Below are 57671 nucleotides of genomic sequence, written 5' to 3'. Positions count from 1 at the left end.
AGGAGAAGATTTCTGATAGCAAAGACAGGATGCTAGGTTACGCAGAAAAGCTAGGGAAGCTCTTGTCTGGGTTCACGGGAGAGCACGTAGGAGATCCAAGAGTCCTGATCTGCTTGTATGATGCTCCCCTGCTTCATGTTGACATCAAATTCCTGACGCTTGATGAATTTCATACACGAGTTGAGACACCCACCATCCTACTTGACACAGAAGGCCAGCTTCAGACTGCTTTGAATAGCTCCGCCGCCAATTTCCCCTACCCAGACTATCAATGGATAGAAGACCGCTTCTGGATTTGGGTACATTACGCCCTGTTAAAGATTGGACGTGGCGAGTACCTGGAGGCGTTTGACTTTTTTGGGTTCTTACGAATGGTAGTACTGGGTCCCATGCTGCACATCAAGAATGGGAACCTGCCCCGCGGCGTAAGAAAAGTAGAACGTGCTTTAAATGAGGAAGACTTAGCTTACCTTAAGCAAACGATTCCGGAATACGACCGACAAGCGTTGTTAGATAGCTTGAAACATGCCGTTACCCTCTATAGGTCTTTGAGAACCTCGCTTTTCAAAGATATTAACCTTCAGAAAGACACAGAGGAAAAGGTGATGCGTTACTTTGAAGAGATTCAGGAACGTAAGAAATAAACGTCAGTTTTCGGATACATTTAATTGTACCCTAAAATATTTCAAAGCCATAGCACCAGATTATGATAAACATTGACATAAACCACTCTAAACAGTTGGATCTACGGCATATTTCTACAAGTAGCCCTTCTGCAAGGATAAAGGCATTTTAGCCATATTTCTGTAGAAAAAGCCCCTAAACCGAAGCCATAAATAGGTATACTATTCAATACTGAGCCTTCGCAAGTAGTTTTCCTCAACTTGCGTATAGAATACCTTGGATAGCCTTAAACCAACAACTATGAAGAAAATAGCCGTTACCGGAGCCACAGGGCAACTAGGCCGCCTGGTGGTAGATAAACTAAAAGAAAGAACATCTGCTGATAGCCTGGTGGCGTTGGTTCGTTCGCCTGAAAAAGCGGCTGACCTGGGCGTGGAAGCCCGCGAAGCAGATTATGACCAGCCCGCAACGCTTCAAACAGCCTTGCAAGGCGTAGATACTTTGTTGCTGATTTCAGGAAGTGACGTAGGAAAACGGTCTAAGCAGCACCAGAATGTGATAGATGCCGCCAAAAACGCCGGGGTGAAATACATTGTCTATACCAGCCTTTTACACGCAGATACCTCATCCTTAAGTCTGGCCGAAGAACACCTGGCCACTGAGACCGCCTTGGAAAATTCGGGCATCCCGTATACGCTCCTGCGCAATGGGTGGTACACCGAGAATTACGCGGGCTCCATTCCGGGCGCACTCGCCGGGGGTGCTTTCATTGGTAGCGCGGGCGAAGGTAAAATCTCTTCCGCTTCCCGGGCCGATTTCGCGGAGGCTGCGGTTGTGGTTCTCACCAGTGAAGGACACGAAGGCAAAGTCTATGAACTGGCCGGCGATGAAGCCTATACCCTCCGTGACCTAGCCGCAGAAATCTCCCGCCAAACCGGAAAGGACATTCCTTACAAGAATTTACCCGAAAACGATTACGCCGCTGCCCTCGCCAGTTTCGGCTTGCCAGAAGGGTTGACCCAGGCCATTGCCAGTTGGGACACATCTGCCTCCCAAGACGATTTGTTTGATGAAAGCCACCAGCTCTCTACGCTCATTGGCCGACCCACAACTCCAATGTCTGTCACCGTGGGCGAGGTCCTCAAAAGTGCTGGAGCTTAGCCCTTGTAAATAGGGAAAGAATCTTAAGTGGTGGGTATTACGCCCTGGGCTTAAAGTAAGAAAGGTGGACTATATGCCCACCTTTCTTACTTTAAGCCCAAAAGCGAATTTTTAAACGCCTGCTTTCTCTTGTAGTACCCCTAAAAGACGTATCAGTTCCTCTTCGTTTTGATCCAAATCCCTTAATCCTGTACGAGCTTCTTCAATCTTTCCAATCTTATAAAGGTTAACCAATCCATTTGCCTTGCTGGTGATGGCTATATTCTGTTTCTCTATTTCTCTTACTTCTGGGACAGTGCTGTATTTTCTTAGTGCATCACTATAAAGCCATTGGCCTAATGCATTCTCGCGCGGAGAAAGAATAGATTCATCTATTCCGCCTCCGTACAAAATTGCCCGCAGCTTTGATTTAAATAAAATAAATTTGATTCTAGCTTGCTGAATATCAAACCGTTCAAGGTTCAGCTGGGTATGTAGCATAAAGGAACTTAGTGTTGTGGGTGGTCACCCGTAATGGCGAACAAAATTATTCTACTGATTTGTTTCCATTTGCCTGTAAAGTTCGCTTTGCTTCTACCAGGTCTGTCACTTCAAATCCAAAGGTGATGATACCCACAATCTTACCTTCTTCTCTGAAAGCCTGGTACACCACATTGTAATACGTATCTAAGAACTCCCCATTATCATACCGGTCAATCTTGGCTAGTACCTCATTGCCAACAAAAGACTCCCCGGTGTTGTAGACATTGTCCAGCAAATCAAAAAAGCCTTGTTCTTTCAATTCTGGCCATGCGTCTTCCACCTTCAGACCTATGAAGTTTCGGCCGGGGGCTAATTTCTGGTAATGCGGATTGACCATTTCATACACATGCTCTGGGCCGCGCTGGATGGCGATAAGGGCAGGAGCTTGCATGAAAATATCATGCAGCATCTGGCGTTGGGTTTCAACTTTCTGGGAAGCAGCTACCTCACGGTCAAAAGAAGCCGCCAGTTCTTCATTGGCCGTGACTAATTCTTCTACCAAACCTTTCTGCTCATGGTAGTCAGTAGTGCTTCCTACCCACATGACCACTTCATTCTTTTCATTGAACCGGGGAAGCCCTTTGGTCAAATGCCATCTGTATTTGCCATCTGCCCGCCTAACCCGGTACTCTACCTGGTAGTCTACTTTGTTTTCTACCGCTTTTAGCCAGGCAATTCTAGCGTTTTCTTTATCATCTGGGTGCACGGTGTCTAACCAACCAAAGCCATACAATTGCTCCATAGACAAGCCGGTGTATTCTACCCATTTCTGGTTGTAATAGTCACAATACCCGTCTGGCCGGGTGGTCCAGAACATCTGAGGCAAGGATTCAGCCATAAACCGGAACTTGTCTTCGCTGTCGCGCAAAGCCTTCTCAGCTGCTTTTTCCTCCGTTAAATCCTTTACCTCAATCACCGTGGAAACGGGCACCCCATTCTCAAAGATTGGGCTAGCCGCACAACTCACCGGGAAATAGGTCCCGTCTTTCCTGATAAAGACATCTTGGTGAGCCCGTACGTCACTGTTGGTGGGAAGCGCCCTGTCAATAGGGCATTCTTCTATTGGATAAGGCGTGCCGTCTGGATGGTGGTGGTGAATGACGTAATGCAGTGGTTTCTCCTGCACTTCAGCAAACGTATACCCGGTCATCTTCTCAGCGGCAGGGTTCATAAAAGTGCAGTATCCCTTGTCATTCATCATGAAAAGGGCCACAGTAGCGTTATCAGTGATGGTATTGGTTATTTTAAGCTGATTTTCAAGGGCCTTTTCAATCTCTTTATGCGAGGAGTTTTCCTGCGATAACGTCATGTCCATAGTGTTCCTGTTTTGATAGCGCTTACTGTCTCTGATGGGGCAAAGTTATCTTATTTTTTGTCTCACACTCAGGGAGAATTTTAGTGTACGCCATTCCCTGCTTATTGGTACTTAGTAACCCGCAGAGTAAGGCAGCAACGCACCTTTTTATTTCTTCACCCATACGCACCATTTTCGCTGCCAAAAAGAAAATTAGGATTGAAACTGATGTATATTTCGCCCCTTGTTTCTGAATTCTCTGGTTTATTTCTATCTTCATAAAAACAGGCAGTAAGCAGCTTACCTCCATTTACTCCCTATTCCCGCGTTTCTGCGCGGAACTACTTACACATTTAGTTGATAGCACAACTGCCCAGCTTCGCATCTTTACGGTTCGGGCAATCGTTTGAAAGTACATTGGCACTCCGGCGGGGAGAAAAGTCAGATAATACTCTGAGTACTGTCTGCGAGACTCCTGAATTACTGGCACTTACTATTACTTCAACCATTTCTTGCAAACCCTTCACTCTATGGAAGCACTCAGCACAGACATTACCGATGAAGTCAAAAGCCTTAATTCAAAATTCGTTTCTTCCTTTAACCAGGGCAATGCCGCGGGCGTAGCCAGCCTGTACACCAAAACCGCCCTGCTGTTGCCTGCGGGCAGCGACACCATCATAGGCCGAGACGCCATTGGGCAGTACTGGCAAAGTGCCATGGACACGGGCGTGAAAGGAATCACCCTAGACACCGTAGAGGTGGAACAGATGGAACTGACCGCCATAGAACTGGGCACCTATACCCTCTCCGGCGAGGGTGGCCACCCCCTTGACTCCGGTAAGTACATGGTAGTCTGGAAGCGGGAAAACGACCATTGGAAAATACAGAAAGACATCTGGAACAGCAACCAGCAACAACCTCAATAACAGTCATTTATTTTGAGAACGAAACAGCGTCTTCCCCACCAATAGTAGACTTTTTTAGGTTTGCGGTTGGCAGGGAAGGCGCTGTTTCGTAAAAATGGTTTGAGCTTATTTTGCTGAAACAAGCCCTGAAGAGTTTTATGCTTCCAGCGCATAGATAGGATTTTCTGGCTGCACAATAGAACACCGGCTTTTCAACTATTTGCCCAAAAGGGGCTTTATATACCTTCTCGCTCCCTTTAAACATCGCGCAGCAAAGAGGCATGACCAACTCCCACGGGCGCTGTTATGGAGATTTTGTTTCATATTCACGGGCTATCTGCTGTACCAGTTCCAGCACATTCCTGAGCACCGGGCTGGTGTCATCTTTTCGCCAGGTCACGTAGAGGTTCACTTTCTGCGGAAGGTGGATGAACCGTACATTGGGCGGTGCCCCGAAGGCGTAGGAACTGGGCATCACGGAAATCCCTAAACCCCTGGCGACCAGACCCAGAATCATGGCCCCGAAATCAGACTCAATGTACACGTTAGGAGTAAAATCGTATTCCTTGAACATCTGCCGAAGGCTGTTCACATATAACGTTCTGTGGTGCAGTCCAGACAAGATGAACTTCTCGTCCCGCACATCTTGGAGCCCGGTAAAATTCTCTTCGGTTAAGGGATGGTCTTGGGGCACAATCAGGGCGAACGGTTCTGAGTACAGGCACAAGGATTGCAGCGCGGGGTTTTCGGCGGGGTCACGCCTGATGGCCAGGTCCATCTGGAAGTTCAGCAACAGTTCTTCAAAACTGATATCAATGGGCTCTACCAACTCAACCTTAAGTTCAGGCAAGGTGTGGGCAATGCGGGAGACCACTTCGGGCAGAAACCCGTACGCCACAGACCCAGGATAACCAATGCTGATGGACCCGTACGCGCCTTCGTGGATTTTGCGGGCCTGCCGGTGCGTGCGCGTGATCTCCTCCAGGAGCAGAAGCCAGCGGTCACGCAGGAAAGCCCCGGCCTGGGTAAGTTTCACACTGCGCTTGCTCCGCTCAAACAACTGCACCCCCAGTTCCTCTTCCAGCGCTTTGATCTGCCGGCTCAACGCCGACTGCGTGATGAACATTTTCTCAGCTGTATGCCAGAAATGCAGTTCCTCTGCCAAGGCTAAAAAGTATCTTATTTGCTGTATATCCACCGCCTGTGATTTGATTTATGCATTAGTTAACTCAATAGTAGCATTTTTCCGGCCTCTTCTTTGCCCGTACTTTGTACAAAATTAGAAGTACATGTTATTCTTTCAGAAATACCTACGAGAAGCCATTGGCTGGGCTGGTGCCCTCTTTTCACTTTTAGCGTTCAGTTTAAACAGCCTTAACTTGATTAGCAGCCAATCTATGGAATATTTACTCATGAACGTGTTAGGCTGCTTTTTCCTGATTTTATACGCAGTGCATAAAAAAGCCCACGCCAGTTGGGTATTGAACTCCATCTGGCTATTGATCACCGCTGTAGCTCTGGCCAAAGTATTCTTTGCCTGACCGCTTTATTATTTCCAAGATGTTTCTGGTTCAAGTCTCTTTTCCAAAGCAAACGCCTGAAACACAAAATTTGGAGTTTTAGAAAAGTGTTCTTTCCTTTGCGGCAAGTCAATAAAAAACAAATGACCCTTCACCAGCAATCCTTTTATCCTTACTCAGCCTATTCTACCTATTGCAAAATAGCCGTAGCCTGGGATTGCTATCTTTGATTTGGAATAAAAACACCGCATCATACAGAAGCCCAGGTTCACGGACCTGGGCTTCTTTGTTTTCTGCCCGGTCCTGCCTGATGCTTTTTCTAAGCAAATCCATTTTCCCAACTAATCACTTTATCACGCATGAACGCCGCAGAACCAGTAACTGTATTGAAAGAAAATGTGGAGATTTTCCTCCCAGATAATGCGCTGGAAGAAAAGCTACAGCTCGCCGAAAAAGAAAACCGGAAACTCATCATCAAACTGGGCTTTGACCCCACCGCACCAGACCTGCACCTGGGCCACGCCGTGGTGTTGAAGAAGCTTCGGCAGTTTCAGGAGTTTGGGCACACCATTGTCATCATCATCGGGGACTTTACCGCCCGTATTGGCGACCCCACCGGTAAAAACAAATCACGCCCGCCCCTGAACGCCGAGCAAGTGAAAACCAATGCCCAGACCTACGTGAACCAGCTGTCCAAAATTCTGGACGTGAGCAAATGTCAGATCCGCTACAATTCTGAGTGGCTGGGCAGCATGGACATGACCGAAACCATCAAATTGCTTTCCCAAGCAACCCTGGCCCAGATTATGCAGCGCACCGATTTCAACAACCGGTTTGAGAAAGGCATGCCCATTTCCCTGCATGAGTTAATGTACCCGTTGCTGCAAGGGCATGATTCGGTCATCATCAACGCTGATATTGAGATGGGCGGCACCGACCAACTCTTCAACTGCTCCATGGGTCGTCAGTTACAGGAAGGTCAGGGAAAACCCGGCCAGGCAGTTCTCTGTATGCCGCTGCTCAAAGGCATTGACGGCTCGGCCAAGATGAGCAAATCAGAGCACAACATTGTAGGCCTCACCGACGAACCTCAGGAGATGTTCGGCAAGATTATGTCTATCCCAGACGCCCTGCTTCCAGAGTACCTGCATTTGGTCACTGATTTCAAACCAATAGAAAAGCAACAACTACTCCTTCAACTGGAACAAGGCGAAAACCCGATGGTGGTTAAAAAGAAGATTGGGCTAAACGTGGTGCAACAATACCACTCTGAAGTAGACGCTCAACAAGCCCAGGAGTTTTTCCAGACCCAGTTCCAGAACAAGAAGTTTGAGGAAAAGGAATTTACCAGCCTTTCGATCAGCACGTTGGGCCTTGAACAAGCTGAAAACCTTCGGCTGCTTGACCTTTGCAAAAAATTGAAAACCGAAGAAAGCCGGTCTAACCTGAAAAGGCTTATTGAGGCCGGAAGCGTCACCGTGAACGGAGCCAAGATTATGGATGCCCAAAGCCTGGTAGCACTCACCAAATTACCGGTGAAAGTGAGAATTGGCAAACGTGGTTACTTTGAAGTACTAGATTAGTAATGGGTGTTTGTGGCTTATTTTCAGAAAACAAGCCACAAACACCCTACCTCCAAAACAGCTTAGTAAGTAGAAAGTAAGCAAGGAATAGGAGACCCTGAGAAACCAATTTCTTTTTTGTTAGTGTATTAATACAAAGAAAGCAACATAGATTTCAATCCTAGTTGCTTTCTTTGCAGGCTAGTTGCATTGAAACCAGAGTACAATGACGCACGAAGATATAATTGCACCTGCTTGTAAGTGGCTAGTAAAGGAGGGCGGTTGCGTCACAGCTTTTAAAGTGGCCTCTGAAGTAGAGTTAGAAGAACAGGTTCCTTTTCTTATTGGCATAGGTTCCTTTGGAAGAACCATCACCCTTAAAATTTACCTTTCCCGCCCAGGTTTTCTGGAAGACAGACAAGCTCAGTTCCATGACGTACCCGGAGCAGATTTGGGCCAATACCGCTTTCTTTTTGCTCCTGCCGGAGTAATTCTACCAGAGGAACTACCCACCAATTGGGGACTTCTGGAAGTAACTGAGTTGAAACAAATCACCTGCGTGGTCAATCCTTATCTACCAACCGGCGGTAGCTTCTGGCGCCCCGGTTTTGATGATGTAAAAATCTATGACCTTTTGGGGGAGAATGAAACACTGTACGCGGCCTGCAGACGCCTCCGGTATGCTTCCGTGCTTCGTGTTCAAATGGCTTTTTAACGTTTTCTGTTTGGTTTAACGGGGGAATATAACTCATTCCTCTGCTATACACTTACCATTAGAAGTCTTCAGTGTAGAACATAGGCCTTTTTAAGCTACTTTCCAGAACCAGTGGATCAAGGAACTTACCTGATGGGATTCATTCTTTTCTTCTATCATACATATCTTTAAGAATAAGAGGTTTAGGCTATATTTGCCTGCATCCCCAAGTAGTACGGTAAGCATATTTTCACTACCTCAACTAAGCTGTTTTTCAGATTTGAGGATTGACGTCTGGCCTGAAATAAGCACCTGATTATCTAAGGTTGGCCTTTCCAGTTGAATTATAGTAAAGCAAAACGCATCCTATTTCATAGCCCAACAATTGAATCTGTAGAACTTATACGTCCATAAGTATGCGCTTTCCCCTGTTTCTTCTCTTATTATTTGTCTACAGTTCCTCCCTCTGCCAATCTATTTCCAAAACCAGGTTAGATAGCCTGAAGGCGCAAGCCCGAAGAACCCACAGCGATGGCCTGGTGCTTATCCAACACGACAAAGTTTTAGTAGAAGACTACTTTGGCAATCCGGTTTCACCTACCTATGTGGCTTCTGTGGGCAAGGCCCTGATTAGTGTGGCAATCACAAAGCTGCTGAATGATAAAAAGATTAAGAGTATTGACCAGCCGGTAGCTGATTTTTACCCCGAATGGCGACAAGGCCAGAAGCGGGTTATTACGTTACGAATGCTTTTAAGTCATACTTCGGGTCTACAGAACGAGCGCAATTCCAGATTGGAGATAGAAACAGGGCCCAAAGGTGCCGGAGAAGATTTGGTAAAATTGGCGCTGGCGGCTGAAGTGACCGATAAACCAGGCACTGTGTACAGCTACAACAACAAAGCCATCTGCCTGTTGCCAGGCATCATACAACAAGCCAGCGGAAAACGGATGGATAAGTACTTTGAAGAAGAGTTCTTTGCTCCCATGGGTATCACTCAGTTTGAATGGAAACGCGATGGAGTTGGCACACCCCAGGGACATGCAGGATTTTATCTTCTTCCCAAAGATTTAGCTAAGTTCGGACAATTAATGCTGCACAAAGGAATCTACAACGGCAAAAGGTTCTTTGAAGAAAGATGGGCCGACTCAGCCATTGTGCAGAGTCAGCAGATAAACCCAGAGATAGGACTGGTGTGGAATCTGTATCGCAAGAAAACCGGCACCATCCTTTTAGACCAGGAACAGCTAACCAAACTGAAAGAGCAAGGAGAGCCAGACAGTGTATTAACTAAATTAAGACCTCTCCTGAACCATTCTTTCAGCAGTGATGCTGAATTAGCCAAAGGGCTTCAAAATGCGCTAGGACCTAACTGGCAAGCTACCATGCAGTCAATGACGAAGAAATTACCCAACGGCCCCCGTGCTTTATTTAAAATAAAAACCACTGCCCAAGAATTGAAAGGGTACTATCATACAGGATCTTGGGGAAATTACCTGATTATTGTTCCTGAGTTAAACCTGGTAGCGGTAAGGGTAGTCAAAAGAGATAAAGAATATACAGAAGAAACAGACCTTTTTGGCACCTTCGTTTCTTCTGTGTTTGACCTAACTACAAAGTAATTGACGAAACGCCCAAAACCTTAAACTATGGCACCGGGAAGCAAACTGCCGGGAGAACATGGTTTCTCCAGAAAATAAGATTTCAATCCCTAATCTAGTAAACCCATCTCTCTGAGTTTCTACGTAATCCTACTTGATTTACAAGAAATCACCCGGAAAACGCTTGTCCTAACTCTCTTCTGAGGCAAAATGCCTACCAAAAGGAGGAAGCCTTGTACTTCTTATGACATAAGGCTTCCTCCTTTCTCCAGCTCAGGTAATATCTAAATATTCCGCTTCTTCAGCTCGCCCACGGCATGGTCTACTGCGCGGGCCGTCAAGGCCATGTAGGTTAAGGACGGGTTTTGGGTGGAAGTAGAGGTCATACAGGCACCGTCGGTCACGTACACGTTGGGGCAGGCATGCAGTTGGTTGTACTTGCCTAGCAACGACGTCTTAGGATCATGCCCCATACGAACGCCGCCCATTTCATGGATGTCCAGCCCGGGAGCTTGTTTTGAATCCGTTTTCTGGATGTTGGTAAAGCCGGCTTTGGTGAACATCTCCTCCAGTTGGGCGTGGTAATCGGCGACCATTTTATCATCATTGGCATCATAGCCAATGTTGATGTTGAGCAGCGGAATTCCCCAGGCATCTTTTTCTTTGCTCAAACTAAGCTGACTTTCCTCTTTGGGAATGGTTTCGCCCATCATGTGCGAACCTACTTTCCAGGTTCCCCAGGTAGGGTTTAGCAGGCTTTTTTTCAAATCTGCCCCAAAACCAGACCTATCCTCCACCTTGCTCCTATCTGCCCTAAAGCCAGCTGCGTAACCGCGAAGGAAGTCGGTTTCCTGTTTATGCAGGTTTCGGAAACGCGGAATATAGCCGCCGCCCGCGGGGTTACGGCCATCGGTGGCGTACTCCTGCATGCCTTCAAACTCAGCGGTGATGCGGGCGCGGTAATTATGGAACGCCACGTACCTGCCCAGCAGGCCATTATCATTGCCTAAGCCATTAGGGAACCTTGACGAGGTGGAGTTTAGCAGAATCTGGTTGGTGCTGAAGGCCGAGGCATTCACGAAAATCACCGGCGCGTAATACTCGGTTTCTTCTTTGGTCTGCCCGTTGATGACGCGCACGCCAGTAGCTTTTCCCGCTTTCTCGTCATAGATCACTTCCCGCACCACCGCATGCGGCACCAAGGTTAAGTTGCCGGTGCGCTCGGCCCACGGAAGCGTAGAGGCATTACTGCTGAAGTACCCGCCAAACGGACAGCCGCGCTGGCACAGAATACGGTTCTGGCATTGCGCGCGTCCCTGGTCTAGGTGAATTTGGGTGGGCTTGGAAAGATGTGCGCAGCGGGCACTAATCACGTGCCGGTTGCCGTAGTGGGTTTTGAGTTGCTTCTTGAAATGATCCTCCACGCTGTTTAGCGGAAAAGCGGGCAAAAACTCGCCATCGGGCAGTTCTTCCAGACCATCGTTGTTGCCCGAGATTCCGGCGAATTTCTCTACATAGCTGTACCAGGGCTCCAGGTCTTTGTACCGAATGGGCCAGTCCACGGCAAAACCGTCACGGGCGGGGCCTTCAAAGTCCAGGTCGCTCCAGCGTTGCGTTTGCCGCGCCCACAACAAGGACTTTCCGCCTACCTGCTGGCCTCTTATCCAGTCGAAGGGTTTTTCCTGCACGTACGGCTGCTCAGAATCACGCACGAAAAAGTGCATGGCATCTTCGCGGAACGCGTAGCAGCGGCTAATGATGGGGTCTTTTTGTTTTATCTCGTAGGTGAGTTCGTTGCGGTGCTCAAACTCATACGGCATCATGTTGGTGGTGGGGTAATCCTTGATGTGTTTCACATCGCGCCCGCGCTCCAGCACCAGGGTTTTCAGTCCTTTCTCGGTGAACTCCTTGGCTGCCCATCCGCCGCTCATCCCAGAACCAATTACAATAGCATCAAAGGTGCGCTGCTTTACACTGTCTACGTTTAAATTAGCCATTTTTTTGGATGATTGAGGCTTTCACGGGATAATAGGCGATGTACCGGCTGGGCACCAGTTCATAAATGCGCAACTTGGTCATGACCAGTTCTGAGTTGAGGTAACCGGTAATGGTATGGTTTTTCAGGATGTTGTAAAAACCGACTACCTCTTCAGGCGCTTTTCCAGCGTTTACCGCAGCAATGATTTCCTGCCGCTGTTGCAAGCTGCATTCTGTGAAAGAGCTGCCCGTCTGCTTTTTGGTCATCTTCCGGAACGCTTCCATTCCGTCCAAAAAGATTTTCTGATCCTCAGGACTATGGAGATCATCCACCATTTTCAGGGTGAATTTGTGCAGGCCCAGTTGTTTGCCTCCGGCTGTGTCTGTGGTAGGAATAATGGTTTCCACTATTTCACCCAGCATCTTCTCTTCTTCCGCTGACACCTCCAGGTACTTCAGCTTGACGGAGGCTTTCCCTTCCTGCGTGAGGCAGGACGGAAGCAGCATCAGCCCACCCGTAAAAACCAGCAGCCCTTTCACGGCGGTTCGCCTGTTCATAGAATCTCTTTTTAGTCCGCTTCAGCGGGTGCGTTCAGTAGTAGAAGTATTTTAATCCATTAAGATAATTGATTGAGAGCTAACCTGATGATAATTTCCTATTTACCTTCTAATTTTTCCAATGGCTAATACTTTTTGAAGGTGTTTTCAGGAAAAGAGGTTAAAAAAGTATTACTAATAAGAAAAACTTACCCGTTTTTTGCCTGTACTCTTGAAAATGCTCTTTTGACAAACTACCCCAAAAATTCCGTTACCTACAAAGGTGACTGACTGCATTCTCCCCAAACATTGATTAGCCAAAAGGAAAGGTCTAAACACATTTCAGGCCTGCTTTGTGAAAAACAGGCCTGAAATGCAGAGTAATTGAAACGTAGATTTTACTCCATAACGGGCTCCTGATTAAAAAAGTCTGCTGCTTGCTCGTCCTTTCCCTTCGGGTTACGGCCGTAGTCGTTTCCATAGGGTTCTCCATCGCTTAAAAGCAAGGCAAACACGTAGAAAGGAATCAGCTGATACCACCCCGATCTTCCTTTATCATGGCACCTTTTGGCACCCTGAGCAAATAGGAACCAGGCAAAGGGAATATACAAAGCAAAAAAGAACAACGCTATATCACCATCAACAGCCGGATCAACCAAACCGGTAAAGAAGGCAAATACCATATAGCCTACATAGCTGAGGCCATACTCTAATCTTCTGATTCTTCCTTTAAAGGAAAACGGAGCTTTAAACATGTAAATAAAGATTTTGGATAGGTTATTTATTTCAAGTCTCTAAGTTATAGCATTTCAGCAAAATACAAATTCATCACTGTATTTCTAACTACAACACCAACAACATAGTGGTTTAATACTAAATTTTAAGCAAAATCAACACACTCGCGGAGTTATCTTTTTGGACGCTTATACAAGACAGAAACACTGTCAAACCTTACCTCACCATTAGCAGACCATCCGAAAATTCCTTTCTTTACACCTGTTGGTTCTCCCTTTTTTACAGCCAACCCCATTACCGTTTTCTTCTCGTTTCACCACAAAAGCACACCATGCGCTTTACCTACAAAGCAGACTTTCTCTTTGGGGGATTAGCCTTTCTGTTCAATTGACTTCTGGCTAAAGTAAGAGTTTCAGGTACCACAAAGATTGGGTGGACTTAACAAGAACCGGAAAAAGGATGTGTTTGATCAACAACGCCTCAAGGTTGCACCAGTGTAAACCAAGGTCTCAAATTAATGATAGGTGAAGGTTACTGACAATTTCTGCCAATGAGTTGGGGAGATATGACACCCAAACTGCTATATTAACCCAAAACTATATATAGACCTGTTCGTAAAACTACTCACTTCCCCCTGTTATGTGAGGGTTGCTTACAGAACAACATCACTTATTATCATTTACTATGGAAAGAGTTGTAGGAAGATATGCTTCCGTCTTTTATGCCCTTTTGCGCATTGTTTCTGGGTTAATGTTCGCGATGCATGGCTCACAGAAGTTATTCGGATGGCCAGGCGAAAAAGACCCTGCGGAATTAGCTTCGCTGGTAGGGGTAGCCGGAATCATTGAACTGGTAGCGGGTATTTTGATTGCGATTGGTTTCTTAACCAGTTGGGCCGCGTTCATTGCCAGTGGTACCATGGCAGTGGCTTATTTCATGGCGCATGCATCTCAAGGCTGGTCACCGGTGGTGAACCAAGGTGAATTGGCTGTGTTGTACTGCTTCTTATTCCTGTACATTGCTGCGCATGGCTCGGGCATCTGGAGCGTGGACAACAGCCGCAGAGCCGGTTCACGAACTACTTTCGCACGCTAAGCACGGCTTCTTTTTATTTAGGCCAGTTATGACAAGGGCTTTCATCTTGGTAGATGAAAGCCCTTGTCATAACTGGCTAGCTGTGTCCTGAAACTTGCGTTTGTCGTTCCTAAGCCGTTCTGTCTATTGCCCAGAATTTAACTCTGCGAGGTTAGCAGTCACAGGTAAAATCCCGACTGGTGAAGTTGTTGGAAGCCACATCGCCTACCTTCACCAGTTGGTCGAACGGAATTTCCTGACCGGTGACTAACTCTAAATATGGTGTTCCTTCCTTTTCCTCCACTTTCTTAATCATAGTGGTAACGGTCAGAAACTCACTCAATTCGGTGCGGTACTGAATCTTCAGAAACTTCTTTTTAGCAACGGCTTCGTTTACCGCCTGCATTAATTGCTCATCCATGGTAATTGGTCTTTAACTTACTCTAACCTATACGGTAGCCGCGTTTTAGGTTTGATTTTCAGAAAACAGCTTCTAAACGAGAGTTTTTGCCTGCTCAAGCAACTCCTAATTGCCCGCTCCTAATTCCGGAAAAACGTAATGATAAATTAAAACAGAACACTCGCTCGCGTCCCGCGAGTGTGAGCTACTTTCGGCCTCTGGCCGAGTTGGACTTTTTAAATAAAAGCGATTAATACATTTAAAAGCGGTCAATACATTCCTTAGCGGCGGGACGCCACAAGTAACTCACACTCGCGGGACGCGAGCGAGTGAAATCATTACTCTATACTTATTTCTCTTCAGCAATTAGCTTTTGAAGCACTTCCAAAACGCCGTTCTCGCTGTTGCTTTTGGCAGTGAACCGGGCTGCTTCTTTTATATCTGGGTGGGCGTTTTCCATGGCATAGCTGTAGTGGGCTTTCTGGATCATCTTCAGGTCGTTGAGGTAATCGCCGAAGACCATGGTCTGTTCTGGGGTGATGTTGAATTTCTGCTGAATCACTTCCATGCCCCGGCCCTTGTTGGCCTGTTGGTGGCAGAGGTCCAGCCAGATTTTACCTGAAACGGTGATCTGCAGGTGCGCTCTTTCTTCTTGAAAATGGAGGTTGCTGCTTTCTTCTACGCCGCCCAGTTCGCAGATGGCTATCTTCAGGAACTGGTCATCCTCCACCTGCAGCAGATCGTCCACTACTTTCACCTCGTCATAATACAGCGCTACCTGGTCCATGAATTCGGGGGCGGTGTTATCTACGTAAGCAGATTTCTTTCCGCAGAGCACCATGTAGGCCCCTTCCACTTCCCTGGCTTTCTGGATCAGTTTTTTGGTCTGAGTGGGGTCCAGGGCCTGCACCAGCAGTTCCTCTCCTTGATACACCACATAGCTGCCATTCTCGGCCAGGAAAATGAGTTCATCTTTGATGGGTTCAAACAGGTTTCTTAGGTTGTAGTACTGTCTTCCACTGGCGGCGGCAAACAGAATGCCCCTGTCTTTGAGGGCTTGGTACACCTGGTAAAAATCTGCGGGTAAGTTATGTTGGGGATCTAGCAGGGTGCCATCCATGTCGGTGGCTATTAGCTTAATTTGTGAAATGTCCATAGGTATTCGTTCTTCGGGCTATGCCGCTACGTAAGGCTAGCCACAAGACAGGTGGTACTACTTTGCTCTGGTAAAGGTTGCCTGATTCTGAACAAAGGCTAGTTTACAGGTGAACTCGGGCATCAAAATTAGAAGGCTACGCCAATATCCACACGGTCAGTTCTCAATAAGCACGCATTTCGTTCCCCTTTGAAGGAGGTAGGGGGATGATATCTCTTGTTGATCAGGTATTTCCGAGAATCATCCTCAACTCTTTTAGTGAGTGTCTCAGGTTCTTCAAACGTCCTGGCCATCCCCCACCACCTTCAAAGGGTAGGGCCGTTAAGTTCTACATTGGAGGCTTAAACTGGGGGTAAAGTCCATTGCCTTTCTTGCAGAGTTTGAGGCTAACGCCTTACTGATTTGCAAACTTCAGCTCATTTTAGGTCCAAGTTGAAAACTTGAACCATATCAATTTTTAGAACTTAACGGCCCTGCCTTCAAAGGGGGACAGAATGCGTGTGCGTCTTGGTTTACGTCATTTTTTTGTAAAAGAAGCCTTAAAACAGTCTTTTCAGAAAGAAGCTGAGCATTCTCAAAAGGCCAGATTCTCCTGTTAGGTAAGTGTTTTGATTTACAGCTTATTTCTGAGAAACACCTTGAAAATAGATCCCTTGCCGCTTTCGCTTTCCACCTCAATACGGCCCCCGGCGTTGTCTACTATCCGTTTGACCATGTAGAGTCCCACGCCGGAGCCTTCTACGTGGTCATGGAAGCGCCGGAACATGTTGAACAGTTTCTCCTGTTGGGCTGCGTTTAAGCCTAAGCCGTTATCTTGCACGGTGAGCACCAGGTACTCTGCCTCTTGCTGGCAACTGACCTTTATGACGGGTTTGCGGTCTGGGTGGCAGTATTTGATGGCGTTGGAAAGCAGGTTGTAGACAATGCTGCGCAGATTTTTCTCTGAGAAAGGAAGCTGGGCATTATCGCTGAGGGAAACTTCTATGCGGGCCTCGGCTTTATGGATGGTTTGCTCCATGTCCAGCAGCACCTCCTGCACGGTTTCCCGCAGATTCACCAGTTTGGTTTCTGGCAGGTTGTCTTTCTGCAACTTGGAAATCTCGGTGAGATGGTCAATGGTTTTCCTGAAACGATAGATGGCTTTGGTGATCATCTCCAGAATGCACTCCACATCCTTCCGCTGAAGACTTTCCGGCGGCAACTCCAGCAAGAGTTCCTCCATGAGCATTTCAATGTTGGAGATAGGAGCTTTCAGATCATGGGAGGCGGTGTAAATGAAGTTATCTAAATCTGCGTTGATGTGGGTGAGCTGTTGGTTGGCCAGGCGCAGTTCTTCATTGGTGAAGGCTACTTCGCGCGCCATGTCCTTGGCTTCCTGCTCGCTTTTTTCCAACGCCAAGCGGGCTTCTACCTGATCGGTCACATCGGTGACCAGGCTGTAAAAACCTTGAATGGCACCTTCGCGCACATCGGGCACATAGCTGGTGTGAATGTGTTTGGTGAAGCCGTCCCGGTAGGGCATGGTGGCATCAAAGTCTACCCGTTCGCCAGACAGGGCGCGGTCAAGGTAGCCTTTCACGTTCTGGTAGGCTTTTTCACCAATTACATCTATGACGCGGCGGCCCAGTAAATTTCCGGCCTTAACGGGAAACCAGGTATCATAAGCCTTGTTGGCGAAGCGGTATGTCACATCCTTGTCTACGTAACCAATAAGCACCGGCAAAGAGTCTGTGATGAGGCGCAGTTGCTGGGCACTGTCTTCTACGGCCCTTCTGGCCTCTACCTGCTCGGTCACTTCAAACGCCAGCACCAGAATACCGTCTATCTGATTCAGCTCATTGTAACGGGCCTGCTGAATGTATTTGAAGTAGCGGTTTTCCAGTACCCCGTCCTGTGGCCGAACCAAGGGAATCAGCATTTCCTGCTCTTCATGGGTTTGGCCGGTCTCGTACACGTGCCGCAAGGTCTCGTAGACTTTGTTTTCCTTTATCTCAGGTAGAACGTCTAAGATGGGTTTGCCTGCCAACTCCCGGCCCGGGAACAACTGATGGTAAATGGGGTTCACCAGCTCAAACACCATCTCTGGCCCGTCTAAGATGCAGATGGCCGCCGGAGCATCCATGAACAGACGTTCCAGCCTTATTTTCTGGTTTTCAGATTCTGCCTGGGCCAACTGCAATTCTCTGGTCCTGCGCGCCACCCGCTCTTCCAGTTCCTGGTTCAGGGTTTGCAGCACTTGGGCACTCTCTTCGGCTTGCCGACGCGTGAGTACAAATTGCGTCACGTCCAGCGCGAAAATCAACATGCCATTGATCTGCCCCTGGGCGTCATAAAGCGCTTGGTAAATGAAGTTCCAGTAAATATCTTCGGGGTCCTGCCCCTCAAAACGCGCCACGGGCACCAACACTTCTTTCCCCTCAAAGGTCTCACCGGTGGTGATCACGTTCTGCATGATAGCCGCAATGGGCTGACCGGCCAGTTCGGGCAGGGCTTCCAACACGGGTAAGCCTACCAATTGCCTCCCCGGGAAAAGTTGCTGGTAACTGGTGTTGATGACGTTGAACACCAGATCTGGCCCTTCCAGAATGGCTAACGCGGCAGGAGCCTGGTTAAAAAGCCGCTCCAGACGGTTCCGCTGCTGTTCGGCGTGGGCTAAAGCTTCCAATTCGCGTTTCCGGCTTTCTTTCAGTTGCCGCTTGGCTTTCTCCCGTTCCGTGACGTTTACTATTTCATGGATAATACAGCAAATGCCGCCTTCGTCCTGAAACACGGGGGTATTCACGTTGGTCCAGTAGCGCTCCAGAAAGCTGCCGGGGCGCTCCGGGTCCTGGATGTCATACCGAATGTTCTCCATTTTAACCGTCTTGCCGCTGGTTAACACCTCCTGGAAGGAAGCAGCCAGGCTCATGGTGGAGCCTGCCGTACTAGCCGGATTATCTGGAAAGACCTCAAAAACGTATCTGCCAATGACCTCCTCGCGTTTGGTGAGCGTTTCGTGCAGGTAAGAGTCTGTGGCCGCCTGTATGGTCAGGTCAGGCGCCAGTAGCAGCATGAGTCTGGGCTGAACTTCAAATATCTTCTGAAAAGGCAGGTTATTTCCTTTGGTAGAGCTCTCTTCAGCCACGGAGAAGGTACGGTTAGTCATGTAGTAGTCCAGGATTACACGTGAACACGCGCGCGATGCGTTGCAGTATCACTAAAGTCATTTTCAGGAAGCAAGTATATTCAATTTATTGTGTATCAAACCCTTGCGTTGACCCCTGTAAGATACGGTCATGCAGGCGTACTTCTCAGGAAGTAGGTTTCTGCTGAAGGGCGGTTTGTATTTCTTCGCCCACGGGCGAAATGGCCGGGCCGAAGTAATGGGTCAGGATGCCTTGTTCATCTACCAGGTATTTGCTGAAATTCCAATCCGGCTGATGCTCGTTCCAGCCGTTTTTGCGCGCGTCTGAAAGCCAGTTGTACACCGGATTCTGATTTTCGGTTTTCACCACCACACTCTTCTTCGCCAACGGAAACGTTACCCCGAAGTTGATTTGGCAGAACTGCGAGATAGTCTGGTCATCGTCTTTCTCCTGTTCCTTGAAATCATTGGCGGGAAACCCGATGATGACGAGCGAATCTTTCTGCTGGTCCTGCAATTGCTGCAACTCTTCGTATTGTCCCGTAAAGCCGCAGTTGGAAGCCGTGTTCACCAGCAGCACTTTCTTGTTCCTGAATTGACTGAAATCCAGCGGCGACCCATTGTTCAGAACGGTGCTGAGCGAGTGGAACGGTTGGGCCGGAGCCACTTTTTTCCGATTCCGTAACACCTTGCCTTTTGCCGTTGCCTTAGACAGCCGCATGATCAAGGGGTACAGCATTTTCAAGAGCTTCTTTTTCAAATCCATGGGTGAAATAGTACGTGTAAGTGCATAAACGGCTTCGCTGCGGCCCTGTTCTATCAACCTGAGAAAACGGGCGTGTTGCGCTTAGGCTTTCAGCCTGTTCTCAAAGAAAGCGAGCGTGGTGGCCCATGCTTCCTTGGCAGCCAACGGGTGGTAACTATCCCGCTCATCGCAATGGAAACCATGGTCTGCGTAGGAAATGACCGTGTTGATGTAGTCTTTACCGGCGGCTTTCACGGCGTTAATGATGGTGTCAATTTTCTCCTGCGGAATGTGGGCATCTTTTCCGCCCCAAAAAAACAGGTGCGGCCCGTGCAGTTTTTCGGCATCTGGGGCCAATGCATCTAACCCGCCCCCGTAATAAGACACCGCCGCCGCCAGTGGCAAAACGGTATTGGCCACAAAAGACACCCTGCCGCCCAAGCAGAAACCTAAACTGCCTATCTTTTCAGGCTGCACGTTGGGCTGCTGCTGCAACCACTCATAAGCAGCCTGCAAATCTGCGGTGAGTCCTTCTTTGGTAATGGCCTGGTAATGCGGCGCAATGGCCGGAAAATCTGCGTAACTGGCTTCCAGCCGATGGGCCGTGCGGTGGAACAGATCTGGCGCAATGACTGCGTACCCTTCCTGGCACAACCGTTCGGCAATGCTCCTGATGTGGTGGTTTACCCCAAAGGCTTCCTGTAACAGAATGATAGCGGGAAAAGCACCCTCCCCTTCGGGAAAAGCGACATACGCGTCTACCTGGGTTCCGTCTGTGACGGGCAGCGTGACAAAATCGTGGTTAATCATAGTTTGGTTTTTCTCAAGGTTTATTTGCCTAAAACTTTCACCTACGCAGCTTTTGTTTTCGCACTTTTTCACCCAAAACACCTGAAAAGCAAAAAGGTTAAAGCAAGTCCTTATTCAAGCTTATCCCACTGTTTCAACGGCCAGCTATTTAAAGCCTACTTTCCAGAAAAAAGCCTAAAAACAAAATCCTTCAACATTACTATTTCTCAAGGCTACTTCAAAATTAAAAATGCTTCTTTCATCTATAAAAAGCAACCATTCGCTATCTGCTGCGTTTTTAAGGCATCAACACAAACCAAGAACCTAACTACATAAAATATGAAAAAGGTAACATTTTTAGCCGCTCTGTTTTTAGCCGCCGGACTACAAGTAAATACGGCCCAGGCTTCTGACAACCCGTTAAAAACCACCCAACTGGCCCAGGACACTACCCACACCACCAATAAAGCCCGTGCCAAGACCGGCGCTCAGCAAGTGGGGCAGGGAGCCAAGTCTGTGGGTAAAGGAACCAAGAACTTAGCCGTAAGCGGTGCCAAGGCCACGGCCAAAGGCGCTAAAAAAGCCGGAAAAGCGGTGAAAAACACGACTAAAAAAGGCGTTAAAAAAGTAGAACAGAAAGTAGACTAAGTCTCTTTGCTGATGATCTTTGAAAAGCCTTCCGTTTACCGCGGAAGGCTTTTCTTTTTACGGCTCCTTTCTAGAAAACAGGTCCAAAACCAGTTCCTTCGTTTTCACTGCTCCTCACTGGTTATGGGAATCTCCCGGACGGGCGTGAGCACAAACTCCTGAATTCTCCAACTGAGGTCTTCTACTTGCTTGGACACCTGTTCTATCCGGTTTACCAGTTCTTGGTCGGTGGCGGGTACTACGAAGCCCTCGCCCAGGTACACGTGCCCTTCTTCCCGCATTCTGAACGCGAATTCCTGTATCCAGTCCTGCTGCTTTAGTAGCTCGTTTACTTTCTCCAGCAAAGGATCGTCCTGTTGGTTTTCTACTTTCTTGGGCCGTTCGTCCATCAAGTCAAATACGGCTTGCTTCAGGTTGGTGTAGCCGTCTTTGATAATGTCCAGGGCAATGATGAGGGCGGCTACGGCATCTGCCCACCACCAGCCTATGCCAATGCCCAGAATTCCCAGAATAGCGGCGGCGGCCGTCATCCAGTCGGCTTTGTTCATGGCGGCATCGGTGTACAGGTTTTTCTCGTGCAGCTTTTTGGCGAGGGGCAATTTCATGCGGCCCAGAATAAGCGCCGGAAAGGTGCCGTACAGCATGACGGCTATCATGAGGTAGCCTAACCAGACTTCGTGCCCGAAGATGACTTTAATGCCAATAGTGGCGTGCTCTTGTTTGAGCAGGGTGAGGGCAGAGTCGAAGATCAGGAAAGCGCCCACTGAAAACAAAGCCACGGCACTGCACAGATACGCAATGCTCACCACCCGATGGTAGCCGTACGGAAAATCTTTGTTAGGTGCCTTGTGGAACACCCTTGACGCGATGAGAAACGAAACGGCCGGAGTTAAGCTCAATAGATCCTCAAACCAGGCCGTTTTCATGGCCTGCGAATTGCCCATGGTCAGGTATACCAGCAAGGCCGTGGAAATAAGGTAGGCAATGGTGATCCATTCCAGCTTTTTTGCTTTCTCAAAAACCGGTTGCAGTTCCTCAGGATATTCAAATCTGTTGATGGGTTTCATACCTACAGCTGGGCTTTAAGAGTGGATTCTTGCTGATGCAGGAATTTCTCCAGCTTCACAATGAAAGCGTTCTCCCCTTTGATCACGCAGAGAACGTGCTTCTTTTTCGCCACCTCGGCATACGGCCGGGTAAAGGCGATCTTGGTTTTCCAGGGAGTATCATCCGTAATGCCCGCAATGACCAGGTGCAGGGTATTTTTCTCCAGTTTTTCCAACAGGTTCTGCTCCGTATCATTCTGCCATTCTACCTTGGCATTGATACTTTGAGCGAAGGCGTTCACCAGGTCTGGCTCAATGCCGGTAGGACCAGTAGGGCCTTTCACCACCCACGGTGGATTCTCAGAATAGCCCACTTTAAGGGTTCCGTTAGTGACTTGCTCCAGTGTTTTCTCCGGATCTTTGGGAAAGTTCTGGCAGCCCGTAAGCACCAGTAAAAAGAGGAAAATAGGAAAGCTGAAATAGCGGCGGCTATTTAGAGGATTGACCATGCACGGTAGTTCTTTGTAAGCTGATAGTAGAAAGCATTATTGTTATATATAATTTAAACAATATAACCCCTTAGCCCTAAGTACGTGCCTGCGCCTGATAAGTTAATTCTATCTTCCTTCCTCGTGTTAGCTTTGTTTTCTCTTGATGCAGGGGCACTTGTGGTTGCCCTTTACCGAGAGAATTGTTCAGGGCAACCACAAGGGATTGCCCCTACTTATCATCGCCTTGCCTAACCATGAATAAATACTTAATTGTCAAGAAGTAACCAACTCCTCTACCTTAACATCGTTAGTCCAAGAAGCTTCTACCTGAGCCAAGGGAACTTGTAAAAAATAGATAGAACGAGATGAAAAAAGGATGGAAAATTGCCTTGCTGTTGCTTTTGGTTTTTGTGGTCATTGGCGGGGTCATCATTGCCACCACGCCCACCAAAAAACTGATTTCATTGTTTGCCCCCAAAATTGACCGGGTGCGCATTACGGATGTACGCCTGGATGAGCAGATGGCCACCATGAATCTGCTGGCCAACGTGCAGCCGTCGCTGCTTTCAGGCGTGGTAGACAGCCTCACGTATACCTTCACGCTGTACGGCACCACCATTGCCAAAGGGCAGAAAGCCTTCACAGAAGCCGAGCGCCAGGGCAAAACCCAGACCTTGAAACTGCCCGTGCGCATGAACCACAACGTTACCCGTGAACTGGTGCGCCGGCAGGTACGCGAGGGTGAAAAAGTACGGGCCCACTTGCAGGTTTTCAGCCAGGTACCCCTCCGGGGGAAACGGGAATTCACCGTAGACGAAGAGATGGACATCATTGTACCCGCGCTCCCGGGGCAGGAATTGGTCAACGTGGAACTGGAGGATTTCGGGCTAGACAACATGGAGATGACCATGACCATGCTCATAGACAACCCCAACAGCTTTGATTTCTACGTGCGCCGCTATGATATAAAAATGCGGCTGAAAGACTACGCTTTTACCTCTGGCAAACTCAAAAAAACCTACCTCATCAAGGCGCAAAGCAAAACCCCGGTGCAGGTACAAGCCACCTCAGATATCAAGACCCCGGTGAAAACCGCCTTTAAAGCCATCTTCGGCGACAAAGACTGGCCTTACCACATGACCATGCACTCGGTACTGGAACCCAAAAGCGACGTGGTGGGGAGCATTGAAATGGATGGGGAGAAAACCGGTTCTATCAATATAGTGCAGCAGCTTAAGAAGATCAAGGAAACGAAGAAGGCGGTGAAAAAGGCGGAGAAGGAAGAGAAGAAGGAAAGCAAGTAAGATAGGTGTTCTGGTGCATGCAGTTTGCCTGTTGCTGGCGTGGCGGGTGGTGGATGCAGTGCCCTTATGCTGGGTTGTTTCATCGTTTCCCTCCGTGCGCTCACGGCCACGAGGCCCCGTCTTCCCCTCTCGCACGGCCCTTTCGGCCTACATTGTCATTTGCGCTTAGCTTTGCCATTCCAGGGCCAAAAGCGAGGCGCGCTTGGGGAAGACTGGAAAGGGGAAAGTAGCAGAAGACGTTAGCAGGTATTGTAGAGACCAGGCACTGCCTTGTCTCTGTCACGTATTGCTATCTTTTCAAAGATAAATTACCTTAGAAGCAGGTCTGATTCATTCACCAGGAAACATGGTTCAAGTCTGTGACTTGGACCTAAGCAACTACGTTCCCTCTGCAGCACCTCTCACTCAAAATGTGTTGCAGTGTCTGAGACCTACGCGTGTCTACGACAATACCGTTTCAGGTCTGTTTTCTCAAAAACTCTCCTAAACCAAACCTCACTCTGCTACTTCCAGCTTATACCCTCGGCCGTGGACGGTAGTAATCTTTACAGATGAATCTGGTTGAAGGTACTTGCGCAGACGAGAGATAAACACATCCAGGCTACGGCCTACAAAGTAGCCGTCGTCTTGCCAGAGGCGTTGCAGGATTTCCTCGCGGCGCAGAAGTTGGTGCGGGTGTTGTACAAAGAGGCGCAGAAGTTCTGCTTCACGGTCTGTGAGCGTATGAATGTGGCCGCCTACGTGCAGCAGCAGGTTCTTGAAGTCTAGCGAGGAGGTACCGAAGGCAAGCGTTTCAGCCAGGCCCATCGTCGGTTTTGAAGAAACGGTTCCTGGTTCACGGGCCGTTCGGCGCAGGATGGCTTTCACGCGGTACACCAGTTCTTCCAGCCCGAAGGGTTTTGTCAGGTAATCATCGCAACCTAGTTCAAAACCTTGCAGGCGGTCAGCTTTCAGAGCTTTGGCGGTCAAGAACATGAAGGGCACAGACACGTTCCGCTGCCGAATTTCTTGGGCCACTGAAAAGCCATCTAATTTGGGCAACATCACATCCAGCACGCACAAATCAAAGGCGCTTTGGGCTAAAGCCGAAAGCCCTGCCTCGCCGTCTGCGCAGAGCGTGACGTGGTACCCGGCTGTTTCCAGGCTATCCTGCAATAAGAACCCGAGGTTAGGGTCGTCTTCCACAAGTAAAATGCGCGCCATAGCCTAAGATACAAGAATAAAATCTGCGATGTCTTTTTCCAGTCCGTTCACAATAAGGGACACGCGGTGGGGGCCCAAGTGGTACTTGCGCGTAGTAATGGGCTTGAAACTCTGCTTGCGGGTAATGGTGATTTCTTCGCCCGGCGGGTACACCCGTTCACTGATCTTGAAAACTTTACGCGTGAGCGATTGGTTAGCTTTCTGGTAATACAGGCCGTACTCCAGCCGTACTTTCTGGGGCGTTTCGGACGTGTTTTTCAGGATAAAGGAGAAAAGCAGGTCTTTTCCCTGCGCCACCGCAGGCGTTAACACCTGGAAAGTACGCACCTCTATCTGGGCATCACTTTCATAGCCGAAATACCGCAGCACTTGGGTGTGCCCTTGCTTGAGTAGCGTGCGGCAGCCGTGTTTTACTACCCAGTTGGTGGCGGGGTTGTGGCCTTTCCATTGGGCCAGTAACTCCAGCACCAGCGCGGGGTTGTCTTTGGAGATGTCGTTGAGGTTGTTGGCTATGCTGCGCCGCACAAACTCAGAAGGATCTGCTTTCAGATTTTCCAAAATGGGCAGAATGGGCGACGGGTCACGTTTGAGAAACGGCAGCGCCATAGCCCAGGGCAGTCTGGGACGGCAGCCTTCACTCGCGAAGCGCCTTACCGCAGCATGGTGATGCGAAGACCACGCCAGCATCTGCGCCATCATCTGCTCGGGGTATTTCAAGAGGAACGGCCGTACTGCAAATTCACAACTGATGAACTGCGTGATTTGCTCCATGGCTTGCGCCGAGGTTTCCAGGTCTTCCAGGCCGTACACTTCCAGATAGTCTGGAAAGAACATGAACTCCACGTGCCGCACTGGGAACTGCTCGTCCTGTAGTTTCTGAATGGTTTGGAGAATCAGGGGCACCGCATCTGAGAAGTTGGCTGGCATAAAATGGTGCAGCACCTGGGCGGTATGCCGCATGCGTTCCTTTAACTCTTTGTTTTCCCAGCCTTGGGTGAAGATAAGGGCGGTAAACTTTTCTTTGTCAAAGTGAGGCAGTACGGTTTGCAGCACATCCGCGAAGCGATCATAAAACTGAGGTGAATAAACGTCTTTGAGGAGTGTGCTCATGCGCAGAAGACTTGGTGCGTTTAAGAGCCAATTTCTGGAAAAACATTGGAAACGCTATCATCCTCTTCCTACTAAACCAAGAGAGCGCCCTCAGAACGTAGTCCAAGGGCGCTCTCTGCGTATCTATTTCCTTACGTTTACTTAGTTATTCAAGGATTCAAACCACGGCAACACGTCCAACATCATGGGTTCAATACTGGTGCGGTGCATGCCTCCTGGAATAGGCGTGAAAGTGACATTGGTGGCCCCGGCAGCCCTGAACCGGTCATAAGTGGTCACTGAGGTCTGGTAGAAAACGGCTTCGTCTTCGGTACCGTGGTACAGCCGGGTAGGGCTGGTAGGTTTCCAATCTAGCAGGCTGTTGTTGGCAATGGCCTGCCGTAATACAGGCTCTCCCGCCGGATTGCTCAGGTTCGCGTAGAAAGTAGGATTGAACAGAGCGGCCGGTGAGGTAGTGAGTTGGCTGTTGATTTCTTCGCGGTTCTTGGTGCCGTCTAACAACGCAGGAATTCTACCGGCGTACGGCTGCTGGAAGAAATCGGTCCAGGGGCGGTTCCAGTTGTAGGTCACGTTGTAGCTGTTGAGAATTAAAGGCAGGAAAGACGGTTCTGCGTAGGTGGGAACCGTGGCAAGGGCACTGAGCATGCCGCCAATATCATAGCCTCCGGCCCCGGCTGCCACGGCGGTAAGTTCCAGGTCATGGCTAGGGTCAGCTTCTATCTCTTTTTGGGCCGCCAACGTTACGTAACCGCCTTCAGAATATCCCATCAGGAACAGATTGTCATTGGTGTCTATCTGCTCGCGCTCCAAGTAATATTTAGCGGCTTTGAGCATGTCTATCACCGCCGAGGCAGAGTGCTCTTCATCATAATAAGGGTGCACAATGTCTTTGGTGGTACCGTACCCAATGTAGTCAGGAATGACCGTGACATAGCCCACCGCGCCTAAAATCTCAAACCCCGAAAAGCCTAATGGAAAATTAGAAGGTGCCTCTGTGTCCCGGAAAATAGTACCGTGCTGCGCACTTACCAACGCCGGGGGCGACGGCATGTTCTGCGGAATGCAGAGCAAACCAGAAGCCTGCACGTTGCTTCCTTTATAGGTGGTGTTGTAAACGAACCTGTACACCTCAATGTCATAGTCTATGTACGAAACAAACCTGGCAAAACCCGCTGCGGTAGCGTAGACTTGCAAGGCCGCTTTGGGAACTTTGGCCACTGAGGTAGCCGAGACAAAATACTCACTCCCCGCGGGCTGCGGTTCCTCATCATCAGAGAAGTCGCAACCGGTGAAAACAAAAAGCGCCAGCACTACCCAGCGCAACTTTAGTAGGTTCTTTTTCATAGCATTTCCTTTAGAATGGCACCATACGTGAGTGAACCTCACCTCCTTGAAAGTCAAGGTATTAATAATTAAAACTAAATGAAAACACAATATACAACCATCACTTATTAACAAAAGAAGTATACCTGCCGAAGAGGCTTATGGAGTAGCGGGCCCCAGAAACAAAGGGTGGGTTTATGCTTGCTGCTTTTCGTTTTCCTGGGGATTGTCAGAAATATTCTCAGGGCTGGCTTCCTCTGGTGGAAGTGAAACGGAGGTTACTTCCGCGGTTGGTGCAGCAACAGTTTGGTCAGAAATTTCCACTTTCACCAGCACTACCGCATTGGGCGTAGCAGACGGATCTTTACTTGCATGCGAACTCTGGTGAATGGTCTCTATAGCGGCATCGGCTTCTTTTCCTATGGCAGCTTTGGCCGCTTCGGCCAGTTTCGCCTCGGTTTTCCTTTTCTTCCGGCTACCCACGTAGGCCGCAATCAGGGCGGTCACCAACTCCGTTACTACTTCTGCCCCGTGTTGTTTTACCGCTTTTTCCAATCGTCGGCTCAGGCCCTTGCCCAGTATATTCTTTCCGCCGTTTTTAGGCTTATCTTTTTTCTTCTTGGTAGATTTCTTCCCCATCCTTTCGGCTGTAAATGGTTTCTTCTCTTCTACCTGTGTTAAAAAGAATTGTTCAAGCAACGTCAATATTAATCTCAATTTCCGCAACCCCTTCTAGGGTAACAAAAAGATAATATACCAGCCAAAAGGATAATGATTTCTTCACAGTAGGCTTCTTTTTGGAAAGTAAATTCACTTTCTAAAGGAATAATTATGAAGGTGGTGCAACAAAATACCCTGCTCACGGACCTGGAGCCGCTCATGACGGAGGTGAAAGTGATTACCGGCGGTTACCTCACCGATGTCCAAACCATCATCTGCCAGCGCATGGAGCGGTTAGGCGTTCCCGCCGTAGACCAGGCTGTGGAGTTTTACGCCACCGAACAAGACCACGTCATCGCCATCCATTACGCCCGGCGGCTAGACTTGCAGAAATCCATCTGCGCCATTGACTACTTCCCCAACCATAACGCCCAGGAAGTAAGCAAAGTCTCTGACAAGATTCTGGAAGTACTGCGTAAATAGCCTATTTTCCAGAAAACAGCCTTAAAATACGTTTCTTAGTTCACCGGTAACACTAACCGGAAACAGGTTCCCTGCTGCTCGGCGCTCTCAACAGTCACCTGCCCTTGGTGCGCGTCCATAATCGCCTTTACGTAGCTCAAGCCCAGCCCGAAACCTTTCACGGCATGCACGTTTCCGTGGGGCACGCGGTAGAACTTGTCAAACAGGAACTTCTGGAACTCCTGCCTAATGCCAATGCCTTTGTCCCGTATGCTAATGAGAATGCCCTGCTCGGTGTTCTGGGTGCTCACCTCAATTTCCGGCGCCTGCGGCGAATATTTTTCGGCATTATCCAGCAGGCTGTAAAGGGCGTTGGCCACGTGCAACCCATCTGCCCGAACAAGCGGATTGGTAGCCTCCAGGTTTAACCGCAAGTACCCGGCCCGTTGCTGCAAGCGGGGCGCAAGGTTCTGCCCGGTCTCCTGCAAAAGGGCGTGCAGGTCTACGGTTTCCTTTTTCAGGGCCAGTTCCTGGCGTTCCAGAGTGGCCATTTGCAAAACCCGCTCTACCTGGGCGCGCAGCCGCTCGTTCTCAGAATGGATAAGGTCATGGTAACGGGTCAGGCGGTCAGGCGAAAGAGTTTCGGCGCGCTTGCGCAGCACCTCGCTGGCCAGCCCAATGTTGGTGATGGGAGTTTGCAGTTCGTGGGTGAGGTTGTTGATGAAATCGGTTTTGAGCTCAGAAAGGCGTTTCTCGCGCAAAATCTGGAACATGGTATAGCCGAAGAACAGCACCACTAACAGCAATGCGCCCGTTGAATACCACCAGAATTCCATTTCCTTCAAAATAAACGAAGTCTTACCCGGAAACACCACCGCCAGGTTATACAACGGCATCGCTCCCTCCCGCTCATGCCGAATCACGGGTGTTTTCCCGGAAATAGCCGTTTTCTGCGGAGCCGCAATGTATTGCCCAAACATAAGCGTATCATCCTGGCTGTTATAGAACCCGAACTCATAGCGTTCCTGCAGTTGCCGTTTGGCTAGTTCCTGCTGCAAAAGCTTACTCGCCTCGGCCGGGTTTACGGGTACATTCAGCTCGGCCAGAAAAAAGTTGGAGGCTACCTGCTTTACCGGCTTCGCCGAAGTGGGCACAACTTTTCCGTTTTTGGTCAGCAACTGGTCAGACACCTGGGTGAGGGCTACCTGCACGCTGTGGTTGAAGGCGCGTTCCTGGGCATTGTAGGCTTTGTTGAGCCACACCAACTGAACGCTCAGCAAGGCCACCAGTGCCACGCACGCCAGCACCAGAATAACTTGAATCTTTTGACGGCTCATGGGGCTAAAGTAAGCAATTCCTGCCTCTCTGTGAAGGCATTAACATCTCATTAACATCATTTTACAAACCATTAACCTAGGTGCATGACGGGAGCGAGTATGTTTGCGAAGCACACCAATACGCCTCCGACATGAGCCTGAAAACCTATAAACCCGATTCCCTCAAAACAGCAACAGACCCCACTCCCTCTGCTCCGTTCCTGTTCACCAAACGGCAGTTTAGCTGGCTTTTCATGGGTATGGGCACCATTGCCCTGGGGTTTATTTTGATGGCTTCAGACCCAACGCCGCAAGGCTATGGCTTTCTGGGCTTAACGCTGGGACCTTTGCTGGTGGTGCTGGGATTACTATTGCCGTTTTTCGGCATTTTCAGGAAAAACAGCCCTAAAACAGAGAAGCAGGTTTCTCGCCAGTGGCGTACTTACCGGCGTTGGAACATCCTGCTGGGATGGTTTACCGGCTTACTGGCCTTGTTGGTGTACATACTTACCCTGGAACCTACCACCAGTTTCTGGGATACCGGCGAGTTCATTGCGGCCGCTTACAAATTGCAGGTGCCCCACCCACCGGGCGCGCCCCTGTTCCTGCTCATAGGCCGGCTGTTTACGTTGCTCAGTTTTGGCGAGGTCACCCAAGTGGCCTGGTGCATGAACTTCCTCTCGGCGGTGAGCAGCGCGGCCACCGTCCTGTTTTTGTTCTGGAGCATCACGCTGCTGGCCCAACGGCTGCTCCCCCTCTCGGCCGAAGGCCCTTCTCCCACCCAACGCCTCTTGCTATTAGCCAGCGGAGCCGTAGGTGCCCTGGCGTTCGCCTTCACCGATTCGTTCTGGTTCAGCGCGGTGGAGGCCGAGGTTTACGGCCTGTCTTCGTTCTTCACGGCCATTGTGGTATGGGCTACGCTCCAGTGGCAAGCGGAGGCCAATACCCACGGAACCGACCGGTGGCTGTTGTTTCTGGCCTACCTGGTGGGGCTCTCCATTGGCGTGCATTTACTTAATCTGGTGGCGCTGCCCGCTCTTGCGTTATTGGTGTATTTTCAGAAATACAGGCCTAAAACGAAAGGCGTTCTACTGGCCCTGCTTATTGGCGGAACCTTAGTACTGACCGTGATGGAAGGCGTGATTACGGGACTTCCCTCGGTGGCGGGTGCCGTGGAAGTGTTCTTTGTCAACACTTTCGGCTTGCCGTATGGCGCAGGCGCGGTTCTCTTCTTGCTGGTTTTCACGGCGGCTATCATGTACGGCTTGCGCTGGGCGAAAAGAACCGCACGCGTACGGTGGCACAATGCCTTGGTAGCGTTGGTGCTGGTTTTGGTGGGGTATTCGTCTTACCTCATGGTGCCCATCCGGTCTGGCTACAACCCGCCCATTGACGAGAACAACCCCGAGAACCTGTTGTCTTTTGTGAGCTACCTCAAGCGCGAACAGTACGGAAGTAGGCCGTTGCTGTACGGACCGCAATTCAACGCGCAGGCGCAGCGCTATGAAAAAGGCGGCCCCATCTACGCTCCGCAAAACGGAAACTATCCGGTGGTGGATTACAAATATGAGGTGGTGTATGACGATAAAAACAAAACCCTGCTCCCGCGCCTGTACTCAGACCAACCGGTGCATTTGCGGGCGTACCAGAACTGGGTGAACGTGCAGCAAGGGCAGAAACCTAGCTTGGGGCAGAACCTGAGTTTCCTGTGGAACTACCAACTGAACCACATGTACTGGCGCTACTTCGGGTGGAATTTTATAGGACGCCAAAGCGATGTGCAGCATGCCGGGGTGTTGTGGCCGTGGGAAAAAAAAAGCGAGGCACCTTCGCCCATTTCGCAGAGTAAAGCCCGAAACCAGTTTTATCTGTTACCGCTGCTGTTAGGTGTTACAGGCCTGTTTTTCCAATTCAAGCGCAAATCTACCGATGGCTGGGTCATTTTACTGCTGTTCTTCTTTACCGGCATCGCCATTGTCTTATACCTGAACCAACCGCCTGTGGAACCCCGCGAGCGGGACTACACCTTTGCCGGTTCCTACTACGCTTTCAGCATCTGGATGGGTTTGGGAGTGCTTGGCCTTGCCGAATTTCTGCGCCGCCTGCTCAAATCAGAGCTTCAAGCGGCAGCCTTGGCTACGGTGCTGGCGCTGTCCGTTCCCATTCTGTTGCTGGCCGAGGGCTACGATGACCACAACCGCTCTAGCCGCTATCATGCCCTGGACTCTGCGAAGAATCTACTCAGTTCCGTTGCCCCCAACGCTATTCTGTTCACCAACGGTGACAATGACACCTTCCCGCTCTGGTACGCCCAGGAAGTGGAAGGCTTCCGGACCGATGTGCGCGTGCTGGTCATGACATACCTCAACACCGACTGGTACATTGAACAGGCCCGCCGCCAAGTAAACAACTCTGCGCCTTTGCCCGGCACCTTACCCGTATCACAATACGCCTTCAGCAACAACAATTATCTACCGTACGTCGCCAATCCATCAGTGCAGGACAGCGGCATGGACTTAAACCAATACCTGCAACTCCTGAAACAAAATCACCCAGCCCTACAGGTTCAGACTCAGGACGGCCGCACCTTAAACGCTCTTCCCACTAAAAAACTGAGTTTGCCGGTAAACAAGAACTCCATACTGCAAAACGGTACCATCTCATTGGAGCGGGCGAACCAAGTGCCCGAGGTAATGTCCTGGGAGCTGCAAGCAGAGGCACTGGAGAAAAAGCATCTGTTCCTATTAGACGTGATTGCCTCCAATCACTGGCAACGGCCCATCTACTTCTCCAGCACCGGAGCAGAAACGTCTGAACTGGGTTTGCAGCCCTTCCTGCAACTGGAAGGCCAAGCCTTGCGCCTGGTTCCCGCCCGCAACCCAGATACGCAATCAGAAGCCTACGTTGACCGGCAGCGTACGCAGGAAAGTCTGTTACAGAAATTCCGTTACACCGGCCTGACGAACCCCAACCAACCGTACGAAGAGAACTTTGTGACCCAGATTGCGCCCGTCTACCGCCGCAACTTGGCGGCATTAGCCAGCGCCCATGTACAGGCCGGAGAGATAGCCCAGGCCCAGAAAGTACTGAAAGCCTGCTTAACCCTTATGCCAGATGCAGGTGCCCCACACAACTTTGAAAGTACCGCCCTGGTTCTGCCTCTGGCACAGGCGGGGCTCACTAAGGAGGCAAGAGAACTCACACAATTACTTTCTACCCGATTTGATGCGCAACTCAATTATTATAAGACACAACCTGCCTATTTTGAGCGCGAAAGGCAGTTGAATTTATATGGATTACAAAGCTTGGCACAGGCCGCACATGCGGCAAATTTACCAGAAGCGAAGCAGTTGGAAGAGTTGTTTCTGCGGCATTATAATGGAATGTGAAGATTTGAAGGTATGGAGATTTGAAGATGTATGCCATTAATGGCACCCTATGGCGCGGAAGTTACTTCCGTGCCTTGCCTTATTGTTACTAGACGCGTTTCCTACTGTACTGTAGGAAGGCACGGAAGTAACTTCCGCGCCATAGCTCCTTAAACTTGGAGTGGAAACGGCAGTGACACAGACACTCGCAGGTCTTTGGAGCCAGCGGTATAACAGTGGCTGACAGAAACTCCCCTCCTAATTTAGGAGGGGTGCCCGGAGGGCGGGGTGGTAAATGAACGGTTATTTGAGCAGCAGCTTTTATTATCTGCAATGCGTAGTTTCGCTGCTTTGCAGCGAGGGTAGTCAGAGACTACCCAGCACAGTAGGCACGAGTCAGAGACTCGCGCCAGCGTTTCTATTTTATTATTGTTAGACGGTAGGGCATCTCTTTCCAAACTCCATTCTCTCCTTCAATCAATCCTTCAATCTCTCAATCCTAGTAAGGAATCTGCAAGGCCTGCAAAAGCCGCTCTTCCAATTCAGGGAGTTCGCAGAAGCCGCGGGAGATGAGACGGGGGCCTTGGGCGTGGTCCAGATAGACGCTGGGCAGCGTGTGGGCACCCATTTGTTCCACCCGCTGAAACTCCTGCTGGGTTTGCCGGAAGATCTCCTCGGTTTCAAAAACGGCCAGAAACAGGTTCTCAGGAATCCCGAAGGGGCGTACAACCTCTACCAGCACGTGGGGATTGGTAATATCCAGACCATCGGCGAAGAAAGCAGAATGAAGGGCGCGCAGGACTTCCAGGGAAAGACCGGGCCGAAGGTGGCGCACGGTTAACAAAGCCCGGCAGGCGGGTTCGGTGTCATAGGCGGTCTCTTTGTTTAAGAAAAAGCTATAGTCAAAGGGTAAATTAGATTTCCGTTGGGACCGGTGCCAGTTCACGGCCAAGTTGTCCTTCTCGGCGGAAGCCAAGGGAGCCTGCGCATAGGGGTTAAGTCCGCCTAACAGCACCTGCACGGTGAGTCTGCCAAACCACAACGCCTTCAGTCTTCTGATCACGGGCGTAAACCCGTAGCACCAGGCGCACATGGGGTCTGTGACATACAGCAACAGCGGATTTTCGGGAGACATCGGCATTGGCTTTCTACACATGGTCTCTTCTGTGTAGCGAAAACCAAGGCCGAAAGGTTTACGCCAGCAATGAAATAAAACAAGCACATTTGCTATCTAAACCAGGCCGTTTTCCTGAAAACAGAAGCAAAACGGCTATTCGTGGTAAATCATCTTCACGGTCATGCCGCCGTCAATAGTCAGGCTTTGGCCCGTGATAAAACCGGCTTTGTCTGAGCACAGGAAAAGCGCGGCCTCGGCAATGTCTTCGGGGGTGCCCACGCGCCCGGCGGGGTGCTGCTCTTGGTCTTCTTTGCTGTGCTGCGGCTCGGTTCGCTGGCCTTCTTTCTGCCAGGGGCCCGTCTCAATCCAGCCGGGGCTGATGGCGTTCACGCGGATGTGCAGCGGCCCCAAGCTGATGGCCAAGGAATGGGTCAAGGACTCCAATCCGCCTTTGGCGGCGGTGTAGCCAAAAGTATTGGGCTCAGACATAAAGGCCCGGGTAGAAGTGATATTGAGAATGGTGGGATTGGTGCCTTTCTCCAGCAGCGGCAACGCATACTTGGCGCACAGAAAAGGTCCGCGCAGATTCACTGACAGCACCGTATCAAACTCCTCTACGGTCAGTTGGCTTAAAGACTTACGGGCCGGCGAGGCAATACCCGCGTTGTTGATGAGCACATCCAGCCGGCCGTATTGCTGCCGAATCTTGTTCATGAGTTGCTGCACCTGCTCTTCCTTGCTGACATCACAGGGCATGAAATCTACGGCCAGGTTCTGCTTCTGCAACCACTTCATGGCCTCTGCCCCAGCATCCCAGTCAATATCGGTAATGACCACCTGGGCTTTTTCCAGCGCGAACGCTTGCGCTAAGCCGCGGCCAATGCCTTGGGCTCCGCCGGTAATCAGAATAATTTTGGAGGTGTAGTAGTGCAGCATGGAATGGAGGAAATGGCGTTGCATTGGGGAAGAAGCGCGTGAGTTTAAAACAACGCGGTGCTTCCTCTCCCAAATTTACCTAGCGCTTGCCAATAACGCCTACCTTTTTTGCTCCGTCGCGTTAAAAATGGAATGTTTCTATTCTAACGGCAAGACTTTCTCTATGAAAACTACTTCTATTTGGCGGCAAGATGCCCAGGCAAGCAATTATCCCAGATTACAAGGAGACCTGACCACCGATGTGGTGGTGATTGGCGGGGGCATCACGGGCATCACCACGGCGCATCTCTTGGCGGCCGCCGGAAAACGGGTGGTGGTACTGGAAGCCCTGAAAGTGGCCGAAAGCACCACCGGCTACTCTACCGGCAACCTGTACGCCACCGTAGGCTCTTACCTGAGCGTCATGGAAAAGAAGTACGACCAGGAAACGGTAAGAGCACTCACCTCTTCCAGAAGCGCGGCCATTGACCTCATTGAAAGCCTGGTGCAGCGTTATAACATCAACTGCCACTTCAAGCGGATTCCTTTTTACCTGCTCACGGAATATGAGGCCGAAAACGCCTTTATCCAAGCCGAAGCGGAAACCGCCCAACGGGCAGGATTACCCGCCTATCTGGACGAAGCCAGAACGCCGCTGCCTTTTCCGGTGAGCGCGGCCATGTGCCTGGAAAATCAGGCGCAGTTCAACCCCATGGCCTACGTCAAAGAACTCGCTGCGCACACTTCCGGCCCTAACTGCCAGATTTTTGAGCACTCCAAAGTCTTGTACGTGGAAGACGGCTCCCCCAATGTGGTGCACACCGAGCACGGCAAAGTACGCGCGCAACAGGTCATCCACGCCACCCATACTCCCAAAGGTATCTGGTTTCTGCACACGCTGCTGGGTCCTTACCGTGAATACGCCTTAGCGGTGTCTTTGAACTCGGCTTACCCCGAGGGCACCTTCTGGGATTACCACGGCATGCACCACCACTCCATGCGCACCTACGCCAATGACCAAGGCGACCCGTACCTCTTGATTCTAGGCGAACCGCATAAAGTAGGGCACAAAGAAGACAATGAAGAAGCTTTTGAGAAACTGGAGCGGTACGTGCGCGAACGCTTTGACGTAAAGGAAATTGAATACCGCTGGGCCGCCCAACAATACAAACCCGCCGACCATTTGCCCTACATCGGGCGCAAACACAGCGGCTCAGACATCTACGTAGCCACCGGCTTTGAAGCCGATGGACTGACCTTCGGCACGCTGTCTGCCATGATTCTGAGCGACCTGATTCTGGGCAAGAAAAATTCCTGGGCCGAGATGTACTCCCCTACCCGCCACCAACCCCTGAAAGCGGCTCCAAAATTCATCAAGGAGAACGTAGACGTGATGGCGCAGTACCTCAAAGACCTGCCCTACCGCAGCCAGGTAGAAAAACTCGCAGATATCTCGGTGGGCGAAGGCAAGAACATTGAGCTAGACGGTAAAAACTACGGCGCGTACCGCGATGATACCGGCAAACTGCACGTGGTCTCGGCGGTATGTACGCACATGGCCTGCCTGGTGCACTTCAACAAAGCCGAAAAAAGCTGGGATTGCCCCTGCCACGGCAGCCGCTTTGACGTAGACGGCCACGTACTGGAAGGCCCCGCCTACCTGGACCTCTCCAAAATGGAAGACAAACCCAGTTCCTCCAACCACTTCAAGAAAATGACCTCCGTCGCGTTTTTCGCCGCATCCGCCTTGGCGGGCGTTTATTTCTACCGGAAGTATGCGGGAACAAAGGGAAAGAAGGAAAGCAGGAAGTAATTGTTCTAATGGGACGGCAAATGCAGGGGCAATCCCTTGTGGTTGCCCTTTTTTCTTTCCCCATGCTATTTCCCAGAAAAAGTACGGACAGGTCGCGACCTGTCCTACGATAGCCGAAAACATTCATCAGCAAAAGTAAACGGCAACCACAAGGGATTGCCCCTACATTTATTTTGGAGCCGTTTCAGGAAAAACACGCAAAAAATAAACCCCTGTGTTTTAGGGCTGTTTCATAGAAAGCAGCTTTAAAACACAGGGGTTTATCATTATAAAAGCAAACCTCTACTTCTTCTTTGGCTTTTTCTTTTTCTTAGCCGTCGCATCTTCAAAGTCATGGATTTCCTTCATCAAGGATTTCAGGTCGGGCTTTACTTCAGCGGAGAAGTCAATGGTGGCGGTGTAGTCGCCTTTCTCAATTTCCAACACTTTGATGGGTTTGCCCAGGTATTCTTCAATCACGTCCAGGATTGGCTTTTCTTCGGGGCTGCAAAACGACACGGATTTTCCTTTCTGGGTGCCTCGGCCGGTACGGCCTACGCGGTGCACGTAGTTTTCGGGCACGTCTGGCAAGTCATAGTTCACCACGTATTCTACGCTGGGAATATCAATGCCACGGGAGCTGACGTCAGTGGCGACCAGCACTTTCACGTCGCCTTTCTTGAAGCGGTTCAACGCGGCCAATCGGTCTTTCTGTTCTTTGTCGCCGTGTAGCGTGTCAGATTTGATGCCCACGCGTTCCATGGCGGCGTGCACCCGCTCGGCCCGAACCTTCGTGCGTACGAACACCAGTATTTTGCTGCCTTCGTTTTCCTTAATCACGCGCTCCAGGAAGAACCGTTTGTCATCCATCCCAATGTAGGCCACCGAGTGATCCACGTTCTTGGAAACTGGGTCTTTGGGCGATATCTGGATGCGGATGGGCTTGGTCACCAGCGAGTACGCCAGGTCTTTGATGTGCTCATTGATGGTGGCCGAGAAGAACAGCGTCTGTCGCTTGCGGGGCAAATGGCGGAGCACATCGCGTATGTCCTTGATAAACCCGAGGTCCAGCATGTGGTCGGCTTCATCCAGAATCAGAATCTCCACTCGCTCCAGCCGGATGTGGCCCTGGCTCACCAGGTCAAACATGCGGCCGGGCGTGGCCACCAGCACATCAATGCCGTCTTCCAGCTTGGAAATCTGCGGGGCTTGCTCCACGCCGCCAAACACGGTCATGGTCTCCACGCGGGTGTGTTTGCTCAAGGTATGGAACACCTCGGTAATCTGGATAGCCAGTTCACGCGTGGGCACCATCACCAAACACTTGATGCCGTCTTGCCGGGCGTACTGCTTGCGCTCGTGCAGCATGTGCAGCACCGGAATAGCGAAAGCCGCCGTTTTGCCGGTTCCCGTCTGCGCGATGGCCAGCACATCTTCCCCCTTCAAAATGGGCGGAATGGCTTTGAACTGGATATCAGTGGGTTTCTTGAAGCCCAGTTTATCCAGGGCTTTCTTGATGGCGGGGTTGATATGGTAATCTTCGAATTTCATGATCGCGGGTGTTTCGGCGTGCGCCGATAAGAAAAGCGGTTTCTCCTTGTACGAGGTACCGACCAAAACCTTTTGCAAAGGTGCAATTTCTTTCTGGGTTTTGCAGGGGAAGGTTGGCGAAACGAGGTGTTTTGAGTTAAAGGGCTATTTTGGAGAAATCAAGTGGTAAGCTCCAATTATGACTATAAAATAGTGACTAATATATTATATTCGGAAGGCAAGGAATAGTTTTCTCTGTATCTGGCGGATATCTTTACCTATTGTAAGAAAGTATATGTAAAGTATCTACCCGGTGCTGATATTCATAGATTAGTAACAAGTTAAAAATACACTAAAGAACTATTGTGATGGCTATGACCCTCAACAATACTTTAAAATCAAATATAAAGATGATGAATATTAAATAAACTGATATAAACACCACTACTTAAAGAGCAATCAAATGCTAACAATCTAAACATTAAGCTAAATTTATGGGTAGAAAAAGTTTATTAAACCAGATTAGCTTATGCACCATTGACAGCATACGAATTCGCAGTTGTAAAAAATGATTCACTGATTGAAAGAGCACTTGAAAAAGCAAGCCTCTATGTAATAGGGCAGAGACCCATCATTACATTTGAGAATGTAATACCTGATTCATTTAAGTATAAATTAAACTTCGAAATCCATCAACAAGGAAACCCAAACATTTTAAAGTGTAAGCTTTCTTTAATTCAACCAATCCTTGATTCTACTGAGAAGGATACCATTGCAGTTTCATTTAATTTTCTTGACAAGTCAAAAAAACAGGCCTTACCCCCATTTCACAATATTCATGGGTTCTCTCTTTTAAAACAACAAGAAGAAAAGAATACTTTTTTAATTTGGTTTTCACCTGAAAAGCTACTTCAAAATTGGTGGAATGGAAATATAGTTTGTGAAGTAGTAGGCAATTATAAATCTTTTTTAGAATACAAGGTTCATTATGTTGGCAAAGCTACCAAACAGAGCATATTAAAACGGCTTACCGGACATACCACATTCCAAGATATTCTTTCTTTAGAATCACCTGTAACTGAAAAACAACTTCCTGCAAATGAAATAGTTATTCTACCTTTTGAATTTTTAGGAAATATACAGCTACAATCATTCGGTCAAGAATCAAGGATTGAGAGCATTGTTGCAGCTGTTCAAGGCGTTGAATACCCAGAACAAGAAACAATTTTCCTAGATGCAGAAAAGGCTCTTATAAAGGCAATGAAGCCAAGTTATAATAAAGAATTATTTAATAATTACCCTATAAGCAAAGATGGCCTTTATAAAAATAAATACAATGCAATATCATATACTTTTATAGACCCAATTACATTTCATTATGAAACAGGACAAATAGCAGGAGGCCTAGGTCCTATTGGAGGAGATTCTGTTGTAATCATAAACAATAATGAATTTAAATTGGTAAAACATAATAAAAATTCATAAATTCACTAAGATCAGAATTACAAATTATCGATTTTGGTGTTTCACTTATCCTGAAAGTGCATAAGAGTTATTTAATTCTATCATATAAAATAGTAGTTTAAAATACTACTTGTACAGTAAAACCTTCAAACTCTCTTCAATAACAATGAACAGAATTGAAATTCCATTAAGCAAAACAAAAATCTTACTGGTTCTACTAGGTTCAATGGTGTTTGTGGTTCTAGGAATTCTTTTTTTACTTCGTCCTGATACTTTTGTATCCCCAATTCTAAGAAGTCCACAGATAGTAAGATTGGTAGGAATAGCCGCCATCGTCTTCTTTGGGGCAGTAGGTGTGTATGGACTAAGAAAGCTGTTCGACAAAGAAATTGGACTAATCATTGATGACACCGGAATCACGGACAATACCAATGCCGCAAGTGCCGGCCATATTGATTGGGCAGACATCACAGAAATAGTAACAGAGCAAGTGATGTCTACCAGATTCCTGCTCATTTTCACCGTAAACCCCAGCAAGTATTTAGACCGGGCATCCGGGTTTAAGCGGAAACTGATGCAAGGCAATATGAACATGTACGGTACTCCCTTGGCTATAACGTCTAATACCGTGAAGTATGATTTTGATGCCCTTGAAAAGCTTCTCAATGACAGACTCATGGAACAACAGGAAACAATGCAGAACCTCTAGCCTTGTGTAATAAATGAAACCCCTCCCCCCCTTGGCTGCACCCCTTCGGCTTTAGCCAAGGACTCACCAGCGCCCAGGTAGACAATGAAGTGCAACGCATCATGCAGGAGTCACGAATACTACTTTATAGCACAGGCAAGTCATGATACAGGTGTTTCAGGAGATTACGCAGCCCTCCCCGCATTTGCAGCCTTTTGTCAAAGACTACATGCTGCTGCATTTCTTGTCTGGGCAGCATGATGCCATTCCGGTTAAACCTTTTCCGGCTAATACAGAACATTGTCTGGTCTTCTATCTACAGGGCCATGTGACGGCTGTTGACCCCAACACCGCTTTCGCTTCGGTTTACCCAAAAATAGCCGTAAACGGCTCCCAGCTTTCCAGATTTGATTTTCATATCTCCCCTCATTTCAAGATCCTATCTGTGCAGTTTCAACCGGGCGTGCTGTCGAAGTTCTTGCGCCAGTCCCTTACCCCATTGACAGATGTACGCATAGATGGCGAAGCGCTCCTTTCCTCTGAAATTAGGAGGGTGCACGACCAGATGGCCAATGCCAAGGCGTCTCAGGAGATCATCGGTTTGCTAGAAGCTTATCTCTGGAAGAAAATAAACAACTCTAAAATGGAGTTCCTTCCCATAGATGCCGTGGCCCGAAGAATCACCGAAGGTCAGAGCAACTATTCCGTTGAAAAAATGGCCGCCGACGCCTGCTTGTCCATCAGTCAGTTTGAACGCCGGTTTATACATCTCACCGGCATCACGCCTAAGTTGTACGCCAGGATCAATCGTTTTTACCGGGCCTACCAAATGAAAGAGCAGCACCCAAACGCTGATTGGCTCACCATTGCCCTGCATACCGGCTACCATGACTACCAGCACCTGGTCAAAGACTTCCGGCAATTCTCCAACACTACGCCCCAGTCACTGCTACTGGCGCAGGCAAACTCGCCAGACGGAATTTACAAAGCATTGCTAAAACGCTGATTTTTTACCACCAATTTCCGTCTTCCCAGCCCTACGTTTGTTTTGTTGTTTCACCAATAAACAAACTACTATGCGGCACCTATTTTTAATCTCGGTATTTATAACGGCCCTCAACTATTCGCTGTCTGCGCAAAGCAGCCAGGAAGCAGAAATAAGAAGGCTGGAACAAGCAGAAATGACGGCTGTCCAGAAAGGAGATACGACCACGCTGTTAAAGATCTGGGCGAAGGAGTTTGTGGTCAACAACCCATACGGGCAGGTGGTAACCGTTCCCCAGATACTCGGTTTTATTCGGTCGGGGCAAATTGACTACTCAACGGTAGAAAGAAAGGTGGAAAAAATCACGATGGTCGAGAACCTGGCTATTTCCATGGGCAAGGAAGTGGTCACGCCAGAAAAAGCCACCAACAACGCAGGTAAAACCGTCACCAGGCAATACACCAACATCTGGATAAAAAGGGCGAACGCCTGGCGCATGGTAGCTAGACAGGCCACCATCATTTCTATGGATTAAACCTAAAAAAGAAAGCGCAACACTGCAGTTATACTAACATGACAGAGTACTGCCAGTCAAAAACCAAGCAATAATAAACTAAGAGGCGCAGCAACAGAAATTACTGTACCATTACTTCATAAATCTTAGTACTTTGTCTAGGGTAATCCCGAAGAACACTTTGATTAAAATGAAAACACATAGCACCAACTACATCAATACCTTTATTGAAGTAGCGCACGATTGCCCAGCCACCAACGGGGAAATCCCGCCCGTAAAAGGAGACGCAAAAACTGTCGCGAATATGCAGTTCGACTTAGTGAGCAAGCATCCATATAAGTACACGTCTGATGAGGTATTCTTCCAAGTGTATGCAGACCGCAACGATCTAACCCATAACGAATACCAAGAGGCACGAGAAAAGTTTTTCTCCAAAGGACAGCCCTGCTTCAGAGCCTCCCCCTTGACAAAACGATACGGTTGGGGCGTTCACCATGACCAGGACGGGAAAATTGCTTTATATGGTTGCGAAACCGCAGAATATCAGAAACTAGCAACTGACCCATCACTCAAAGTTGTTAAAGCCATGAAATCAAGTAAATAATTGTTTTTTTACTTCTTCAGAAGCTAGAATCAGGCTTGAAGAAATGAATGAATAACCCAATATAGATAATTGCATATATTAGTAGAAATTGCTAGTTTCAGCCTCGTTAACTCACTATTTTCACCTGGCCCCTTCTGAACCTATGAGCAGGATTGCATCTAAAGGCATGGTCTTCATTTTTGCTTGCACCATCGTCTTTCATGTTCTGGTTCTAGCCTCAGTGATCCCGTTTACCATTGTGGGCGGTGGCAGAATTACAAACCAAACCGAGATGTACCAGGTAGAAACGCCAGCCCTGCTCTTGAACATCTTTTTCCTGTTCATCGCCCTTATTCAGGCAGGTTATGTGCGCCTGAGCATCTCACCCAAGATTCTAACCGGAGTTCTATGGTTTATGTTTGGCATCTTCCTGGTGAACACCGTAGGCAATCTGTTTTCCGTCAGCCAAACAGAGAAGCTTATCTTCACCCCCATCACCCTGATCTTAGCTGCCTTCTCTGCTATTCTGGCCATGAAAAGAGGCAGCAGGACTGCCTAGGATCAACCCTTGTTATTAGCCTCTTTTTACAAAAACAAGGGCAAAGCACAATTTTCAGAAACTTTTGAAAATATACCTGAGATACTAAACCTCTACCCTCTTCTGTTTGTTTGATTAGTAGACAACCAGAAGAAGATGGAAAACACAGATTTCAATATAAATCAGCAAGCAGAGACCAGAAACAGAATCATTGATGCTTTCATAGAGCACGTGTTGGAGACCGGGCAACAACCGGTGTCGGTTTACAAGTTTGCTAAGAATGTAGGCATTACGGAGGAGGAATTCTACAACTATTTCACCTCGTTTCAAGGCGTAAAAGGTGCCGTTTGGGACCGCATCTTTGACGAGACCTACGCCACCATGCGCGCCCAGGAAGTGTACCAAGCGTACTCGGCTAAAGAGAAGCTCCTGGCCTTTTACTACACCTGGGTAGAAGTTCTGAAGAAGCACCGAAGCTACCTGCTCGCCCTGTATGAAGGCCACGCCGACTTCAAGAAAATAACGCCGCAGGAAGTAAGAAGCTTTAGAGAAAACTTCAAGACGTTCGCCAAAGGCATTATTTTGGAAGGCAAAGCTGAAGGCGAGATTGTAGACCGCAAATACATCTCTGACAAGTATGACGAAGCCCTGTGGCTGGAGACGCTGTTCATCTTCCAGTTCTGGCTTAAAGACACCTCTGTTTCCTTTGAGAAAACCGATGTGGCCATCGAAAAATCCGTGCGCTTGGCCTTCGACCTAATTGGCAGAACCGCCGTGGACTCTTTCGTGGATTTGGCCAAATTCCTTTACCAGTCTAAATAAATTTCATGAGCAGTACCCAACCAGAGCAAAACCATATCCCCACCACCAAAGTACAGCGGGCCACTAAATTCATTGGCACCGGTGCCAAAGTAGGCGGAAACTACATAAAGCATTACGCCAAGAAGATGGTGAACCCCTCTTTGAGCAAAGAGGAACTACACACCAACAACGCCGAAGACATCTACGCCTCCCTAAGCGAACTGAAAGGCAGTGCCCTGAAAGTGGCGCAGATGATGTCCATGGACAAGAACATTTTGCCCCAAGCGTACCAGGATAAATTTACTATGGCGCAGTACAGCGCGCCGCCGCTTTCCTACCCCTTGGTGGTGAGAACCTTCCAGAAGTCCTTCGGGAAAGCGCCCGAGGCTATGTTTGAGACCTTTACTACCTCGGCGGTGAATGCCGCTTCCATTGGGCAGGTCCACAAGGCCACCAAAAATGGCAAGACGTACGCGGTGAAGGTGCAGTATCCCGGCGTAGCCGATAGCGTCACCTCAGACCTGCGCATGGTGAAGCCGTTTGCCCATCGTTTGTTGAACATGAACGAAAAGGAGATAAGCCATTACATGGAAGAAGTGGAAGAGAAACTGCTGGAGGAAACGGACTACCAACTGGAAGTAAAACGGTCCACCGAAATCTCGCAGGCCTGTCACCACATCCCGCACCTGAACTTCCCCACGTATTATCCTGAACTCAGCAGCGAGCGCATTATCACCATGGATTGGCTGACCGGCGATCACCTGAAAGAATGGCTCCAGACCAACCCGTCGCAGGAAGCCCGAAACCAGATTGGGCAGGCGCTTTGGGACTTCTACCACCACCAGGTGCACAACCTGAAGAAAGTCCACGCTGATCCGCACCCGGGCAACTTCATCGTGCAGGAAGGGGTGACCTTGGGCGTGATTGATTTCGGGTGCGTCAAAGTTATTCCGGAGGACTTCTACCGCGGTTATTTCTCATTGATCAGAAAGGATTCTTTGTTGAACGAGGCCGAGCTGAACCAGATTTTCTTTGACTTGGACTTCATAAGCGACCTGGATTCTGCCGAGGAACAAGCCTATTTCAAGGGTATTTTCAAGGAAATGATCTCTTTACTGGGCAAGCCGTTCCACACTGAAACGTTTGATTTTGCGGATGACGCCTACTTCAGCCAGATCTACGCCCTAGGCGACAGAGTAGCCCGGGACAAGATGTTCCGAAACTCCCGGCAGGCGCGTGGCTCGCGGCATGGTCTGTTCATCAACCGGACCTACTTTGGCTTGTACAGTCTGTTGAACCAACTTCGGGCTAAGATCAACACCACTAAACCAGAATGGCTCAGGTAAAACTGAGCCATTCTGGTTTTTGGCCTCAAGCTTTGGGCACTCAGAATTTAGAAGCAGAAAGAAAATTATCAGGACAAAACATTTTATAACATTTACGGCTTTTTATATAAAATTCCGTAAAATATTATAAACCATATACTTCCTGCACTATGACTACAAAAACTGCCTCTCTCCTCATCGGGATTACCTTTTTAGCGGTGGGTTTATTGGGTTTTGTCCCTAACCCCATTGTTGGTGATACTCATAACGCCATCTTCCATGCCGATGCGGTACATAACATGGTGCACATTGTGAGTGGAGTTTTGTTTGTCTTGTTTGCCATGGCGGCACCGGAGCGAGCGGCCACCTTTCTTAAGGTGTTTGGGGTAGTGTACTTTTTACTAGGCGTTATTGGGTTCGTTTCCATAGGGTCTTCCGGCATGACAGATTTGCTAGGGTTCTTACCTATCAATGGTGCAGATAATTACCTGCATATTGGCTTGGGCATTGTAATCTTCCTGGCTGGAATGCTCCCCAGAAGAAGAATTGCTGGTATTGATTCCAAATTTTAAACACGCAGAGAAGTTGCTTGCCTCTGAGTGGAAATAAAATGATGAATTCTGGAATCGGGTTGATGCACAAAGTCAACCCGATTTTCTATATCCAATCTAGAGGAATCAGCATCTTTTAATGTTACAGACTTCTTTTTACCAAGACAGCAATAAAGAACGTAAGCAGGGTTTCGTGAGAAATTATCTCCGTAGAAGCAAGGGCGTTTAGTGGCTTTTTTTGAAAAGGAACAGAAATCACCGGGCCGTAATTTGCGCCATTACCTTTTCCGTAATCCGGTCACACTTGCTCAGGTGGAAATGCAGGATGCCTTCTTTTTTGTAGAGGTGGCTCAAGGACTGGCGCAGCAATGCTTTGGCCCGGTTTAGCCTTACTTTCACATTGGCTTCACTAATGGCCAGGCAGTGCATGGTCTCGGCCACATTCATTTCCTCAATTTCGCGCATCACAAACACGGTGCGGTACTTTTCGGGCAGTGCCCGGATGGCCTCTTCCAGCACCACCTGCAATTCTGAGGAAAGCAATTTGGTCAAGGGCGTAGGAATGTGCTCCATGGATCTCAGGTTTACTTCATGGTCTACATTCTCCTCGCTCATAGTACAGGCCAGTTTTCGTTTCTTTGCCCGCAGCAGGCATTCATTGATGAGAATGCGGGTAAGCCAGGTAGAGAAAGCAGATTTGAACCTAAACCCGGCCAGGTGCTCATAGGCTTTCACGAAGGCCGTCTGCATCATCTCCTCCACTTCCTCTTCATCGTCCAGAATACTCATGCCTACCCGGTAAAGCCGTTGGTTGTTGCGGCGCACCAGAATGGCGTACAGCTCCTTTTCGCCGTGCAGCACCCTGGTAATAATCTCCTGGTCTGGGAGGACCTCTGCTACCAATGTTTCTCTTTTTTCCATGTTATCTGCTCCTCTATGTATTAGAGGCGGCAGGTGCCCAAAGGTTACAAAAAGAACGCGCTATTTTTTTGTAACCTCCTGATGTTCTGCTGCTCTAATGGGTACAGCGCGCTTCAGAACAACAACCTGTTTTTAACCTAAAATTCGAAAAACGCCATGGAAACAAGTATTCAGAACACCTCACGGGTACAGCAGGTCTTAACCTACACCTACGGCCTGGTACCCATCATTGCCGGGCTGGACAAATTTACCAACCTGCTCACCAACTGGACCGATTACCTCAGTTCGTTTGTCACCGATCTGCTGCCCTTCTCGGCTGGCACTTTTATGGCCATTGTAGGCATCATTGAGATTGTGGCTGGTGTGCTGGTGTTCATTCGGCCTTATATAGGTGCGTACGTAGTCATGGGCTGGCTGATTGCCATTGCTCTGTCTTTGATTGCAGGCGGACATTACCTGGATGTGGCCGTGCGGGATTTGGTGATGGCAGTAGGCGCATTTGCCTTGGCAAAGCTGTCGGTTCCGGCCGGCTTTTCGCTTCCTACCCGCCCGCTTATGGCGTAAACAGAAGCAAGGAAGGACGGCAGGAGGTGCCGGGTAAAACAAGGCACCTTTGCCGTCTCTGGCTCCTATAATGGGAAACCTACAGGGAAACCTCTGCCGCTTTAGCCTGCTTACCAGAAGATTTATGTATACAGAATGTCTTCCCCCTAGCGTTTAATAAGTAATTTTAAGCCTCCTTTCTTTTTTCAACAGGCAGGAGCAAGCTTTTTTTAGTTTTTAAACAGTATAATGATCACAAAAACCCTCTGCGTACTCGCAACCATGGCAATAGGATTACTGGCTAGTGAACAAGCGGCTGGCCAAGCCACAAACAAAAACAACCCTCTTTTACAGAAATACAACACCCCGCACCAGGTACCGCCGTTTCACCTCATTAAAGACGAGCACTTCAAGCCGGCTTTGCTGGAGGGAATTCGGGTGAACCAGCTGGAGATTGACGCCATTGTGAACAACGCCAAACCGGCCACCTTTGACAACACCATTCTGGCCATGGAGAATGCCGGGCAGTTGCTTGGCCGCGTCTCTACGGTGTTTTACAACCTGAACTCGGCCAACACCAATGAGCAGATTCAGAAAATCGCCCGCGAAATAGCTCCGGCTCTCTCCGCGCACAGCGACAACATCATCCTGAACAAGAAGCTGTTCGACCGCGTGAAAACGGTCTGGAATAACAAAAACAACCTGAAACTAACGGCTGAGCAGGAGAAACTACTGGAGGAAACCTACAAGTCCTTCGTGCGCAGCGGTGCCAACCTGAACGATGCTGACAAGGAGAAGCTGAAGAAAATGAACGGCGAGTTGTCGCTCCTGAGCCTTCAGTACGGGCAGAACATCTTAGCGGAAACCAACGCCTACCAACTGGTGATTGACGACCAAAAAGACCTGGCCGGATTACCCGCGGGTGTAGTGGCCGCTGCCGCCGATGCCGCCAAACAGGCTGGGAAAGAAGGCAAATGGGTCTTCACCCTGCACAATCCTAGCGTGATGCCGTTCCTACAGTACGCCGACAACCGCGAACTGCGCAAGCAGATCTGGGAAGCGTATTCTCTGCGGGGCAATAACAACAACGACCACGACAACAAAGAGGTACTGCGCAAGATTGTGAACCTGCGCCGTGAGAAAGCGCAGTTGCTGGGCTACAAAAGCCACGCGCACTACGCCCTGGAGGAAACCATGGCCAAGAACCCCGAGAACGTGAACAAGCTCCTGGACCAACTCTGGGCCCCGGCCCTGGCCGTAGCCAAGCAGGAAGAGCAGGACATCCAGAAGATGATAGATGCTTCGGGCGCCAAGTTCAAAGTAGCCCCGTACGACTGGCGCTATTACACCGAGAAAATAAGGAAAGAGCGCTTTGACCTGGACGAGCAGGAACTGCAACCCTACTTCAGCCTGGACAACATCAGAAAAGGCGTATTCACGGTGACCGAGAAACTGTACGGCCTCAAGTTCAAGCAACTGCCCAACCTGCCCAAGTATCACCAGGACGTGACTGCCTATGAAGTAACCGAAGCCGACGGCAAACTGGTAGGCATCATTTACATGGACTTCTTCCCGCGCGCCTCTAAAAGAAGCGGTGCCTGGATGACCTCTTACCGTGCCCAGAAAATGGAGAATGGCAAACGCCTGGCTCCGGTAGTGTCCATTGTCTGCAACTTCACCAAACCCACCGGCGACACCCCTGCCCTGCTCACCTTTGACGAGGTAACCACGTACTTCCACGAGTTCGGTCACGCGCTGCACGGTCTGTTGTCTAACGTGACCTATGAAAGCATGGCGGGCACCTCAGTACCACGTGACTTTGTGGAATTGCCTTCGCAAATCATGGAGAACTGGGCCGCGGAGCCAGATGTCCTGAAAATGTACGGCACGCACTACAAAACCGGCAAATTAATCTCAGACGAGCTGATTCAGAAAATGAAGAAAGCCGGCACCTTCAACCAGGGTTTCGAGACTACGGAGTACTTAGCTGCTTCCTTGCTGGATTTGGCGTACCATACCCAAACTACCAATCTGACCGGCGACATCAACCAGTTCGAGAAAACCGCCATGGCGAAAGTTGGTTTGATGGAGCAAATCATTCCGCGCTACAGAAGCACATACTTCAGCCACATCTTCTCGGGCGGCTACTCGGCAGGCTATTACAGCTACATCTGGTCGGGCGTTCTGGATTCGGATGCGTTCCAGGTCTTCAAGGAAAACGGTCTGTTCAACAAAGAAAAAGCCCAGTCCTTCCGGAAGAACATCTTGGAGAAAGGCGGCACCGCCGATCCAATGGAACTGTACAAGAAGTTCAGAGGCGCAGAACCCAGCATCCAACCTCTGTTGAAGAAACGCGGTTTGACTCCGGTGAGTCTGTAAGCAGTAAACACCTTTGAGTAGTCTACCCGTAGCCACATAAAACTGTTTTATCAGCCGTTTTCAGGAAAACACCTGGAAACGGCTTTTTTTTTCGGCCAATCCTGAGCAGATCCTTACCGGCAAGCAGCCTTTACATGGGAGCGCCAATAATGGTGAGGACGCCATTGGCCAAGCAGTCTTTCCAATACGTCAGGAAAGAACGTTCGCTGCGGCGCTTTACCTGAATGGTGCCCTGGCTGGGAGCTTTGCCGTTTTTCTCACTGTCAGATTTCAGTACCAGCTTATCGGCTATCAAAGATTTGAGCTTGTTCCCCAGAGACTGTTTTTTCTCCTTGTCTTTGTTCAGGAGGTCAATCTTAAAGTCATCGTACTGCAGTTGCATAGAGCCTTTGGCCGATGTTTTGGTCAGTTCCACCTTAAAAGAACCACTTTGCAGCACCCCGCTTTTTACGCTCACAAACATAGTAGGCTCCACCATGGGGTTCAGGATGGCAGGATACCCTTTTCCTATGGTCCCTTCCATGCTATGGTAGCCAGTAGGGTCCAGTAAGGCCAACCGCACAGTGGCCTGCATAGGCGCTTTGCCCATGATTAATCCACTTCCTTTTAATACGGCTGGGGTCTTCCTGGAAATAAGGTTTTTGTCATTGGTGAGATTAGTGAGCGTAAGGTCAATGTTGCTGCCGGTGACGTAGCCCGTCCTGAACGCCTTTTCGGCCAGTTCTTCATACCTGACATACATATCGCGCACCTTAGCCGTCCTGATGTTCACCCCGAAGGTGAGTTTCTGGATCATATCATGCGGCATAATACCAGTACCCTTGGTAGGAAAATTCTTTCCGTCTTTGAAGGCGTTGACACTTGGTTTTTGCGCCACCAAAGACCCAATGTAGATGTTTGAGTTCCTGGAGAACGTGCCAAAATCTACCTTATCAAGCCGAAGTTCAGGCACCTGTACCCGGAACCTGGTCACGGCCTCTCCTGCTTTCCTGGACATTTCTGCCGCACTAAGTAAGGGAATGAGCTTAAGTTGGGTAAAAGACATACTCCTGTCTTCTGTAGATGCCTTTAAAGGACCGCTTTTGATTTTGTAGTTCCCGTCTGGCAAAGAAAAGGAGGCCTCCTTGACCGTTGCCGTAATGCTTTCACTGTAGAAGGCACGGTTCGGGTCCTGAAAGGAAGCACTGTCCAGCTTTACCCCCTTGGCTCGTACCTCAACCCCTGACACCGAGAATAATTCTGCTTTGCTTTGAGGCTTGTTCCTGAACCGAAAGGCTCCTTCCTTAATGCTGATTTCACTGATGCCCATTTTCTGGAACTGCTTCCCCAGGGTTTCATGCAGCTGCTGAGAGGAGGTGTCTTTCTTCATTTGCTGCAGAATCCATTCTGGGCGGTTCAATTGAATGGAACTCAGACTGAGGGTACCGCCAAAAAGCAGTTTGAGATAAGAGATGCCGCGTACCTGCACCTGGGCGGCTTTCACGTCAGAGATAGTAGCTGGCGCTTGGGCCGGATTAGTTCGCTGCAACTGTTTCCAAATAGAATCATGTGGTATCAGTTGTAGAGAATCCAGTGTGGCCGAACCTGCCAGAAGCGACACATGCAAGCGGGACATTTGCAGCGAATACAACCCCTTGGATTGAGTGCTTATCTGCTTCTTCAACTTCTGCTCGGCCCAGGTGTTCAAATTGCGTGACACCATCAAAAGTGTTACTAAGATAATCAGCAAAATAGAGCCGCCTATCACCAGATACTTTCTCCTTTTAGAGGTATGTTTTGCTTTTTGCTCCACGGCGCAGATTTAATTCGACCTCTTGTACGCATGCAGTTGCAAAACAATGGTGTTTAATAGCTACATATTAAAGTATGGACTTCCAACAGCCTAACTTATCTCTGCGGAAAGTGTTGCGCTTTACTTCTGAAAAGCCTGCTATTTCGATTTTCGGCTTCTTTATTTAAAACCGCCTTAAAACGTGGAGCAAGGATTGAAAATAGATGAAAGTGAATTTAGGGATAGAAACTGTTTCTAGCCCTAGGAAGATAAACAGGCAAACACATAGCCCAATCGTCACAGAATCAAACTCGGACTTGTACCTTTGCACCTTCACTTACCAAGAAGTTTGTATGCTACCAGAATCCCCACCGAACTTTGATGACCAGGAAGAATTTTATAGGGCTTATTTTGGAACCGACGCTGATTATTACCTGAACAAGCTGGCGCAGCACCGGGCCGGAAACAAAATCACGTTTAACATTGGGGCTTTCTTCTTCGGGGTTTTCTGGATGCTGTTCCGCAAAATGTACGTGCCTGCCCTTGCCCTGATTGTGGCTTTGGTCTTGCAATCTATTCTACTGGAACAAGCTATTCACTACTACAAAATAGCTGACGGCAACGCGGTCTTGTTGAACAACATTGCCACCGTAGTCTGGGGTGTGCTAACTGGTTTTCTGGGCAACTGGCTTTACCTAAGACAAGCACAAGCCAAGGTGCAACAGGTACTTCAGGAAACCGACAATGACCAGGAGGCGGTAAACAAACTTAGCGCCCAGGGTGGCTTCACGCTCATTCCGCATATTTTGGTGGCTCTTATCATCCTGGTCGGGCTGCTGTTCAATCAGTTTTCTTAAACAGAGACAGGGTCTTATTTTCAAGCTGTTTTTCTAAAAACGGGCCTAAGACTCCTCGCACTCCTATAGTCCACTTTTTATATACAGACTGGAACCATTGCGTTCTCTTCAAAGAAAAAGTACCTTGGTAGCTTCCTGTTCCAGATAAATCTACCCGCGTATGAATAAGCTCTACAAGCCCTTGGGGCTGGCATTATTGCTCACAATTGCTGTTACTTTTTCTTCCTGCCAACTGGGCCGCTTTATCTTCTACAACTTCGCAAACATAACAGACTACAAGATTTTCCCTTCCCGGCCCCTCACCAAAAGTGCGCAGCCATTCACGTTTCATCCTTCGCGCACCCCCAATGCGCTCACCACCTTTACCGTTGCCGCTAACCGCAAAGTGGATTTTGCTTCTTATCTGGCGCAAAATGAAACCGTCGCTTTCCTGATCATCCACAACGACACGCTTGCCTTCGAAAAATACTTCCATGACTATGACCAGGCTTCTGTTGTCGCGTCTTTCTCGATGGCTAAATCAGTTACCTCTATGCTGATGGGCTGCGCGCTGGAAGACGGGTATATCAAGTCCGTGGAGGAACCTATCACCAATTATTTGCCCGAGTTGAAACAGAACGGTCTGGAGAAGGTCACCATCCGGCATTTGCTCCAGATGACATCGGGCATTGACTTTAATGAAAGCTACGTCAACCCCTTCGGCGATGCCGCCAGCTTCTACTACGGTCGGCACTTGCGTAACAACATCAGCCAGATGAAACCGAAGAGGGAGCCCGGCCTGTAGTTTGAGTACATCAGTGGCAATACGCAGCTTTTAGGGGCCGTTTTGGAAAAAGCCCTTCCAAACAAAACCGTGACGCAGTACCTGCAGGAAAAACTCTGGGGGCCCATGGGCATGGAATATGACGCCAGCTGGAGTTTGGATAAAGAAAAAAATGGCTTGGAGAAAACCTTCTGCTGCCTCAATGCCCGTGCACGTGACTTCGCCAAATTAGGCCGCCTCTACCTCAACAACGGCAATTGGAATGGAAAGCAACTGGTACCCGCTTCCTGGGTGAAAGAATCCACTAGAATTGACACCACCCAGGGTAGTGCCTGGAATTACCAATACCAATGGTGGTTTCCGTCCAGAAACGGAGACTTTATGGCGCAAGGCATCTTGGGACAATACATCTATGTAAACCCTGCCAAAAACCTGATTATAGTGCGCTTGGGCAAAGACTACGGCAATGTGAACTGGCCAAACGTTTTCACCCGATTAGCGGCTACTTACTGAAAAGAGCACACAAACAAAAAAGAGGCCCGATTACCGGGCCTCTTTTTTTTAGGCAGAAGTGTTAACTTCTTTGTTCTTTCTTATGCTCTTTGCCATTGCGAGACTGGCCTTTTTTGCCTACTTTTTCTCTCATTTTACTGGCTCTTTCCTTTTGGTCGGCTTGGTACTGAGCATACTGCTCTTTGGTAAGAATGCTTTGCAGTTCAGCATCCCATTGAGCACGTTTGGCTTTCAGGGCTTCCCGCTGCTGTCCTTTCTCCACGTCTGCCCCATCGCGTTGTACATGCAAAGTGGAAGTTTCATTTGCCTGTCTCAGGTACAAGGCCTGCAACTTGGTTTGCTGCGCCTGGTTCAGATTATATTTCTTGGTGAGCATCGCTGATTTTTTAGCCGCTCTTTCTTCAGGAGTCTTCTCTTCTTTCTGAACGCCCTCTTTTCCGGCCCGCTCAGTACGTGGCTTTCTGTCTTTCTTAGGTGCCTCTTGTGCAAACGTTGTACCCGCCACCAACATACCCAGGGAAAGCATCACAAATAGCTTTTTCATCTTCTACTTTTTTAAAGGGTTTGTTTATGGTTTAGTGAAGTGCGATATCGCTTCACTTCTTCCTTTATTCAAAGCGCGTGCCAAAAACCTATGTTGATGTCAACCATTACTATTCATCAGTACATAGGTAATTATACATCAATCGCTTACATAAAAAATAAATTCCTTTTTGAAAAATATTGCTTTTCTGAGCTTGCAGTTACTTAAGAACTAACTTTAAAGTAGGTAAGGTTTCTCGCTGCAAGGGAGCGCAAAAATTAAGGGCTTTAGGAAAGAGCGTTAAGTCTCTTCCTAGTTTTTCCATTGAGGATTAGCACTTAAAAGATTTCTTCACATCCTCTCCTTCACTTTAAGCAATTACTAAAAATAACACCTGACCTGTTTGATATTGAAAGGAGGAAATCAGTGTACTCTGTCCCATACCTAACTAACATCATACAAGAAACCACGTACAGAAGAATGCAGCGATATTATGAAAATGGCACATGAACAGGCATTCTTCTACGTTAAATCATAAAGAAGCAGCGTACATCTAACTATTTTGATTGGCACTTGTTGTACCAACCACTTGCTGAAGTTTTTATCTATTATCTCAGAATAAATATAGTTAATCTACAATGTATTACACAGTTATGCACCATATAGAATAAATTTCACAAGAAATTGAACATCTAAATTATAGAGTTTAAGATATTACCACTACCTTCATACATTCAAAACGAGGCTTCTCTCGCTTGTAATTAAAAATAGAAGGAGTTTTCGTTCCTCTGTCAGGCATTTTGCCCGATAATGGTTGACACCGTTTGGCTTCAGACACACGCATAAACATAACGCACCACACCAACTTAAATATAATCAGTACCAAAGGCATGGATCACACCACACCTAAACCTATTAACACAGAAGATGGCTCTGAAAAACCCGGGATCCTTTATATAGACAATGAAGAAGACAATCTGGTGGTATTCAAGTCTTCTTTCAGGAAATACTTCAAAGTTTTCACCGCCATGTCTGGCGAGGAAGGCTTGAAGATCTTAAATCAAGAAGCAATCTCCCTAGTGATTATTGACCAACGGATGCCAAAAATGAATGGCGTTCAGTTTTTGAAAAATTTACCAGAAGACAAAGACCTGATCAGAATCATTCTGACAAGCCATAGCGATACTACCTCTATTCTTGATGCCATCAATAGCGGAAAGGTATACCGATACATTTTAAAGCCCTGGGAAAAAGAAAACTTAAAGACCATTATGGAGACTGCCGTAGAAGAGCTCAAACAACGCCAAGCCAACAAAAAACTGGTAGAAGATTTAAAAACTGAGAACGAGAAGCTGGAACAAAGGATCAAGGAACTAACCCAAAAAATGAACCTCCAGAACGCTCCATCAGAAAATATAGCCAATACAGATAAGTAAAAGCATTACCCTTTGAACAGATAAGAACAAGGTGTTCTCCAGAGTTCTCTTCTTACCTGGAGACACCTTCTTAGCTTTACAAATAAGTTTGGGTTTAGATGCCCCAGCATCCTATCATTACTGATGCCGAAGACCAAGCATTACTGCTTAAGTGCTTCAGTCTTCATCAGCCCTTACTTCACCCACTTGCCCTATTGCCAGAACCCAAACTCCTTTGAGTTCTGTTCACCTCTAAAAGAATTCTTGCCCTCTCTACCAGTAATTGCTTCGCAAACCCACAGGAGGTTCTCTAAAATGCTTTTTAAAAGCGAACCATTTTTAGTGCGCCTTCCCTTAAAAGCCCCTCAAAAACTGCCAGCGAATTATCTCAGAAATCAGTAGTAGGAAACCAGTCCATCTTCAAGATAGCTCCTGGCAAGTATAGTAGGTATAAATCTCCTGTATTTAAGAGCTACTTTCTAGGAATCGATTTAAAAACAGGACTGCTTCAATCAGATGCTTGACTTGCTAGCGTATGCAGTCTCATATCTGACATGATCAAGAGGGCGACTATTGAAGCAGCACTAGCAGTAAGTACTAAGCAATTTGACTACTTTAGGAAAGACTTTTCTACAATAATGGACTTTCCTTTATCAAGTTAAACGATTAGTCTCAACACTATTCATCTTTGAATGATCTTATTTCTTCCAAAATATACTCGTACTAATCGCAAAAGCATAAATCACATGGTTAATATCAACACCCTTTCCTCTACTTTCTAGCAAACGGTAAGGCACACATCAGCAGAAACGCACCCTTTATTGAACAATTTGAATTACACCTTTATCTATCAAATAAATCATTACCGGTTAAATACTATAAATCACCCAATACAATCATAAAAACCAAAAATCATAAATAATTTTACGATTATATAACAATATAAAGAAAGATGTTTTGTTAAAATTAATTCCCTAATGCTTCAAAGAAGAACACTGCATCCCCAGAAAACTTTTCTAATTAGAGAAAACACCAAAGAATCAGCCTACACAACCTAGCCCTTGTTCACTCAACACTTTTAACTGGACCACCAAAAAAAACAGCTAACACTTTGCTCAAGGCACTTTTATGGCAGTTATACGCAAAACACACCTAAAACGCAATCAATTAACACTCAAACATTACTCAAACACTACTCACACTTCCACATTTCACACACGCTCTCACAAACCATTTCTACTCTTATCAAAACGTCACCTATCACGTTTTATTTTCTTCTGCTCAATGACAAGCTTATCAGCAGCATCTCCTAAACACTAAACTAAGCGAACCAAACAACCAGATCAAGCAATTACCACCCCGACAAATTAGCAAAAATCTAATACAACCCACAAGAACCAAAAACTAAAATTACACTTCCAACAATCAAACATCTTCACCCTATCAAGCTTAATATGATTAAAATAATTATATAAAAACACCCAAAACAACCATATTGCATTTAAATTGTTAAATTTTTGCGCCTTATACTTGTTTTAAATGATTTAGGTTTTAATTTCGCAAAAAAATTACAGATAAATGAGTTGTTGAGAACTTTAATTATTCCTCGCAAGCTGTTTTCTCAGAACACCTCAAAGCAGGAGTTTATAAGCAGAATCAGCTACCATCACTACTCATCAGATGCAGTAGTTGGTGGTAAAAACCTCAACATCTTAAGATACTAAACCCTTAATCATGAGTAACCGACACCTTCTACTTCTACTTTTTCTCCTATTCCTCAACCAAATTGCTTATTCCCAGCCGGAGTCTCGGCTGAGGTTCACGGCCGTGTT

At 48.3% G+C, this 57671-nt stretch carries 50 protein-coding genes and 1 pseudogene (1 of these 51 running past the window's edge); 27 read left to right on the top strand and 24 right to left on the bottom strand.

The window, feature by feature from the left end:
• Both ACY0JR_RS17285 and ACY0JR_RS17280 read left to right on the top strand, forming a co-directional pair.
• Positions 1–644, top strand: the 3' portion of a protein-coding gene (locus tag ACY0JR_RS17285) for a nucleotidyltransferase domain-containing protein (RefSeq protein ID WP_462635397.1). It extends 139 nt beyond the left edge of the window; 644 of the gene's 783 nt are visible here — the last part of the coding sequence; its start codon lies beyond the left edge, outside the window; the stop codon is at positions 642–644.
• A 280-nt stretch (positions 645–924) separates the two neighbouring features.
• Positions 925–1785, top strand: a complete 861-nt coding sequence (locus ACY0JR_RS17280; protein ID WP_462635396.1) for an SDR family oxidoreductase — start codon at positions 925–927, stop codon at positions 1783–1785.
• A 111-nt stretch (positions 1786–1896) separates the two neighbouring features.
• Here ACY0JR_RS17280 and ACY0JR_RS17275 read toward each other — a convergent pair whose 3' ends face one another.
• Both ACY0JR_RS17275 and ACY0JR_RS17270 read right to left on the bottom strand, forming a co-directional pair.
• Entirely contained in the window at positions 1897–2265 is a 369-nt protein-coding gene (locus ACY0JR_RS17275; protein ID WP_462635395.1) for a CZB domain-containing protein, read from the bottom strand.
• 46 nt (positions 2266–2311) lie between these two features.
• Entirely contained in the window at positions 2312–3622 is a 1311-nt protein-coding gene (locus ACY0JR_RS17270) for a PAS domain-containing protein (protein ID WP_462635394.1), read from the bottom strand.
• Between the two features lie 509 nt (positions 3623–4131).
• Here ACY0JR_RS17270 and ACY0JR_RS17265 point away from each other — a divergent pair.
• Positions 4132–4527, top strand: coding sequence for a YybH family protein (locus ACY0JR_RS17265; RefSeq protein WP_462635393.1), 396 nt, complete (start codon positions 4132–4134; stop codon positions 4525–4527).
• Positions 4528–4810: 283 nt separating this feature from the next.
• On the opposite strand, the gene ACY0JR_RS17260 is transcribed toward ACY0JR_RS17265, so the two are convergent.
• Positions 4811–5704, bottom strand: a complete 894-nt coding sequence (locus tag ACY0JR_RS17260; protein WP_462635392.1) for a LysR family transcriptional regulator — start codon at positions 5702–5704, stop codon at positions 4811–4813.
• Between the two features lie 91 nt (positions 5705–5795).
• Here ACY0JR_RS17260 and ACY0JR_RS17255 point away from each other — a divergent pair, with 91 nt between their 5' ends.
• The 4 genes from ACY0JR_RS17255 (at position 5796) to ACY0JR_RS17240 (ending at position 9904) form a co-directional block, all read left to right on the top strand.
• Complete coding sequence (locus ACY0JR_RS17255; RefSeq protein ID WP_462635391.1) at positions 5796–6047, top strand: CBU_0592 family membrane protein; 252 nt, start codon at positions 5796–5798, stop codon at positions 6045–6047.
• 338 nt (positions 6048–6385) lie between these two features.
• Positions 6386–7609, top strand: a complete 1224-nt coding sequence (gene tyrS / locus ACY0JR_RS17250; RefSeq protein ID WP_462635390.1) for a tyrosine--tRNA ligase — start codon at positions 6386–6388, stop codon at positions 7607–7609.
• A gap of 205 nt (positions 7610–7814) precedes the next feature.
• Positions 7815–8303, top strand: coding sequence for a hypothetical protein (locus ACY0JR_RS17245; RefSeq protein ID WP_462635389.1), 489 nt, complete (start codon positions 7815–7817; stop codon positions 8301–8303).
• Positions 8304–8698: 395 nt separating this feature from the next.
• Positions 8699–9904 (top strand): serine hydrolase domain-containing protein, encoded by a 1206-nt coding sequence (locus tag ACY0JR_RS17240; protein WP_462635388.1) that lies wholly within the window; start codon positions 8699–8701, stop codon positions 9902–9904.
• Positions 9905–10167: 263 nt separating this feature from the next.
• Here the strand turns inward: ACY0JR_RS17240 and ACY0JR_RS17235 are convergent, their stop codons facing one another.
• The 3 genes from ACY0JR_RS17235 to ACY0JR_RS17225 form a co-directional block, all read right to left on the bottom strand.
• The gene (locus ACY0JR_RS17235) at positions 10168–11880 is read right to left on the bottom strand and encodes a GMC oxidoreductase (RefSeq protein WP_462635387.1); all 1713 of its coding nucleotides are present in this window, start codon (positions 11878–11880) and stop codon (positions 10168–10170) included.
• Entirely contained in the window at positions 11873–12418 is a 546-nt protein-coding gene (locus ACY0JR_RS17230) for a gluconate 2-dehydrogenase subunit 3 family protein (RefSeq protein ID WP_462635386.1), read from the bottom strand. The genes ACY0JR_RS17235 and ACY0JR_RS17230 overlap by 8 nt, the downstream gene beginning before the upstream one ends.
• A 377-nt stretch (positions 12419–12795) precedes the next feature.
• Positions 12796–13152 carry a DUF805 domain-containing protein gene (locus ACY0JR_RS17225; RefSeq protein WP_462635385.1) on the bottom strand — a complete coding sequence of 119 codons (357 nt, stop codon included), beginning with the start codon at positions 13150–13152 and terminating at the stop codon, positions 12796–12798.
• Between the two features lie 664 nt (positions 13153–13816).
• Here ACY0JR_RS17225 and ACY0JR_RS17220 point away from each other — a divergent pair.
• On the top strand, positions 13817–14227 hold the full coding sequence (locus ACY0JR_RS17220; RefSeq protein ID WP_462635384.1) for a DoxX family protein: 411 nt from the start codon (positions 13817–13819) through the stop codon (positions 14225–14227).
• Positions 14228–14378: 151 nt separating this feature from the next.
• Here the strand turns inward: ACY0JR_RS17220 and ACY0JR_RS17215 are convergent, their stop codons facing one another.
• The 5 genes from ACY0JR_RS17215 to ACY0JR_RS17195 all read right to left on the bottom strand — a co-directional run bounded on the left by ACY0JR_RS17215 (position 14379) and on the right by ACY0JR_RS17195 (position 20441).
• Positions 14379–14627 carry a hypothetical protein gene (locus ACY0JR_RS17215; RefSeq protein ID WP_462635383.1) on the bottom strand — a complete coding sequence of 83 codons (249 nt, stop codon included), beginning with the start codon at positions 14625–14627 and terminating at the stop codon, positions 14379–14381.
• 328 nt (positions 14628–14955) lie between these two features.
• On the bottom strand, positions 14956–15762 hold the full coding sequence (locus ACY0JR_RS17210; RefSeq protein WP_462635382.1) for an HAD family hydrolase: 807 nt from the start codon (positions 15760–15762) through the stop codon (positions 14956–14958).
• A gap of 613 nt (positions 15763–16375) precedes the next feature.
• Positions 16376–18907, bottom strand: coding sequence for a PAS domain-containing protein (locus tag ACY0JR_RS17205; protein ID WP_462635381.1), 2532 nt, complete (start codon positions 18905–18907; stop codon positions 16376–16378).
• Positions 18908–19052: 145 nt separating this feature from the next.
• Positions 19053–19652 (bottom strand): glutathione peroxidase, encoded by a 600-nt coding sequence (locus ACY0JR_RS17200; RefSeq protein WP_462635380.1) that lies wholly within the window; start codon positions 19650–19652, stop codon positions 19053–19055.
• A gap of 81 nt (positions 19653–19733) precedes the next feature.
• Complete coding sequence (locus tag ACY0JR_RS17195; protein ID WP_462635379.1) at positions 19734–20441, bottom strand: dienelactone hydrolase family protein; 708 nt, start codon at positions 20439–20441, stop codon at positions 19734–19736.
• Positions 20442–20759: 318 nt separating this feature from the next.
• Between ACY0JR_RS17195 and ACY0JR_RS17190 the strand changes: the two genes are divergently transcribed.
• Positions 20760–21068 (top strand): hypothetical protein, encoded by a 309-nt coding sequence (locus ACY0JR_RS17190; protein ID WP_462635378.1) that lies wholly within the window; start codon positions 20760–20762, stop codon positions 21066–21068.
• A gap of 104 nt (positions 21069–21172) precedes the next feature.
• On the opposite strand, the gene ACY0JR_RS17185 is transcribed toward ACY0JR_RS17190, so the two are convergent.
• Together ACY0JR_RS17185 and ACY0JR_RS17180 are read right to left on the bottom strand one after the other, a co-directional pair.
• Positions 21173–22135 (bottom strand): cation diffusion facilitator family transporter, encoded by a 963-nt coding sequence (locus ACY0JR_RS17185; protein WP_462635377.1) that lies wholly within the window; start codon positions 22133–22135, stop codon positions 21173–21175.
• A 2-nt stretch (positions 22136–22137) separates the two neighbouring features.
• Entirely contained in the window at positions 22138–22623 is a 486-nt protein-coding gene (locus tag ACY0JR_RS17180) for a transporter substrate-binding domain-containing protein (protein WP_462635376.1), read from the bottom strand.
• 347 nt (positions 22624–22970) lie between these two features.
• Here ACY0JR_RS17180 and ACY0JR_RS17175 point away from each other — a divergent pair, with 347 nt between their 5' ends.
• On the top strand, positions 22971–23909 hold the full coding sequence (locus tag ACY0JR_RS17175; protein ID WP_462635375.1) for an LEA type 2 family protein: 939 nt from the start codon (positions 22971–22973) through the stop codon (positions 23907–23909).
• Between the two features lie 495 nt (positions 23910–24404).
• On the opposite strand, the gene ACY0JR_RS17170 is transcribed toward ACY0JR_RS17175, so the two are convergent.
• The 4 genes from ACY0JR_RS17170 to ACY0JR_RS17155 all read right to left on the bottom strand — a co-directional run bounded on the left by ACY0JR_RS17170 (position 24405) and on the right by ACY0JR_RS17155 (position 28184).
• Positions 24405–25112 (bottom strand): response regulator transcription factor, encoded by a 708-nt coding sequence (locus ACY0JR_RS17170; RefSeq protein ID WP_462635374.1) that lies wholly within the window; start codon positions 25110–25112, stop codon positions 24405–24407.
• 3 nt (positions 25113–25115) lie between these two features.
• Entirely contained in the window at positions 25116–26222 is a 1107-nt protein-coding gene (locus tag ACY0JR_RS17165; protein WP_462635373.1) for a DNA alkylation repair protein, read from the bottom strand.
• Between the two features lie 141 nt (positions 26223–26363).
• Positions 26364–27566, bottom strand: a complete 1203-nt coding sequence (locus ACY0JR_RS17160) for an alpha/beta fold hydrolase (protein ID WP_462635372.1) — start codon at positions 27564–27566, stop codon at positions 26364–26366.
• Between the two features lie 174 nt (positions 27567–27740).
• Complete coding sequence (locus tag ACY0JR_RS17155; protein ID WP_462635371.1) at positions 27741–28184, bottom strand: hypothetical protein; 444 nt, start codon at positions 28182–28184, stop codon at positions 27741–27743.
• A gap of 192 nt (positions 28185–28376) precedes the next feature.
• On the opposite strand from ACY0JR_RS17155, the gene ACY0JR_RS17150 reads away from it, so the two are divergent.
• Complete coding sequence (locus ACY0JR_RS17150; protein ID WP_462635370.1) at positions 28377–28688, top strand: hypothetical protein; 312 nt, start codon at positions 28377–28379, stop codon at positions 28686–28688.
• Between the two features lie 35 nt (positions 28689–28723).
• On the opposite strand, the gene ACY0JR_RS17145 is transcribed toward ACY0JR_RS17150, so the two are convergent.
• On the bottom strand, positions 28724–30004 hold the full coding sequence (locus tag ACY0JR_RS17145) for a sensor histidine kinase (protein ID WP_462635368.1): 1281 nt from the start codon (positions 30002–30004) through the stop codon (positions 28724–28726).
• A gap of 131 nt (positions 30005–30135) precedes the next feature.
• Between ACY0JR_RS17145 and ACY0JR_RS17140 the strand changes: the two genes are divergently transcribed.
• Positions 30136–33372: a DUF3098 domain-containing protein gene (locus ACY0JR_RS17140; protein WP_462635367.1), complete on the top strand. Its 3237-nt coding sequence runs from the start codon at positions 30136–30138 to the stop codon at positions 33370–33372.
• Between the two features lie 478 nt (positions 33373–33850).
• On the opposite strand, the gene ACY0JR_RS17135 is transcribed toward ACY0JR_RS17140, so the two are convergent.
• Positions 33851–34486 (bottom strand): DsbA family protein, encoded by a 636-nt coding sequence (locus ACY0JR_RS17135; RefSeq protein WP_462635366.1) that lies wholly within the window; start codon positions 34484–34486, stop codon positions 33851–33853.
• A gap of 135 nt (positions 34487–34621) precedes the next feature.
• Positions 34622–35428, bottom strand: a complete 807-nt coding sequence (locus ACY0JR_RS17130) for an SDR family NAD(P)-dependent oxidoreductase (RefSeq protein WP_462635365.1) — start codon at positions 35426–35428, stop codon at positions 34622–34624.
• 139 nt (positions 35429–35567) lie between these two features.
• Here ACY0JR_RS17130 and ACY0JR_RS17125 point away from each other — a divergent pair, with 139 nt between their 5' ends.
• Complete coding sequence (locus ACY0JR_RS17125) at positions 35568–37196, top strand: FAD-dependent oxidoreductase (protein WP_462635364.1); 1629 nt, start codon at positions 35568–35570, stop codon at positions 37194–37196.
• Positions 37197–37478: 282 nt separating this feature from the next.
• Here the strand turns inward: ACY0JR_RS17125 and ACY0JR_RS17120 are convergent, their stop codons facing one another.
• Positions 37479–38726 carry a DEAD/DEAH box helicase gene (locus ACY0JR_RS17120; protein WP_462635363.1) on the bottom strand — a complete coding sequence of 416 codons (1248 nt, stop codon included), beginning with the start codon at positions 38724–38726 and terminating at the stop codon, positions 37479–37481.
• A 516-nt stretch (positions 38727–39242) separates the two neighbouring features.
• On the opposite strand from ACY0JR_RS17120, the gene ACY0JR_RS17115 reads away from it, so the two are divergent.
• From ACY0JR_RS17115 to ACY0JR_RS17075, 9 genes are all read left to right on the top strand, one after another.
• The gene (locus tag ACY0JR_RS17115; RefSeq protein ID WP_462635362.1) at positions 39243–40190 is read left to right on the top strand and encodes a hypothetical protein; all 948 of its coding nucleotides are present in this window, start codon (positions 39243–39245) and stop codon (positions 40188–40190) included.
• Between the two features lie 145 nt (positions 40191–40335).
• Positions 40336–40878 carry an STM3941 family protein gene (locus ACY0JR_RS17110; protein ID WP_462635361.1) on the top strand — a complete coding sequence of 181 codons (543 nt, stop codon included), beginning with the start codon at positions 40336–40338 and terminating at the stop codon, positions 40876–40878.
• Positions 40879–41020: 142 nt separating this feature from the next.
• Complete coding sequence (locus tag ACY0JR_RS17105) at positions 41021–41863, top strand: helix-turn-helix domain-containing protein (protein ID WP_462635360.1); 843 nt, start codon at positions 41021–41023, stop codon at positions 41861–41863.
• 70 nt (positions 41864–41933) lie between these two features.
• On the top strand, positions 41934–42377 hold the full coding sequence (locus ACY0JR_RS17100) for a nuclear transport factor 2 family protein (RefSeq protein ID WP_462635359.1): 444 nt from the start codon (positions 41934–41936) through the stop codon (positions 42375–42377).
• Positions 42378–42546: 169 nt separating this feature from the next.
• Positions 42547–42960: a DUF6157 family protein gene (locus tag ACY0JR_RS17095; protein WP_462635358.1), complete on the top strand. Its 414-nt coding sequence runs from the start codon at positions 42547–42549 to the stop codon at positions 42958–42960.
• Between the two features lie 142 nt (positions 42961–43102).
• On the top strand, positions 43103–43498 hold the full coding sequence (locus ACY0JR_RS17090) for a hypothetical protein (RefSeq protein WP_462635356.1): 396 nt from the start codon (positions 43103–43105) through the stop codon (positions 43496–43498).
• Between the two features lie 135 nt (positions 43499–43633).
• Entirely contained in the window at positions 43634–44299 is a 666-nt protein-coding gene (locus ACY0JR_RS17085) for a TetR/AcrR family transcriptional regulator (RefSeq protein WP_462635355.1), read from the top strand.
• A gap of 5 nt (positions 44300–44304) precedes the next feature.
• On the top strand, positions 44305–45624 hold the full coding sequence (locus tag ACY0JR_RS17080; protein WP_462635354.1) for an ABC1 kinase family protein: 1320 nt from the start codon (positions 44305–44307) through the stop codon (positions 45622–45624).
• Positions 45625–45773: 149 nt separating this feature from the next.
• Entirely contained in the window at positions 45774–46175 is a 402-nt protein-coding gene (locus ACY0JR_RS17075) for a DUF4383 domain-containing protein (RefSeq protein WP_462635353.1), read from the top strand.
• Positions 46176–46409: 234 nt separating this feature from the next.
• Here the strand turns inward: ACY0JR_RS17075 and ACY0JR_RS17070 are convergent, their stop codons facing one another.
• Positions 46410–47075 (bottom strand): sigma-70 family RNA polymerase sigma factor, encoded by a 666-nt coding sequence (locus ACY0JR_RS17070; RefSeq protein ID WP_462635352.1) that lies wholly within the window; start codon positions 47073–47075, stop codon positions 46410–46412.
• 156 nt (positions 47076–47231) lie between these two features.
• Between ACY0JR_RS17070 and ACY0JR_RS17065 the strand changes: the two genes are divergently transcribed.
• Positions 47232–47639 (top strand): hypothetical protein, encoded by a 408-nt coding sequence (locus ACY0JR_RS17065; RefSeq protein ID WP_462635351.1) that lies wholly within the window; start codon positions 47232–47234, stop codon positions 47637–47639.
• Positions 47640–47900: 261 nt separating this feature from the next.
• Positions 47901–49997 carry a M3 family metallopeptidase gene (locus ACY0JR_RS17060; protein ID WP_462635350.1) on the top strand — a complete coding sequence of 699 codons (2097 nt, stop codon included), beginning with the start codon at positions 47901–47903 and terminating at the stop codon, positions 49995–49997.
• 130 nt (positions 49998–50127) lie between these two features.
• Here ACY0JR_RS17060 and ACY0JR_RS17055 read toward each other — a convergent pair whose 3' ends face one another.
• The gene (locus ACY0JR_RS17055) at positions 50128–51699 is read right to left on the bottom strand and encodes a hypothetical protein (RefSeq protein ID WP_462635349.1); all 1572 of its coding nucleotides are present in this window, start codon (positions 51697–51699) and stop codon (positions 50128–50130) included.
• Positions 51700–52121: 422 nt separating this feature from the next.
• On the opposite strand from ACY0JR_RS17055, the gene ACY0JR_RS17050 reads away from it, so the two are divergent.
• Positions 52122–52625, top strand: a complete 504-nt coding sequence (locus tag ACY0JR_RS17050) for a DUF2628 domain-containing protein (protein WP_462635348.1) — start codon at positions 52122–52124, stop codon at positions 52623–52625.
• A gap of 160 nt (positions 52626–52785) precedes the next feature.
• A pseudogene (locus ACY0JR_RS17045) lies at positions 52786–53901 on the top strand (serine hydrolase domain-containing protein).
• 61 nt (positions 53902–53962) lie between these two features.
• Here ACY0JR_RS17045 and ACY0JR_RS17040 read toward each other — a convergent pair.
• A complete protein-coding gene (locus ACY0JR_RS17040; RefSeq protein WP_462635347.1) occupies positions 53963–54445 on the bottom strand; it encodes a hypothetical protein in 483 nt (160 codons plus the stop codon).
• 869 nt (positions 54446–55314) lie between these two features.
• Between ACY0JR_RS17040 and ACY0JR_RS17035 the strand changes: the two genes are divergently transcribed.
• Complete coding sequence (locus tag ACY0JR_RS17035) at positions 55315–55860, top strand: response regulator (RefSeq protein ID WP_462635346.1); 546 nt, start codon at positions 55315–55317, stop codon at positions 55858–55860.
• The last annotated feature ends 1811 nt before the right edge of the window (positions 55861–57671 follow it).

It is taken from the genome of Rufibacter sp. JT3400010 (genome assembly GCF_054956755.1).
Note: the sequence above shows the minus strand (reverse complement) of the source record. Positions and strands in the feature narration are given on the sequence as shown.

What these genes read in the sequence shown, in the direction of transcription:
- ACY0JR_RS17180 (WP_462635376.1), bottom strand. Translation starts at nt 22,623, where the DNA reads ATGGTCAATCCTCTAAATAGCCGCCGCTATTTCAGCTTTCCTATTTTC.
- ACY0JR_RS17060 (WP_462635350.1), top strand. Translation starts at nt 47,901, where the DNA reads ATGGCAATAGGATTACTGGCTAGTGAACAAGCGGCTGGCCAAGCCACA.
- ACY0JR_RS17220 (WP_462635384.1), top strand. Translation starts at nt 13,817, where the DNA reads ATGGAAAGAGTTGTAGGAAGATATGCTTCCGTCTTTTATGCCCTTTTG.
- ACY0JR_RS17210 (WP_462635382.1), bottom strand. Translation starts at nt 15,762, where the DNA reads ATGGACATTTCACAAATTAAGCTAATAGCCACCGACATGGATGGCACC.
- ACY0JR_RS17190 (WP_462635378.1), top strand. Translation starts at nt 20,760, where the DNA reads ATGAAAAAGGTAACATTTTTAGCCGCTCTGTTTTTAGCCGCCGGACTA.
- tyrS (WP_462635390.1), top strand. Translation starts at nt 6,386, where the DNA reads ATGAACGCCGCAGAACCAGTAACTGTATTGAAAGAAAATGTGGAGATT.
- ACY0JR_RS17055 (WP_462635349.1), bottom strand. Translation starts at nt 51,699, where the DNA reads ATGGTGTCACGCAATTTGAACACCTGGGCCGAGCAGAAGTTGAAGAAG.
- ACY0JR_RS17140 (WP_462635367.1), top strand. Translation starts at nt 30,136, where the DNA reads ATGAGCCTGAAAACCTATAAACCCGATTCCCTCAAAACAGCAACAGAC.
- ACY0JR_RS17040 (WP_462635347.1), bottom strand. Translation starts at nt 54,445, where the DNA reads ATGAAAAAGCTATTTGTGATGCTTTCCCTGGGTATGTTGGTGGCGGGT.
- ACY0JR_RS17135 (WP_462635366.1), bottom strand. Translation starts at nt 34,486, where the DNA reads ATGTCTCCCGAAAATCCGCTGTTGCTGTATGTCACAGACCCCATGTGC.
- ACY0JR_RS17185 (WP_462635377.1), bottom strand. Translation starts at nt 22,135, where the DNA reads ATGAAACCCATCAACAGATTTGAATATCCTGAGGAACTGCAACCGGTT.
- ACY0JR_RS17235 (WP_462635387.1), bottom strand. Translation starts at nt 11,880, where the DNA reads ATGGCTAATTTAAACGTAGACAGTGTAAAGCAGCGCACCTTTGATGCT.
- ACY0JR_RS17225 (WP_462635385.1), bottom strand. Translation starts at nt 13,152, where the DNA reads ATGTTTAAAGCTCCGTTTTCCTTTAAAGGAAGAATCAGAAGATTAGAG.
- ACY0JR_RS17130 (WP_462635365.1), bottom strand. Translation starts at nt 35,428, where the DNA reads ATGCAACGCCATTTCCTCCATTCCATGCTGCACTACTACACCTCCAAA.
- ACY0JR_RS17175 (WP_462635375.1), top strand. Translation starts at nt 22,971, where the DNA reads ATGAAAAAAGGATGGAAAATTGCCTTGCTGTTGCTTTTGGTTTTTGTG.
- ACY0JR_RS17265 (WP_462635393.1), top strand. Translation starts at nt 4,132, where the DNA reads ATGGAAGCACTCAGCACAGACATTACCGATGAAGTCAAAAGCCTTAAT.
- ACY0JR_RS17205 (WP_462635381.1), bottom strand. Translation starts at nt 18,907, where the DNA reads ATGACTAACCGTACCTTCTCCGTGGCTGAAGAGAGCTCTACCAAAGGA.
- ACY0JR_RS17110 (WP_462635361.1), top strand. Translation starts at nt 40,336, where the DNA reads ATGAACAGAATTGAAATTCCATTAAGCAAAACAAAAATCTTACTGGTT.
- ACY0JR_RS17085 (WP_462635355.1), top strand. Translation starts at nt 43,634, where the DNA reads ATGGAAAACACAGATTTCAATATAAATCAGCAAGCAGAGACCAGAAAC.
- ACY0JR_RS17105 (WP_462635360.1), top strand. Translation starts at nt 41,021, where the DNA reads ATGATACAGGTGTTTCAGGAGATTACGCAGCCCTCCCCGCATTTGCAG.
- ACY0JR_RS17120 (WP_462635363.1), bottom strand. Translation starts at nt 38,726, where the DNA reads ATGAAATTCGAAGATTACCATATCAACCCCGCCATCAAGAAAGCCCTG.
- ACY0JR_RS17195 (WP_462635379.1), bottom strand. Translation starts at nt 20,441, where the DNA reads ATGATTAACCACGATTTTGTCACGCTGCCCGTCACAGACGGAACCCAG.
- ACY0JR_RS17145 (WP_462635368.1), bottom strand. Translation starts at nt 30,004, where the DNA reads ATGAGCCGTCAAAAGATTCAAGTTATTCTGGTGCTGGCGTGCGTGGCA.
- ACY0JR_RS17200 (WP_462635380.1), bottom strand. Translation starts at nt 19,652, where the DNA reads ATGGATTTGAAAAAGAAGCTCTTGAAAATGCTGTACCCCTTGATCATG.
- ACY0JR_RS17070 (WP_462635352.1), bottom strand. Translation starts at nt 47,075, where the DNA reads ATGGAAAAAAGAGAAACATTGGTAGCAGAGGTCCTCCCAGACCAGGAG.
- ACY0JR_RS17075 (WP_462635353.1), top strand. Translation starts at nt 45,774, where the DNA reads ATGACTACAAAAACTGCCTCTCTCCTCATCGGGATTACCTTTTTAGCG.
- ACY0JR_RS17215 (WP_462635383.1), bottom strand. Translation starts at nt 14,627, where the DNA reads ATGGATGAGCAATTAATGCAGGCGGTAAACGAAGCCGTTGCTAAAAAG.
- ACY0JR_RS17035 (WP_462635346.1), top strand. Translation starts at nt 55,315, where the DNA reads ATGGATCACACCACACCTAAACCTATTAACACAGAAGATGGCTCTGAA.
- ACY0JR_RS17160 (WP_462635372.1), bottom strand. Translation starts at nt 27,566, where the DNA reads ATGAAAAAGAACCTACTAAAGTTGCGCTGGGTAGTGCTGGCGCTTTTT.
- ACY0JR_RS17245 (WP_462635389.1), top strand. Translation starts at nt 7,815, where the DNA reads ATGACGCACGAAGATATAATTGCACCTGCTTGTAAGTGGCTAGTAAAG.
- ACY0JR_RS17065 (WP_462635351.1), top strand. Translation starts at nt 47,232, where the DNA reads ATGGAAACAAGTATTCAGAACACCTCACGGGTACAGCAGGTCTTAACC.
- ACY0JR_RS17165 (WP_462635373.1), bottom strand. Translation starts at nt 26,222, where the DNA reads ATGAGCACACTCCTCAAAGACGTTTATTCACCTCAGTTTTATGATCGC.
- ACY0JR_RS17240 (WP_462635388.1), top strand. Translation starts at nt 8,699, where the DNA reads ATGCGCTTTCCCCTGTTTCTTCTCTTATTATTTGTCTACAGTTCCTCC.
- ACY0JR_RS17275 (WP_462635395.1), bottom strand. Translation starts at nt 2,265, where the DNA reads ATGCTACATACCCAGCTGAACCTTGAACGGTTTGATATTCAGCAAGCT.
- ACY0JR_RS17150 (WP_462635370.1), top strand. Translation starts at nt 28,377, where the DNA reads ATGAAGGTGGTGCAACAAAATACCCTGCTCACGGACCTGGAGCCGCTC.
- ACY0JR_RS17255 (WP_462635391.1), top strand. Translation starts at nt 5,796, where the DNA reads ATGTTATTCTTTCAGAAATACCTACGAGAAGCCATTGGCTGGGCTGGT.
- ACY0JR_RS17090 (WP_462635356.1), top strand. Translation starts at nt 43,103, where the DNA reads ATGAGCAGGATTGCATCTAAAGGCATGGTCTTCATTTTTGCTTGCACC.
- ACY0JR_RS17080 (WP_462635354.1), top strand. Translation starts at nt 44,305, where the DNA reads ATGAGCAGTACCCAACCAGAGCAAAACCATATCCCCACCACCAAAGTA.
- ACY0JR_RS17095 (WP_462635358.1), top strand. Translation starts at nt 42,547, where the DNA reads ATGAAAACACATAGCACCAACTACATCAATACCTTTATTGAAGTAGCG.
- ACY0JR_RS17270 (WP_462635394.1), bottom strand. Translation starts at nt 3,622, where the DNA reads ATGGACATGACGTTATCGCAGGAAAACTCCTCGCATAAAGAGATTGAA.
- ACY0JR_RS17170 (WP_462635374.1), bottom strand. Translation starts at nt 25,112, where the DNA reads ATGGCGCGCATTTTACTTGTGGAAGACGACCCTAACCTCGGGTTCTTA.
- ACY0JR_RS17230 (WP_462635386.1), bottom strand. Translation starts at nt 12,418, where the DNA reads ATGAACAGGCGAACCGCCGTGAAAGGGCTGCTGGTTTTTACGGGTGGG.
- ACY0JR_RS17125 (WP_462635364.1), top strand. Translation starts at nt 35,568, where the DNA reads ATGAAAACTACTTCTATTTGGCGGCAAGATGCCCAGGCAAGCAATTAT.
- ACY0JR_RS17155 (WP_462635371.1), bottom strand. Translation starts at nt 28,184, where the DNA reads ATGGGGAAGAAATCTACCAAGAAGAAAAAAGATAAGCCTAAAAACGGC.
- ACY0JR_RS17050 (WP_462635348.1), top strand. Translation starts at nt 52,122, where the DNA reads ATGCTACCAGAATCCCCACCGAACTTTGATGACCAGGAAGAATTTTAT.
- ACY0JR_RS17100 (WP_462635359.1), top strand. Translation starts at nt 41,934, where the DNA reads ATGCGGCACCTATTTTTAATCTCGGTATTTATAACGGCCCTCAACTAT.
- ACY0JR_RS17280 (WP_462635396.1), top strand. Translation starts at nt 925, where the DNA reads ATGAAGAAAATAGCCGTTACCGGAGCCACAGGGCAACTAGGCCGCCTG.